Here is a 49,211-nt window from a genome sequence, read left to right as displayed (position 1 = left end):
TAAAAATCGAATCTCGATAAAAATGTTCTGTAAAATCTCAAAAAACATATAAATTTTAGAACCAAAGCAAAATTACGACAAAAAATGTATTTTTAATCGAAAAATTTAGAAGTATGAATTATTCAGGATGATAAACGCTTCATAATTAAAGGAACACCTGAGAAAGTTCAATCTATCTTAGAGGAAGAACAACAATTATTAGGTATCGATGAATTAATGGTTTATGCACCAATTCATGGTGAGAATGAACGCTTAAATTCATACAAACACCTCGCGAAAATGTTCAGTAAAATATAAAGCAATCTCTAAAGGAGGAATCCAATTTTAATGAATCAAGAATATGAAAGACTATTTCAAGCTGTAAACCTTCCTAATGGCAGTCAGCTTTCATCGCGATTTGCGATGGCACCAATGGTGGCAGCAGGGTCAACTTACGACGGCTTTGTCGGTGAAGATGACATCAAATATTTTGAACGACGCAGTCAAACTGGAGCCTTATTATTAACTGGAGCAGCGAATGTAGGACCATTTGGTAATGCTTTTGGCTATGGTTTAGATATCCAATCAGATGAGCACATGCCTGGTATGAAGAAATTAGCCAGTACTATGAAAGCACAGGGTGCAAAAGCAATGCTTCAGATTTTTCATCCAGGTCGCCAAGCTAAGTATTCCTATCAAGATGAAGAAAAAGTGTATGGACCTAGTACAAAAGACTTTGTTTTCTTAGATTATCCAGTCACTGGTATGACAAACGAAGAAGTTTATGAATTTGTACAGTACTTTTCAGATGCTACTAAACGTGCGATCGAAGCAGGTTTTGATGGTGTAGAAGTTCATGGGGCGAATCATTATTTAATTCAACAATTCTTCTCAGAATTATCGAACGAACGTGAGGATGAGTGGGGTGGAAATCGAGAGAAACGAGCAGCCTTTCCTTTAGCTGTAGTTAAAGCCGTTCAAGAAGTAGCAAATGAATACGCAAAAGACGATTTCATCATTGGTTACCGTATAAGTCCAGAAGAGATTCATGGCGAGATAGTTGGCTATAACTTTGACGACGCCTTATATTTAATTGACCAAGTAGCTGAATTGGGTGTGGATTATATTCATGTGTCTCAATTTGGACCTAACGGCTTTAAAAACAAAGCCCGTCTCGGTGAGCATAAAGGTGAAGTAATTAATGAAGTTGTCCACGAATTATTAGCAGATCGTACATTACTTATTGGCGCTGGGGATTTAACAAGTCCTGATAAGTTGTTAGAAGCGCTAAATTATGTAGATATCCTTGCGATGGGCTCAGCAGCGATTGTCGAACCAGATTTAATGCAGTAATTGAAAGCAGGCGCTGATGATTCTATTTCTTTAGATGCAGAAGACGTTTCAGACCTAGCCTTACCGGAGCGATTTTATTTAATGGCTGGGGCATTGAGAGGGAACGGGTCCGTTCCAAAAGAAACGATCGAACAAATTGAAAAGTGAGATTTGACTATAGAGTAGCGGACAAAGCATGACTGCGATTATTATGATAGAAATAACTGGAGTCCACGAATGAAATTAGCTTGTTTGGAGTTGTCCACGATTATTGGACCAGTATATTCGTCTAATCGATCACTCGAATCTGAAACGAGTGCGTGTTTAGCTCTAATCGAGTACTCGAAATTGAAACGACTGCATGATTAGCTCTAATCAAGTACTCGAAATTGAAACGACTGCATGATTAGCTCTAATCAAGTACTCGAATTAAAAACGAGTGCGTGTTTAGCACTAATCAAGTACTCGAATTTAATACGAATACTAATTTAATCAAAATCACAAAAAAGCACTCAACCCGCGTTGAGTGCTTTTGCTATTCCTATGCTTTCTTTTCTTTATAAGACGTTTCGAAGACTTTAAGTTGTTCAAGTAGTGTTTTTAAATTGGCCATACTTGAAACGTAACTGATTCTAAAGTGTCCGCGACCTGCCTCACCAAATATTTGAGCAGGTGTGACGGCTATTTGAACTTCATGGGCTAAATCTAGACAGAATTGGTAATCGTCACCTTCATACCAAGCTGGGATTTTACTGAAAAGATAAAAAGCACCTTCAGGAATAATGAAGTCATATTCCAATTCACTTAACCCTTCGATAAGAAAATCACGGCGTGCTTGATAATCTTCTAACATGCGTTGGATTTCGGCATCGGTATTGTCGTAAGCTTCGATACTAGCGTACTGAATTTGAGTACTAATCGCTGTCAGAACTGACTGATGTAGTGGGTAGATTGAGTTAATTAATTCTGAAGGTCCGGCTAAGAAAGCAGAACGCCAGCCAGTCATTGCATGAGATTTTGACGTTCCATTAATCAACAAAGTTAATTCAGGTATAAATTTTGCCATCGACGTATGTTTAGATCCGTAACTAAATTCAGAATACACTTCATCTGAGATGACATAGATTTGCTGCTCTTTAATGACTTCAGCTAAGGCTTTAATCTCATCGTGAGTATAAGTAACTCCCGTAGGATTTGTCGGGTGATTTAAAAGCAGTGCTTTTGTCTTATCAGTGATGCTTTCTTTTAATAATTGAGGTGTTAACTTAAATTGAGTTGAACTAACATCAATGGCAACAGCTTTTGCGCCCGATAAAGAAATTTGCGTATTATAGATAACATAATTAGGATCAACGACTAACACTTCGTCTCTTTGATTAACTAAGCCAGTCACTGCCAGGTATAAAGCTTGGGTTGCGCCCGCTGTGACGATGATTTGATTATCTGGAGAATAATCCAAATCATATTTACGTTTCAAGTAACGCTGAATCGCTTCACGCAGCTCATACACCCCTCGAGAATGGGCATAGAAACTTTGATCAGCATTGATTGATTTGATTGCCGCTTGTTTAATATTTTCTGGTGTCGGAAAATCCGGTTCACCAACGTTGAAAAATAACAAATCTTCAATGTGACTAATTTGGTCGTTAAAAAGACGGATGAGATTCTCCGACGTGTTTAATAAGTGTTTATTAATGTTTTTATAATCCATTCTCATCAACTCCTCTAATGATATGCTTAAGTCTAACATATTTTTTAATAAAATGTTTGACAAAGTAAAATTTGTGTACTATTATAGTCTCAACAGATAAATAAAACGCTTTGATGTGGAAAGTAAATCAATCAAATTTTTTAGAGAGCTCACGCTTGGTGAAAGTGAGTAAGTGACGATCGGTTGAAAATGGCTACTGAGCGGTCATTCTGAATGCGTAACGCAATAAGGATGAACGGATGCACCCGTTAGAGATGCCACAGTATATGGTTATTGTATTTTAAACAAATGTACTGGTAGAGGTTATTTCAGTGATGAAATGACAAATTAAGGTGGTAACACGAAGTTTATACTCTCGTCCTTTTCATAGGATGGGAGTTTTTTTGTAGTTAATTTTATGTCGCAAGTCATTTTTTTGTCAAATAATAGAACAGTCAATATATCAATGAACAAGGAGAGATAAAAATGAGAAAATGGTTAAAAAGTTTAAGTGTTGTCGGATTAGCAGCAAGTTTATTAGTAGGTGCAAGTGCTCCGGTACAAGCACAAAGTGAATTTGAAGGGGAAGAAGTATCGGTCGGGATTGTTCCTGGGCCTTCAGAAGAAGTCTGGAATGTCGTTGTTGAGAAAGCAGAAGCCGATGGAATCACGGTCGATTTAGTTTTATTCAGTGACTATGTTCAACCAAACATTGCATTACAAGACGGTTCGCTAGACTTAAATGCCTTCCAACACGTTGCCTTTTTAGATGACTGGAATGAAGCAAATGACGGAAGTCTAACTGGCATTGGTTATACCTTTGTTTCGCCAATGGGTGCTTACTCTGAAAACATTGAATCTTTAGATGACTTACAAGAAGGCGATACAATTGCTATTCCAAATGATCCAACAAACGGTGGACGTGCTTTACTTGGTTTAGAATTGGCGGGTGTCATTGAAGTAGATGATGAAGTGGGGCCTTTAGCAACAGTCAATGATATTACTGATAACCCATTAAACTTGGAATTTGAAGAATTAGATGCAGCTCAATTAGCTTTATCATTACCAGATGTTGCAGCAGCGTTCATCAACTTAAACTTCGCAACAGATGCGGGACTGAGCTTAGATGAAGCCATTTTCGTTGACGCGGATTATCCAGAAGAATTAAATGAAGCTTACCGAAATGTCATTGCAGCTCTTGAAGAAAACCAAGACAACGCCCTATATTTACAAATCGTTGAGTACTATCAAACAGAAGAGGTCGCTCAAGCTTTATATGACACAACTAACAATGGTGACAAACCAGCCTGGGAAAATGCGCCAGTGATTGGAGAAAATGCTGAAGACGCAAGCAGCGAAGAAACAAGTGAAGAGGAAAGTAGCGAAGAGTCAACGGAAGAAGATGCTGAATAGTCAAAGATAAAAGGAGAAAAGTGCTATGTTAAAATTACTTAAGAAGTTAGGAAAAGTTGCCTTAACGAGTTCACTCATTCTAGCGCCAGCTACTCAAGTGGCATTTGCACAAGAAAGTTCGGGAGAATTTGAAGGCGAGCAAGTCAACGTTGGTGTTGTTGGAGATAATGGTGCAGAAGTTTGGGGCTATGTTGCCGATAAAGCTTTAGAACAAGAAGGTATTGAGATTGATGTCACACTATTAACTGACTATAACCAGCCCAATGAAGCTTTAGCGAATGGGTCTTTAGATTTAAATGCCTTTCAACACGTTGCCTTTTTAGAAAACTGGAACGAAGCGAACGACGAAGATTTAGTGAACTTAGGCTTTACTTTAGTTACACCAATGGGCTTATACTCAGACAAAATTACATCGGTAGAAGAAATTGTAGATGGCGACAGTATCGCAGTTCCTAATGACCCAACAAACGGCGGGCGTGCTTTACTTGCCTTAGAAATCGCTGGATTAATCGAAGTGGATGACGCTGTAGGCGTATTACCAACGATTGACGATATTACTGATAACCCATTAAACCTAGAAATTATCGAATTAGATGCAGCTCAAATTCCACAATCATTACCAGATGTTGCAGCAGCGATTATTAACACAGGTCATGCAGAAGACGCAGGTTTATCTGTAACAGAAGATGCTATCTTCGTAGATACAGATACACCAGAAGAGTTAAGTGATACTTACCGTAATATCATTGCGGCACGTTCTGAAGATGCTGAAAGTCCATTACTATTAAAAATCGTAGAACTATACCAAACGGCTGACGTAGCTGAAGTGATTATTGAATCAAGTAACGGTGGAAGTATTCCAGCATGGGAAGGCTATGAGCCAGCTGAAAGTACAGATGGATCAGAAGAGTCAACTGAAGAATCAAGCGAAGAATCAACTGAAGAATCAAGCGAAGAATCAACTGAAGAATCAAGCGAAGAATCAAGCGAAGAATCAACAGAAGAAGATACTGAATAAACATAAAAAAGGAGAGATTTATCATGAAAAAATTCTTTAAATCATTAGGTGTATTATCATTAGCAAGTAGTGTTTTAGTTGGAGCAACTTCAGCAGTTCAAGCTCAAGGTGAATTTGAAGGCGAAACAGTAACCGTTGGTGTCGTAAGTGAAGCAGAAGAACAAGTTTGGGAATTTGTTTCAGAACAAGCCTTAGAGCAAGAAGGTATCGAACTTGAATTAGTATTATTTACAGACTATGTTCAACCAAACGTTGCTTTACAAGATGGATCAACAGATTTAAATGCTTTCCAACACGTAGCATTCTTAAACGAATGGAATGAAGCAAATGATGGTAACCTTGAAGCTTTAGGTTTCTCATACGTTACACCATTAGGAGTGTATTCTGAATCAATTACTTCAATTGAAGAGATTCCAGAAGATGCAGTGATCGCAATTCCTAACGATCCAACAAATGGTGGACGTGCATTATTAGGTTTAGAATTAGCTGGCCTAATTGAAGTCGATGATGAAGCAGGTATTTTACCAACGGTTGCAGACGTAACTGATAACCCATTAAATATTCAATTTGAAGAATTAGAAGCAGCACAAATTGCGCAAGCTTTACCAGATGTGGATGCAGCAGTCATTAACAACACATTTGCTTTAGACGCTGGTTTAAGTGTTGAAGATGCTATCTTCCTAGATGCAGAAAATCCTGCAGACTTACCAGATGATTACAAAAACATTATCGCAGTAAATGGTGACAACGCAGACAGCGAATTATTTGCTAAAGTTGTAGAATTATACCAAACAGACGAAGTCGCTGAAAAATTAGCTGAAGCAAGTAACGGTGGAGATGTTCCAGCATGGACTGAAGAAGGCGAAGAAGAATCAGATTCATCAGAATCAGAAGAAACAACGGAAGAATCAGAAGAGTCAGAAGAATCGGCTGAATAGTCAAACACTTTAAAAGAAACAAACTTAAAGCGTAAGTAAGCTACAATGAAGAAAGTGGTTGTAGACTTTACTTGCGCTTTTTTTAATAAAAAATGGAGGTCCACAATGAAAAAATTATTATATTCATTCTTAGCAATCATTACTATCGCAAGCTTTTTACCAATTCAAGCCTCTGCCCAAGGGGAATTTGAAGGTGAGAAAGTAACGATAGGCTTAGCCAGTTCAAATGCTTATGATTATTGGGATGTTGTCGTTGAAAATGCGCTAGAACAAGAAGGCATTGAAATTGAACTTGTGCTATTCTCAGATTACAATCAACCAAATGAAGCCTTACAAAATGGCTCATTAGATTTAAACGCTACGCAAGGGTATCCGTTTCTATTTTCTTGGAATGATGAAAATAATGGAACAATTACACCGATAGGGAATACATTAATTACGCCTTTAGGTTTATATTCTGATAAACACACGTCAGTGGAAGATATTCCAGATGGCGGAATGATAGCGATTCCAAACGATCCATCAACTTATGGACGCGCGCTTCAAGCCTTAGAAATTGCTGGGTTAATTGATGTCGATGAGGCGGCTGGCATTTTCCCAGAAGAGAAAGATATTTTAGATAATCCCAAAGATTTACAGTTTGAATTATTAGACCCAGCAATGGCAGCTGTAGTACTGCAAGATGTTGATGCGGCAATTATTAATACTGGTTTTGCTTCAGATGCAGGACTTAAAGTTTCAGATGCGATTTTTGCGGATGCTCATAATTTAGATAATGTGAATCCGATGTATATTAATGTGATTGCAGCCCGTGAAGAAGACAAAGACAACCCATTGTATTTAAAAATCGTTGAGTTATTCCAAACAGATGAAATCGCAGAAATTATTAAAGAATCAAGTGACGGTTCATTAATCCCAGTATTCAGAGAATACGACGTTGATATCGAGAATCAAACGGTCACAGAAGTGGCAGAGTAGAAACTAAGTAATAAAGGCAATAGAAAGTAGGAACTAAATTGGTACAAGTTATTCCAGAAATTCAAGCAAATAAAGAACAAATCGTAACATGGCGTCGTCATTTCCATCAACATCCTGAACCTAGTTTAAAAGAATTTAAAACAGCTGAGAAAATCCAAGAAATACTTACGGATCTCAATGTTCCTTTTGAAAAAGTAGGTGAAACAGGAACTTTAGGGACGATTACAGGAACAAAGAATGATGCGACCCAAAGCCAACGCGAGCGAAAAGTATTACTGCGTGCGGATATTGATGCCTTAGAAATCACAGAGGCGACTAGTCATGATTTCCCATCATTAAATGAAGGGATAATGCATGCGTGTGGTCATGATGCCCACAACTCAGGGCTTCTTGGTGCGGTTGCTTATTTAGTATCACACCGTGAACAGTTTGCTGGAACTGTCTTAGTGGCTTTCCAACAAGCAGAAGAAATTGGGAGCGGTGCGTACCAATTTATCGAAAGTAGTCTATTAGATGGCGTAGGTCAAGTGTTTGGTATGCATGTAGACCCAGCCATACCAGTCGGTACCATTCAAGCAGTGCCAGGACCTACTATGGCATCTTGTGATATCTTTACAATTAATGTCATAGGTAAAAGTGCCCATGTTGCCCGCCCACATACTGGCGTTGATGCTTTAGCTGCCGGAGCAAATATTGTAACGGAATTACAAAACTTAGTATCCCGCTTACTGAATCCCTTAGAGCCAGCAGTGATCGGGATTGGAAAATTCACTTCAGGTACGCGTTATAATATTGTTTCCAATCATGCAAAAATTGAGGGGACATTACGTACATTAAGTCATGAAACACGCGAACGTTTTTTAGCTAAGATAGAAGAAACGGCTCATGATATTGCGAAAGTATTTGGTGCAACGATTGAGTTTGAAAACTATCCGGCTGCAGCTCCAAACATTAATGACGAGGATGCAACATTACGTGCCCAACGTGCGGGAGCGAAAATTGTCGGAGAAGCAAACGTCATCAAACAAAGCCAACCAAGTATGGGCTCAGATGACTTTGCGGACTTCTTAACAAAAATCCCTGGAACATATGCTCGCGTTGGGGTAAGTAGTTCTGAAGAAACTTCATACGGTTTGCATCACGAGAAATTCAATTTAGATGAAGATGTATTACCAATCATGGCATCTTTCCACGTTGAATTCGCATTAGATTATTTGAATCAAGCTTAGATTATCCTGGATACGTCATTGTGGCGTATCCTTTTTTGGTAGGGAAAAACAGGTGTATGGAATATGTTTCCTTGAGAAAAAGTCAGGGACACGAAACGCCGAAAAGGATCCCTGAGAACTATTCAGAGCACCGAATCATCCTTGAGAAAATCTCAGGGATGCAATATGCCGAAAAAGGTCCCTGAGAACTATTCAGAGCACCGAATCATCCTTGAGAAAATCACAGGGATGCAAAATGCCGAAAAGAATCCCTGAGAACTATTCAGGGCACCAAACCATCCTTGAGAAAATCTCAGGGATGCAAAATGCCGAAAAGAATCCCTGAGAACTATTCAGGGCACCAAACCATCCTTGAAAAAATCTCAGGGACACGAAATACGAAAAAATGTCCCTGAAAAAATCTCAGGGACACGCTCACACCCTACCACAAACAAAATCCCCAACAATTCCGGTTATACAACCAAAATTGCTGGGGAATATGCTCTAATCCAAGCCATAAATACTAAAATAATCTCTGTTGAATATTAAACGTGACATCATTCGTCTCTTCATTATAAGCAGCGATTATTTTTTCCTGATCAGGGGTTAAATCTGCTTCAGGGATTTTCAGTATCGTATGCAAGACTTCACGTGGGTAATACAAGCGTTGCTCCCCACGCGGCACTCCGGTTAACGATTGCACTAAGGCGCTGACTTGTGACAATTCGACGACTTGATTTTGTTTTGTTAAGAAATCAATTTGCGTGCGCGTACTTGTTGAGTCAGGGCGATAGAAATCATAAGGCAAGTCGAAGGAGCTATTTTCCCCAAAGTAGTATTCTGGGTCATAGCCTTCTGCCAGCATTTCATTTTGAATCGAAGATGTTAGTTCATCACGTTGGTCATCGCTCGATAAGAGTGATTTGAACGGTTTTCGGTTTAAGAAGCGGTAAGCTAAATCTTTCAAGATGTCGTCATCTTCAAGTAACCAATGTGAGAAGTAACTACTTAGAATATAGTCATCCAACCGCATGTAGTCTTCTAAATCCCATTCACCTTCTAAGAAAGGAATCAACAAATCAATGGAATGTGTCATTGTTTCCGGTTTTTGGTCGTAACAATATTTGGCACGAGCAAGTAAGTTACGTAACACTTCTTCCATGCCGCGTGAAACGGGGTGGAAATACACTTGCATATACATTTGATAGCGACTCACAATATAGTGTTCAACTGCGTGCATCCCTGAGAAATCAAATACAATTTGATTGTTGAATGGCCGAATGACACGCAAAATTCGAGTAATATCAAAAGCACCGTAACTCACGCCAGCATAATAGGCGTCGCGAATTAAATAATCCATTCGGTCAGCGTCAATTTGACTGGAAATTAATTGAACGACTTGCTGATTAGGGTAAGTTTTATTAATGACGCTGGCAACTTTTTCTGGAAAATCATCACCCATTAACTTCAATACATGATTAATTTCAGTATCTGGTGACATAATAATTTTTTGAGTGACTACTTCATGGTCGGTATCGAAAATCCCTTCAAACGTATGTGAGAAGGGCCCGTGACCAATATCATGCAGAAGTGCCGCACATAAGGCAACAAGGCGTTCACTATCGTCCCATAAGCCATCACCGGCTTCGAGACTAGGATAATTACGTACGAAATTGTTGATGATGCGACGTGTAATCTCATACACACCTAAAGAATGGTTGAAACGGCTATGCTCTGCACCGTGGAAGGTGTAAGAAGACGTCCCAAGTTGACGGATTCGACGCAGACGTTGGAATTCGACCGTATCAATTAACTTTAAGATAATCGAATCTTGAATATGAATGTAGTCATGAACGGGATCGCGAAATACTTTCTCTCGACGCAAGATTTGTAATTGATATTTTTCATTATAAGTAGCCATCATTAACTCCTTAAGGTAATTGATTAGGTTGGATTTTTTCTGAACGAGCCGTTGTTTTATCGAATGCTTTTTCGTATAACGCTTTTAAAGCAGGGTCTTCATAGTCGCCTTGAGTGAGTGAACCGTATTTCTCCATCGTTGAAATTAATAATTTTTGATATGCATCGACTTGAATTGGTTCACCGATGACTGCTTCAATCGTTGTCATTGAGTTAGGATTGATTAAAGGATAGTCACTACCCGCTTCACCTGTACGGTAATAAGCCTGGAGTAATTCAGCGCGTGCTTGTTGGTCACCATTGACACTTAAGTAAGCAGCCGTTGTGACACCAGATTTGAAGCGACGTTGCGCAATGCCCCCAATTTTTTGCCCATTGACAACTAAGTCGTATTTTCCAGGACAATAAGAATCTGGAATTTCATAGCTTTCTACTTTGACGCCGAATGGCTCTAAGGACTGCGCCACTAAAGCAACCATTTGCTCGTAAGCATGATCAATCGATAAGTCAAAATGACGATTATCACTCACCAGTCCAAAGTTTATGACACCCGGGTCATTAACAACAGCTAAGCCACCATGAGGACGTTGAACTAGTGTGTATCCAAGGTCAACGAGATAATTATTCGCATTGCCCAGTTCTGGCAGACGAGTATCTTTTGCCCCAAGTAGGATAATTGGATAGTCAAATGGATAGAAGTGTACGACACCATAAGGTTTACGAGCGTCATCGTTTAGAGCTGGAACCCAGCGGATGAAGCTGTCTTGGTAACTGAGTGCACTGTTTGGATCCCTTTTTGATGGATTGTCTTGTTCTGAAAATACAAGCCATTGTTGGGATGATATATATTCTTGATTTGAAAGCATAGAAACCTTCCTTCATTTTGTAATTATTTTATAGTTATGTATAATTATAACAAAAAATCGATTATAATAGTAAATAACTATAGATTGTGTGGTGAAAATGTGCAGAGAAAAAATATTTATCTTGAAGTTGATCAAAAGATTCGCTATCATAAGCAAGCTCATAAAGATGAATGGTTGTTAGAGACTAAAGGAGAGTTAGTTGATTTAAAGACTTTTTCAAAAATCTCCTACGTCGATCGCGAAGATATTCCAATTGAAGTAAAGTGGTATACTCAACGTGACGCAGGGCATCTGATAGCAGAGATTAAACAACCGCAATATACATTAACGTTTAATCCATCTAAACAAACATATACATCCTATATGACACCGCAAGGACTATGGGAATTAGCAGTTGAGACCGAAAAAGTTCAATTTTCTGAAACAGAAACAGGTGTGAAGTTAATGATTCAATACCAAGTATTAATTAACGAAGAACCACTTGGAGACTATGAATTTCAATTGCATTATCGTAATTAAATCGGTAATATATTAGAATACGAGGAAGGAAGTGGAAGCTTTGATTTTAAAACAATTTGAGAATGAAAATATTGAAGAACTTTCTTCGATTGAAGTTGCACATGCAATTCTTGAAGAGACAGGTGATGTCTATGATTTCACTGCATTAATGGTTGCGATACAAGACTATTTAAATGTAAGCGAAGAAGAGTTGGAAGCGAAAATGACACGCTTTTATACAGACATCAATATTGATGGACGCTTCATTTCATTAGGAGATAACCGTTGGGGACTACGCGCTTGGTATCCCATCGATTCAATCGATGAAGAAATTGTAAGTTCAATTGATGATGAAGATTTACCACGTCGTCGCAGACGCAAGAAAAAACGCAAATTAAACGCGTTTGACGAAAATGACGACATGATTGACTACAACGATGATGATCCAGAAGATCTAGATGATATCTATGATGATGAAGAAGACTTTGACGATGAAGAAGATGAAGTCGAAGAAGTTGTTCCAATCGCTAAAGACGAAGAAGATGACGAAGACGACAACCAAGAACTTGGTGTCTATGCACGTGATTTATCTGAACTAGGTGACGATGATCTAGAACTTGATGAAGACGACGAGGACTTTGATGAAGATATCGATGATGACGATATCGATGATGACGATATCGATGATGACGATATCGATGATGACGATTTTGAAGATGAAGAAGACGAAGTTTTCGAGGAAGAAGACGAAGACTAAAATTTTTGATTGACGAAACGACAAAGTTATCGTATTATCTAAATTGGGCACCTTTCAAGAGGAAGGTCAATCTACTTAATTAGCACCCCTATTCCATCGGAATAGGGGGCTTTTCTATTTATATCCCGAAAATATATAAAAAGGAGCTTACAATAATGGCAAAATATATATTTGTTACAGGTGGCGTTGTGTCATCAATTGGTAAAGGTATCGTCGCTGCGTCTTTAGGACGTTTACTTAAAAACAGAGGATTGAAAGTTAATATTCAAAAATTCGATCCATACTTAAACATTGACCCAGGTACAATGAGTCCATATCAACATGGAGAGGTTTTTGTAACAAATGATGGAGCAGAAACTGACTTAGATTTAGGCCATTATGAACGATTTATCGACATTAATGTTAATGAATACTCAAGTGTCACAGCCGGTAAAGTCTACGATGAAGTTCTACGTAAAGAACGTCAAGGTGAATATAATGGCGCAACCGTCCAAGTTATACCACACGTGACAAACGAAATTAAAGACAAAATTATGCGTGCAGCAGAAACAACTGACGCTGACGTTGTTATCACTGAAGTCGGTGGAACAATTGGAGATATTGAAGGATTACCGTTTATTGAAGCACTACGTCAAATGCGTACAGAAATCGGACACGAAAATGTTCTTTACATTCATACAACTTTAATTCCTTACTTAAAAGCAGCAGGAGAATTAAAAACGAAACCAACACAACATAGTGTGAAAGAATTACGATCATTAGGTATTCAGCCAAATATCTTAGTGGTGAGAACTGAAGAGGCATTACCACAAAGCATTAAAGATAAATTAGCTCTATTCTGTGATGTAACAACGGATGCGGTGATTGAGTCACGTGACGTTGAAACACTTTACACAATCCCATTAAGTTTACAAGAGCAAAAGATGGACCAATTAGTCTTAGATTACTTTGGTCTTGATTTACCTGAAGCAGATATGACTGGTTGGAGAGAATTAGAACAACGCGTTCTACATCTAGAGAACAAAGTAAAAATTGGTCTAGTAGGTAAATACGTTGAATTACCTGACGCATACCTATCTGTAGTAGAAGCCTTAAAACATGCTGGATTCTACCACAATACTGATATCGAATTATCTTGGATTAATGCTGAAGATATCAACGCGGACAACGTAGATTCTTACTTGAAAGATGTTGATGGTATTTTAGTGCCAGGCGGCTTTGGTGAACGTGGTGTTGAAGGTAAGATTGAAGCCATTCGTTATGCTCGTGAAGAAGAAGTGCCATTCTTTGGTATTTGTTTAGGTATGCAATTAGCGACCGTTGAGTTTGCACGTAATGTTGTTGGCTTAAAAGGGGCACATTCTTCAGAATTAGACCCAGAATCACCACATAAAATCATTGCCTTATTAGCAGATCAAACAGAAGATATGACTTTAGGTGGAACATTACGTCTAGGTCTATACCCTGCAAAATTATCAGAAGGCTCATTAGTTCGTGACTTATACGACGGAAGCGAAATGATTGAAGAACGTCACCGTCACCGTTATGAATTCAATAATGAGTACCGTGAAGCTTTAAGCGAACACGGTATGTCATTCTCAGGTGTGAGTCCTGACGGGAAGTTAGTTGAGATTATTGAATTGAAAGACCACCCATTCTTTGTGGCACCGCAATTCCACCCAGAATTCACTTCACGTCCAAACCGTCCACAACCAATTTTTAAAGGCTTTATTGAAGCAAGTTTAGAACATCAAAATAATCGCAAATAACAATTGACATTGGTGTAAATAATCACTATAATTCCATAAAAGTAGTAAAGCTTTAATCGTGTTCCGTGAGACGCGAAAGTGTTGCTAACTGATTTCTTTATAGGCATTTTATAGAGATTAATAGTGAACCCATTTTGTACAATGCAGGGGGAACACTATCGTTATGCACTCTTTCACGTCGTAAACGACCGGTAACATGATCTGTTATCGGTCGTTTTTTTGTACTCTCGATTAAAAATAATGAATGAAAGGTGAGACAATGGATAAACAAAAACCAATCATTGCGCTAGATTTCGCCACTAAAGAGGCAGCCATCGCTTTTCTAAATCTATTTAAAAATGAATCTTTAAATTTAAAGGTCGGCATGGAACTATTTTACAAAACTGGGATGGATTTTGTGCAATACTTAAAAGAGGAAGGACACAGCGTGTTTCTAGATTTAAAATTACATGACATTCCAAACACGGTCAAAAGTGCCATGAAAGTGCTCGCTCAAAGTGGTGTAGACATGGTAAATGTTCATGCCAGTGGCGGACTGAAAATGATGCAAGCAGCCAAAGAAGGCCTGGAGGAAGGGGCTTTGAATAATCACAAACCCTTACTAATCGCAGTGACACAACTCACCTCAACTTCGCAAACTCAAATGAATGAGGAACAAAAGATATTAGGGCCCATTCAAGACAGTGTCCAAAATTATGCGATACTCACACAAAATGCAGGCTTAGATGGCGTTGTTTGCTCGCCCTTAGAAGCTTCAATCATCAAAGAAGCAACATCAAACCAGTTTCTAACTATCACACCTGGCATTCGTCTGACTTCAAAATCAATCGACGACCAAACACGGATTATGACACCTAGAGATGCAGCCAAAAACGGCAGTGACTATATCGTTGTGGGAAGACCGATCACGCAAGCGCCTGACCCGGTAGAAGCCTATCGATATATCTTGAAAGAATGGCAAGCTGAATTAAATTAATAGAAGGGGAATGAATCATTTGAACATGACAGTATCAGAACAAGTAGCAGAAAAATTACTCGCGATTGAAGCAGTAAATTTAAAACCAGATCAACCTTATACTTGGGCAAGTGGACTCAAAGCCCCAATTTATTGTGACAATCGTTTAATCATGAGTTTCCCAGAAACACGTGACTTTATCGAACAAGCTTTAGCAGATTTAATTAAAACTCAATTTGAAGGCGTTGAAGTCATCGCCGGAACTGCCACTGCCGGTATTCCGCATGCGGCCTTTGTTGCTAATCTCTTAAACCTACCAATGATTTACGTCAGATCAAGTGCGAAAGACCATGGAAAGGAAAATGCCATCGAAGGCTACCTTAAACCAGGCAGCAAAGTTGTCATGGTCGAAGATTTAATTAGTACAGGTGGAAGTGTATTGGACGCCGCTTCAAAAGTAGAGCAGGCTGGAGGTGAAGTTATCGGTTGCGCCGCAATCTTTAACTATATGTTAGAAAGCGGACAAAAAGCATTTAGTGAAGTTGAATTCTCACTTGAAACATTAACAAACTACCGCGAACTAGTAGAATATGCTGTCAGCGATCCGAAATTAAAAGCCTACTATGACACGTTAGTCGAGTGGTATCAAGATCCAGCAAAATGGTCAAAACAATTTGAAGCATAGAAAACTCTGTCCCTATAGTCATCTATAACAATTTTAATAAAGAATGCCGAGAGCATTCATTAAAGGAGATTATACAAAATGAAAAACTTAAACAAATCACAACGTAACGCTTTATTATCAGCCATTGTCGCATCAGGAACCGATGATTTAAACGTCATGTTCCTAGCCTTTTCGATGTCTACAATCATTTCTCAATTAGGTATCTCAGGAGCACAAGCAGGGTGGATTGCGACTATTACAAACTTCGGTATGTTGTTCGGAGGAATTTTATTTGGAATCTTAGCAGACCGTTACAGCAAACTAAAAGTTTTTAAATGGACAATTTTAATCTTTTCAATTGCCACAGGGTTAATCTTCTTTACAAATAATATCTATTACTTATATGCAATGCGTTTTATTGCCGGGATTGGTGTCGGTGGTGAATATGGTGTGGCGATCTCAATCATGGCCGGACTCGTGCCAAGTGAAAAAATGGGACGCATCAGTTCATTAAACGGAATTGTTGGCCAAATCGGTTCAATTTCTTCAGCCCTACTTGCAGGATTGATTGCTCCAATATTCGGGTGGCGCGGACTATTCCTATTCGGTTTACTTCCAATTTTAATCGTAGTTTGGGTGAGTCGTACAGTTAAGGAAGAAGAATTACATATTGAAAGTTATTCAGATGAAGATGATGAATCAGCACAAGGTAGCATTAAAGATTTATTCAAAGACCGAAAGACATCGTATCAAACAATCGTTTTAATGGTTATGACAACTGTTCAAATCGCAGGTTACTTCGGTATGATGAACTGGTTACCAACAATGATGCAACAAAATATTGGCGTCAGTGTCAGTGGTTCTTCAACTTGGATGATCGCTACAATCATCGGTATGTGTATCGGAATGTTTGTCTTCGGGCAAATCTTAGACCGAATTGGCCCACGCTTAGCTTACGGAATCTTCTTAATAAGTTCTGCCGTGGCAGTATATTTATTCACTTTTGCTAATAGCGCAACATCAATCTTAATCGGTGGAGCTATCGTTGGATTCTTTGTGAATGGAATGTTCGCAGGTTACGGAGCGGTTATTACACGCTTATACTCTTACAAAATCAGTACGATTGCGAATAACACAATCTTGAATGTGGGACGTGCTGTTGGAGGATTCTCATCAGTCATCATTGGTTACATCTTAGATATGTCAGGTGTACCTTTAGTAATGCTTTTCTTAGCGGGGCTGTACATTATCAGTTTCGGTTTCATGATTACATTACCTCAATTGAAGGCTGATAATTATAAAACATTGGACAATAGAGTGGATATTGATACAAGTACGACAACAGTTAAAAACAACAAACGCTTAGCTGAAGCATAATAATTATTGAAGGAATCTAGTTGAGAAGCTAGGTTCTTTTTATGTTTTTTGGGGATTAATCTTGAAAAGAATATAATGGTAACCCCGCTTATTCCAGAGTATTAGTTTCGGTGACCGTAGTGGCACGGCTCCAGCTAATCACTTCTGCGTTAGCTTGTGATTGAGCTTCCGTCTCGCTGATCTACTGATTCCGTAAGTCGCTTCGTTCCAACGGTATCATGTGCGATCCGTCGTCCTGATACTACTGTACCTCTACTAACACTCTGTCATAAACTAAGCACTTTTTTAAATATTTAGTGAAAATAAAACCAACCGCCAGTATTTTATATTTTCAAATCATCAAAATAATCTCTAATCAAATTTAACCCCTTAAATGAATAAGTGAAAAAAGTTCAATTAAAATGCCTACAAATCAAGCCATAGCGCCAATCTGCTTAATTACTAGCCATAGCGCGGTTTTTGGAGTATAATAAACGTATAATATAACATTATAGGGGGAATTTTAAGCATGACTCGTTTAGTAAGTATGACAGATATGTTAAACAAAGCAAAAGAAGAAGGGTACGCTGTAGGTCAATTCAACATTAACAACCTTGAGTGGACTCAAGCTGTATTAACAGCTGCAAAAGAAAATAACTCACCAATTATCTTAGGTGTATCAGAAGGTGCAGCTAAATATATGGGTGGTACTAAAGTAGTAGCAGCAATGGTTAACGCTTTAATGGAAACAATGGACATTACAGTACCAGTTGCTCTACACTTAGACCACGGATCTTCATTTGACACATGTAAAGACGCAATTGACGCTGGTTTCTCATCAGTAATGATTGACGGATCTCATCACCCAATCGATGACAATATTGCGATGACAAAACAAGTTGTTGAATATGCTCATCAACACGGTGCTTCAGTTGAAGGTGAAGTTGGAACTGTTGGTGGAGAAGAAGACGGAGTTATCGGTGGAGTTGCTTATGCTGATTTAGCTGAATGTGTACGTTTAGTACAAGAAGCTAACGTTGATGCTTTAGCAGCAGCATTAGGTTCAGTTCACGGAACTTACGATGGCGAACCTAAATTAGGCTTTAAAGAAATGGAAGAAATTTCTGAAGCAACTGGTATGCCTTTAGTATTACACGGTGGTTCAGGAATTCCAGAACACCAAGTTAAAAAAGCAATTAGCTTTGGACATGCAAAAATTAACGTTAACACTGAATTACAACAACAATGGACAAAAGCTGTTCGTGAAAAATTAAACACGGATGATAAAGTATATGATCCACGTAAAGTAATCGCACCTGGTAAAGATGCAATTGTTGCGACAACTAAAGAAACAATGGATATGTTTGGATCATCAAACAAAGCTTAATAACTCATTCCCAATACTAAACTAAACCCGTTCTAACCGAGATTCATCTTGGTTCGAACGGGTTTTTCTGTCTGATAATTTATAGATAGAGAATAAATTGCAACTCAAGCCAAATGGTGATGCTGTTTGTCTTTAGTCGGTCTAACTCTAGCCAAATGGTTATGCGGTTTGTCTTTAGTTGGTCTAACTCAAGCCAAATGGTTATGTGGTTTGTCTCTAGTTGGTCCAACTCAAGCCAAATGGTTATGCGGTTTGTCTCTAGTTGATCCAACTCAAGCCAAATGGTTATGCGGTTTGTCTTTAGTTGGTCTAACTCAAGCCAAATGGTGATGTGGTTTGTCTCTAGTTGGTCTAACTCAAGCCAAATGGTTATGCGGTTTGTCTTTAGTTGGTCTAACTCAAGCCAAATGGTGATGCGGTTTGTCTCTAGTTGATCTAACTCAAGCCAAATAACTTTGCCATTTGGCTCAAGTACACCAAAAAACTACCTAAAAAATAGTGCCAGCAAGATTTCTTTCGCTAACACTAAAACTTTTTAATAACCTGGTTTTGTTGGATGTTTATCAATCACAAATTGATTGTTTTCTAAAGCTTTTTTACCAGAATCAGTTAAACGCATGCCGCGAACATCGAAGTATTCATCTAATTCTTCATTGGAATAATGCTTTTTGATTTCTTCCACTAAGCCTGTTTTATTTAATTTTGAATAGCCTTTAACGTTTTTCATTTTTAATAAGCTCTTCAACAAAGTGGCTGTGACGTGATCCATTGATTCATAAGGCGATTCTTGAATCACATAACCGTGTTCGATTAAGTCTTTTAAAGATTGGTGAGCGTTAATGCCGTAATCATATTCAAAGTATTTCGGCATCACTGATTCGTTTGTGAATGTCCCTAAAGAAATTCGCCAAATTAAAATGATATCTCCCGGTAATAAGCCTTCTTCAGTACGTTGCATATTGCGCAAGGGTACACGCGTTTCGCTTGTTAAGTCTAAATCACGGAACCATTTTTTTAGATTGCGGTCTGGCGAGATGTAAGGTAATTCAGGGTAATCTTTGTAAATCTTTTCAACTTCTTTGATTTCTTCTTCGGTACCATTGATAGGATAATTTATTTTCATATTTTTCCTCCTAAGATAATAATAAATATGCTATCAGTGCATAAAGTAATAGATGAACTGGATAGAACCAGTAGAATGCTTTGGAGCTGAGATTTCCTTTTAAACCATTGTAAAAATAGGTAATAATGAAAGCAGGCATCGCAAACCAACTGCCGATAAATGCAAAAGCACCAAAAAGGGATTGGAATAACCGAAAATCCCGTAGGACATACAGAATAATAATAACGGATACGCCTAAAGTAGAATAATCTGTGTCCAAGATGAAGACAAATGCTAAGGAGAGCACAACTCCCACAAAGCGGTAAATGGGTTGCTCAAATTTTTCTATACACCAAATAGCAAACAGCCCACTAAATAAGGTGAACATCACATTCTGTCCAGAAAAATCAAAGAATGTATGCGATCTCGCTAAGTCAAAAGGAATTTCAGAAATTAGCGCAAAGATACCGAGACGTTTTAAATACTTTTTCACATCGCTTGTATGCTGAAAGCCTTCGACAATTAAAAAACAGAATAACGGAAAAGCAAGTCGCCCGACTGCCCGACTTGCGGTGTACACGGAGTTCCATGTTTCGAAATTAACTTGACCATTCCCCGCTTGCAACCAGGGCAGGAGCACGAAAGCACCTAAGTGATCAATTAACATCGAAGCCATCGCAATGATTTTGATGGTCGTACTATTTATAAACGTATTCTGAGGCTTATTTAAAGCTTCCATATGATAAAGTATCCTTTCTGAGTCAAATCCTTCATTTTGAAATACAATGTTTACATAACAGTAATTAAGTTATGGTACTGTATAGAAAATATTTTTAACACTCTAATGTTCAATTAGAGGAATTATCCATATTTTAACAAGAAAAACATGGATATAGTAGTCCTTTCTTTGAAGGATTCCGGGCTTATGTTAGAATCATAAAACAAGAATGTTAATTTATTAGGAGCGTTATGATATACTTCAACTATATAAAATTTAAGGAGAATGAATCCGTGACACAACCTTCCCCGATCATAAGTAAAACTCAAATGACGTTGATTGATCATATGTTGGAATATAATCAATATCGACCGTTATTATCTTATATAAAAGAGAATACTACACTGAACGATTCCTACCTTACTCACTCAATTCAGCTTGCTCAAGCTTTTCTAGATGTAAATATTCGAGAAATTGAGCAACTAGCTCCCAAAGTAGACCGCCAATATTTACTCAAGCCCACATACCTAGAACGCCGAGTGTATAGCTATGCACATTATATGAATGTTCAATTTGAACGATCTGAATATATGGATTATTTTCGTGCACTCAGTCCGTTGTTGGTTGATTTACTGCGCTTAATTATCGAAGAAGATTTTATGCCGGAATTAAGTCAATATATCCAACCAATTGTCAAGGAAACCGTTGAAGGAACGCCGGTTTATCGTGGTTTACAGTGGAAGCAAGCAAAAGTGGAGGAAGAAGCGAATAAAGTGGCTGAGACCTTTACAAAATATTACGGCGACCGCTTCAATTATAAGCATTATGTAAGTTCGAGTCATTTATTAAAACTCATTGACGATCATAGTAGAAATGACGAAGTGAGAGCGAAAGCCATTTCTTTAAGACATATTGAAAAATATGTCCGAAATATCGTGGCTCACGAAGTAATTTATGTCAGTGATGAACTAGTTGAACGTCGTTCGGGGATGAACGTGAAACAAATTCATCGTCTCCTTCAGGAAGCACTAATACTTGCTGGACTAGATGACAAGCGCCAATGGGCGATTTTGAACGAAATAAATAAAGCAATTAAAAATAATATACAAGACAGAACGAATTAAGGAGCGAAACATGAAAAAATTAGTTATTCGTGGAGGAAAACCTCTAAACGGCGAAATTACAATTAACGGAGCAAAAAACAGTACGGTGGCACTAATACCAGCCGCAATTATCGCTGATTCACCAGTTGTACTTGAAGGCGTGCCAGATATTCAAGATGTTCACTCATTACTTGAAATACTTGCTGAATTTAATGTAAAAACCGAATTTAAAAATAATACACTAATGATTGACCCAACAGATATGGTGTCAATTCCAATGCCAACAGGAAAAATCCAAAGTTTACGTGCATCTTATTACTTTATGGGAGCAACTTTATCGAAATTTGGTGAAGGTGTTATCGGACTACCTGGAGGATGTTTCTTAGGACCTCGTCCAATTGACCAACATATTAAAGCTTTTCGTTCACTTGGAGCAACGGTTGAAGACGAATTTGGTGTGATTACTTTATCAACGCCAAATGGGCTAGAAGGTTCAAGAATTTACATGGACGTTGTATCAGTGGGAGCAACAATCAACGCGATTCTAGCTTCTGTCCGTGCTAAAGGAAAAACAATCATCGAAAATGCAGCACGTGAGCCAGAAATTATCGATGTTGTGACACTTCTGAACAAAATGGGAGCAAATATCCGTGGTGCTGGAACAAGCTTGATCCGTATTGAAGGTGTCGACGAAATGCATGGTACCAACCATACAATCATTCCAGACCGTATAGAAGCGGGTACTTACATTACAGCGGCAGTCGCAATGGGTGAAAATGTTCGTGTCACAAACGTTATTTATGAACATATCGAAAGTTACATTGCTAAACTAGACGAAATGGGTGCGATGATGACGATTGGTGAAGATTCGATTGACATCAAGAAATCTGATAACTTAAATATGGTTAATGTTAAAACACTGCCATACCCTGGTTTTGCGACTGACTTACAACAACCTTTCACACCATTACTTTTAAAAGCTCACGGTGAAGGAACCATTATGGATACAATTTATCCACAACGTGTGAAACACATTCCAGAATTAAACCGCATGGGAGCAAATATCAAAGTAGATGGTGATATTATCCGCATTAGTGGCCCATCGAAACTCCAAGGTGCCCCAGTCCGTGCAAGTGATTTACGTGCCGGTGCATGTCTTGTAATTGCTGCTTTAATCGCTGATGGCGAGACAGTCATCACAGGTGTAAGCAATATCTTACGTGGATATACTGACATCGTAGGTAAATTAAAAGCTATTGGTGCCGATATTGAAATGATTGAAGACGACACTGTCGAAGAATAATAAACATGACTATATTTGGGCAGATCAATTAAATTCTGTCCAAATATATTTTTGTATTCAAATCACCCCCACTCGCCCACAAAACAAACTCTCCACAAACATTCAAGTAAAGAAAAGGAACTGATAAAATGACAGATGCATTTTCATTGCCAACATTATTAAATAAAGACGTAAAAGAGCTCTATGGTTACGCCCGCGAACTTAAAATCCCTAACTATAGTGAATTAAGTAAAAAAGAATTAGCTTTAGCGATTATGCGTACACAAGAAGAGAAACAAGGCTTCTTCCAAGTTGAAGGAGTTTTAGATATTTTACCTGGGGATGGTTTTGGTTTTATTCGTCCAATTAACTACTCACCGAGTCAAGAAGATATCTATATTTCAAATTCACAAATTCGCCGTTTTGATTTAAGAAACGGGGATAAAGTAGCCGGCCCAGCGCGTCCACCAAAATCAAATGAGCGCTATTACGGTTTGATGCAAATTTCAACCGTGAATGGTAAAGACCCAGAAGAAGCAAAAGAACGCGATCACTTCCCAAGTTTAACGCCATTATATCCAGAAGAACAAATTAAATTAGAGTACAAGCAAAATGCAATCAGTAACCGTTTAATAGATGTGTTCTCACCGATTGGATTTGGACAAAGGGGCCTTATTGTTTCACCACCTAAAGCCGGTAAAACTTCAACATTAAAAAGCATTGCTAATGGGATTTCGCATAATTATCCTGATGCAGAACTCATTGTGATGTTAATCGATGAGCGTCCAGAAGAAGTAACAGATATCGAACGTAGCGTGAATGGTGAAGTGGTTTCATCAACGTTTGACCAAAAACCTGAGAACCATATTCGTATTGCAGAATTAGTCTTGGACCGCGCCATGCGTTTAGTTGAAGATGGCCGAGATGTTGTTATCTTAATGGATAGTATCACACGCCTTGCTCGTGCCTACAACTTAGTAGTTAAACCAAGTGGTCGTACATTAAGTGGTGGGTTAGATCCCGCGTCATTCTACTTCCCAAAACGCTTTTTTGGAGCAGCGCGTAATATTGAAGATGGCGGTTCATTAACTATTTTGGCGACAGCTTTAGTGGATACAGGTAGCCGTATGGATGATTTAATCTATGAAGAATTCAAAGGGACAGGGAATATGGAAATTCACCTATCTCGCCAACTAGCAGAACGCCGTATCTTCCCAGCGATTGATATTCAACGTTCAGGAACACGTAAAGAAGAATTACTGATTCCGGAAGAAGAGTTAGACAAGATTTGGAAGTTCCGCAAAATGATGGTCGGAAATTCTCTTGAATACACTGATCAACTCATCGGAATTCTCCGTCACACAGATACTAACGAAGAATTCTTAGGACAAATTGAAAAATTAGTCCAAAAATAATCGAAATTCAAGGGCGATGTCATGAAAATGATGTCGCTTTTTTGTTTGGGCTGGTAATTGGGGAAAAGCGTCACTATGGAAAATCAAAGTGACGCTTTATACCAACCTTATTGCCCAGACAACCATCCACTCAAAAAAACAAGGAATCTGCCCGTTAGCAGTTGCTTGCCTCTATAAGAGTTTATTCCGAAATTGATACTGGAACAAATTCAAATTTTGTTACATCGATCAAGCCCATGTCTGTAATTTTAAGTGCAGGAATTACAGAAAGTGGCATGAAACTTAAAGTCATAATTGGATCAACACGGTGAGAAATTTCTAACTTCTCGTGTGCAACTTTATTAATGGTATCTTGTTGTGCCATCACTTCTTCGGCTGTTAAATCACTCATCAAGCCGCCCACTGGGAGAGGAAAATTAGCAATGACTTGACCGTCTTTAACTAACACGACACCGCCTTGAAGTCGCTCCAATTCTTTCACAGCAAAAGCCATATCAGAATCATTTGTTCCCGCAACAACCACATTATGATTGTCATGTGCAATCGATTGAGCAATTGCTCCGTATTTCATTCCATAATTTTTCAATAGAGCCACACTCACATTACCAGTTAAGTGATGGCGCTCAATCACAGCAATTTTAACTACTGGAATGTCAGGATTATATTCAAAAATCCCATCAGCATCGCGGTCCACTTGAATAATTGCTTCATTCGTAATGACTTCCTGTTCTACGACTTCGATGGCACGGACAGTATCAGACTCTAAAGGTAAAACTAAACGCTCTTCGCTAAAATCCTTATACTTCACGCTCGATTCAACGACTTCGTAATTGGCACGCTGAATCGGAACTAAATATTCGCCGTCTTTAGCAATCAATTGGCCTTCAACATAAGTGCGTTGAATAGTTAATTTATCGAAATTATCAAAAACAATGAAGTCAGCGCGTAAACCAGGTGCAATTGCTCCGCGGTCACGCAGACGTGTCGCTTCAGCAGTATTAATTGTTGCCATTTGAATGGCAGTTATTGGATCCAGACCTTCTTCAACACAAATTCGTAAACTATTATCTAGATGGCCTAACTCTAAAAGTGTCTTTGCTTGGACATCGTCACCAGATAAAAGACAGCGACGGCTATTGGAAGAAGTGACTCCTTTAAGTAACATGCGTAAGTTTTGTGTCACAGACCCTTCACGCAAGAAGACGTACATACCGCGACTTAATCGCTCATGCATTTCTTCAATCGTAGTACATTCATGATCATTTTCCACCCCAGCAGCAATATAAGCGTTCAAATCTTTACCTGTAACCATCGGACTGTGTCCGTCAATACGCTTGCCGTGCTCACGAGCCACCATCACTTTGTCAATGACGCTATCCTCATTATTAATAATACCTGGAAAGTTCATAAATTCAGCTAAACCATCAACTTGCCCGTCAATAATTGGTTGAACCATATCTTGGGCAGTGATAACTGCGCCAGAGTTTTCCATATTCGTTGCAGGCACACAAGAAGGCATCATATAACGGATATCAATCCCTACATTCTGAGATGCATCAATCATGTAGCTTAATCCGTCCATGCCAGCCACATTAGCAATCTCATGAGGATCTGCAAGCGCCGTTGTTGTCCCATGAATCGCTAATAACCGTGCAAATTCTTCTGGAGTCACATAGGAAGATTCAACATGAATATGTGGTTCGATTAACCCGGGTGCTACAATCTTACCTGCTAAGTCGTGAACCTCTTTACCTTCATAATCGCCCCCAATGCCGGCAATGACGCCTTCTGTGATCGCAATATCCCCTTCAATTAATTGCCCTTGATAGACATCGACAATTCGTGCATTTTTAATGACGAGATCTGCCGATGTTCGCCCTGCTGCCACGTCGATTAAATGTTTTAGTGATGCTTTATTCATGATGTCCTCCTTAAAAAAATAACTTTTATCTATAATAGGCAATAGATGGACTACCTTTCAATGATTAGCGGATAATAAACGTATAATAAATACCATTGTTCGTGTTATTCACTGAAGTGAATAAGTTGTTCTTATTTTATACTAGCTTGCATTTCAGTTATAATGATAGTGTAAAGAAGGCAAAGACAGGTGATAAAATGGCGAAAAAAGATAAAACAAATGTGATGCGTGTGCTTGAGCAAAATAAAATCGAGTATACTGGCTATCAATGGGAAGATGTAGACAAATTAAAGGTTGAGTCGCCCATTTATAAAACCCTTGTTACACAAGGGAAATCGGGTGAACATTACGTCTTCGTTGTTCCAGTAACGCAAGAATTGAATTTAAAAAAAGCCGCTAAAGCTGTTGGCGAAAAAAATATTCATATGATCAAAGAAAAAGAATTACTTCCACTCACAGGCTACATGCATGGAGGTTGTTCACCCATTGGGATGAAGAAGCAATTTAAGACTGTGCTAGATGAATCGGCGAAAGAGTACGAACTTATTTTATTCAGCGGAGGAAAAGTTGGCTTTTCAGTGGAAGTAAACCCAAGGGATTTAGTAGCAGTTATTAACTTTGAACTCGCAGATATTGCGACAGCATAATAGAGGAGAGATAGTATGGCAGACTTTAAATTTGAAATTATAGAACATTACGGCCAATTAAGTGAGAATGCGAAAGGCTGGTCAAAAGAATTAACAAAAGTTAGTTGGAATGAACGTGAGCCCAAATTTGATATACGAGACTGGAGTCCAGAATACGACAAAATGGGGAAAGGACTAACTTTTACAGAAGAAGAATTAAGAGTACTTCGCGATGTATTAAATAAGATGGATTTATAAAATGATTGAATACCAAAAGAAAGTCGATATTACCCACGAGGCACTGATTTATTTATATGAAAGTGTCGGATGGAGCGCTTACACACAAGATAATCCGGACTTAACGAGTTTACTCGAAGGAGCCAAGCATTACTTAACAGCTTGGGACGGAGAACGTCTAATTGGCTTGATTAGAGTCGTAGGCGACGGTGTATACATTGCTTATATTCAAGATGTTTTGGTCCATCCTGATTATCAAAGGCAAGGAATCGGAAAGTATTTAATGCAAAAGATGTTAAAAGAGATCCGATACGCAAAGCAGATTATATTAACTACTGAGAATTCACCTGCAACGAAAGCATTTTATCAGTCACTAGGAATGAAGGAATTCAATGAAACTGGTGCGTTAGGTTTCTCAATGTAGCGTGCTTGAGATGAAAAAGTCGAGGAGGACTTTATCATGAGTAAACAGAAGAAGAGCGATAACAAAGGTAATACTGGGATGTGGATGGGAATTTGTATAGCCTTAGGAGTTGCTTTTGGGATAATGATGGACAATATTGGAATAGGGATTGCATTAGGCGTAGCCTTTGGAGCTGCCCTTAGCTCAATCAATAGGGACCCAAAAGAAAAAGATAAAGAGAAGTAAACTATTGAACAGTCATCAGGTACTATATGTCGTTGATCAACACTATAGGTGAATAAAAATTGACTAAAAATAATAAAAATAAAAAAGGTGTGTTGTAAGATGAAATGCAACACACCAAATTCTTATTAAATATTTCTGCTTTAAGTTGAGTTTAGTAGATTATTATTTGCTGAACTTCACTTTCAAACAGAAATGTTGAGTTCAGCTTTGGCATTTACCAATGAACTGCATTTTTAACGAAAAAAATGGAGTTCATGTCAACAAAAAACGCTAAACTTCAATTCTCTCACTTTCACTCTTACTTACTGATAATACTGTGCCTGTGCACTCCATAATTCCTGGTACTTTCCTTTTTCATTCACCAGTTCTTTGTGTGTGCCTCTTTGTACGATCTCCCCTTGATCAAAGACGAGTATTTCATCGCAGAATTTGGAGCTTGAGAGTCTATGGGAAATATAAAAAGCTGTTTTATCTTTTACTAAGTTATCAAAGTTTTGATATATTTTAAATTCAGTCATTGGGTCCAGTGCAGCGGTCGGCTCATCTAAAATCATAACTGGCGCATCCTTATATAAAGACCGAGCGATGGCTATTTTCTGTTCTTGGCCCCCAGAGACACTGACGCCTGATTCTTCAAATTCTGTTCCCAGGTAGGTTTCTTCCTGATTGGGTAGATTTCTAACGAAGTCGCCTAACCCGACTTTATCTAAGGTAGACAACACTTTCTTTCTATCAAAAGAGGGTTTTACAGAAACGTTTTGTCCCAATGAAAATCCGACTAGATGGTAGTCCTGGAAGACAACGCCAAACAGATTGAAGTATTCTCTTAAATCATACTTATGGGCATCGATTTTATTCATTTTTATTGTCCCTTCACTCGGTTCATATAAACGAATCAGTAGCTTAATAAACGTTGTTTTACCTGAGCCATTTTCTCCAACTATGGCATACTTTTTACCGACTTCAAACTTTTCAGTGATGTTCTTTAGGACTGTTTCATCTGAGCCGGGATAAGAAAAACTCATATTCTCTATTGCGAAATGATAGTCATTATCTAACCTTTTTTCTACAGGTAAACTGCCGACGACCTCTTCATCAGGCAAGTCCATGAATGCATAATACTGCTCTAATTCACCTGGTGAAGAAATCATCATCATGCCGTGCTGGATAACATCTGGTAAAGCAGAGACCATTTGACTGAGTGCGCTGGAAAGTTGAATAATCAAAGCAACAGGTAAAGCTCCGATTAAAACAAGCAAGCCGACATAGGCATAGGTCAAATAGGTCATCACCTGAAATAAGCCGGTAGTAGGGATCATCATGGATCGAAAGCGTTTATAGTTTTCAGACAGTAATCTCCCTGTCTGTTCAGACTCAGCTCTTTTATTTTCGATCATTTTTTCAGTTAAATTGTAGAGGCGCATTTCTTTTCCGGACTTAAAGTCCTGAAGGATCCCATCTTCATAGAAAAATCGGGCATTAGATTCTTTCAATTCCGCAAGAAGCGCTTTTAGCCGTTCACCTGATTTTTTGGATGACGCGATTTGAATCCATACACTGATTCCAATCAGTAGAAGAAAGACACTGATAACAAGACTTGGGTGCATCCACCAAAAGTCGTCTGGTAGTAAGCCGGTGTCTACTCTAAATAACGGAGTGAGTAAAATAACCCCCCATATAATACTGACCAATCCAGGCATCATTTCTTTTATACGGACATTGATCATCGGAAGAGAAGATTGGCTGCTCATCATATTTCGGTTGATGATTTCTAATTCTTCTCTTACTTCTGAACTTTCCGCATAATGGTAATGCATAGTTAACATCTTTTTATTTGGTTCAGCAAAGAGTTTTCTAAAAAACAGAGAATCCTCATGAGTGATTAGCGGGTCTATCCATCCAGAAATCAGTTGCAACACCAACAAGATGACCAAATACTGCATGATTAAAGAAGGGATGCGTGTCATGTCATCTCTTGTTAAGGCATCCACAATTTGGGTCATATAGATGTAGCCGATAAAAGGCAAACTGTATCTCGCCAATGATTGGACAAAGAACAGAACATAGTAAGTTTTGCCAACTCTAAACAAATCTTTAAAGGCACGTTTATACACGGTCAGCTTTTCCATTAAATAACCCCTCCTGTTACGACTGGCTCGTCTTCTTCCTCTTTTTCTTCCTTATCATGTTTATAGTAATAGGCTTGTGCTTCGTAAAGCTTAAAGTAATCTTTTTGCTCAGCCATTAATTCTTCGTGCGTTCCGACTTCTGTTATATCTCCATTTTTGATGTAAATAATGCGATCACAAAAACGGGTAGACGAAAGTCGGTGAGATATAAAAATAGATAATTTATCTTTAGAAAACTGGAAGTAATCCTGATAAATCTGATGTTCGGCGATCGGATCCAAAGCCGCAGTCGGTTCATCCAGTAAGAGAACGGGTGCGTCTTTATATAAGGCTTGAGCTAGTTTCAATTTTTGTAACTGCCCTCCCGACAAATTCACTCCATCTGGATAAACAGCGCGCACAATTTTTGTCTCGTCTCTTGACTTGAACTTTGAAATGATGTCAGTCAAGCCACTTTGTTTCAAGACACGATTATACTTTAATTCATCAAAGGGCAAGCCTTGAATGACCGTCTCTTTAATGGAATAGGTCAATAAAAATTTCTCCTGAAATACAGGCGCAAATAAAGCATAATAGTCTGAAATGTTAAACTCACTCTGAGCTACTCCGTTAATATAAATTTCTCCAGTATCTGGTTTAAGTAAACCGGCAATTAAATTAGTCAGTGTCGATTTCCCAGCCCCGTTTTCTCCTACTATAGCTAAATTTTCGTATGGTTTAATGGTTAAAGATACATTGTTTATCGTTGATGTATCATTATTTGGATAAGTATAGGTCACATTTTTTAATTCAATCGACAGAGGTTCTTTTGGCAAAGGTCTGCCTTCTCCATGGTTAAATATTTGACCTTGAGACATAAAGTCATCATATTTTTTTGTCTCGTTTAAACTCGTATTCATTTTGCCTATAGCGTTGACTAAAGTCATGATGGTTTGAGCTAAGATCGTGACAGACCCGGCAAAGATGACAAAGCTAGAAACCGGAATCGCTCCTGCCGCAATCAATTGAACACTTCTAATATAAGATAAGGCAGATAGACCGATAATCCCTATATTTACCAGAGTACTTTCTGTCCATGTCAACTTTACTTTCGGTTTGATAAGCCGGTGGTATTCCGCAATTGTTTTATCTTCAATCTGCTTGAACCAGTCTTTCATCTGGAAAATACGTACATCTTTAGTGATACGGGATTCCCCATACACTTTTTTCAAGTAACGTAATTTTTGAGAATTGGCTGCTTTCGCTTGAAATAATTTCCGGTCCATCTTCACTTGCCATACGTTAAAGAAGACAACGATGAGCAGAAACACACCCACTAAAACAAGAAACAGAGATTCTAATTGACTTAATATATTGATATACAAAACAACCCCTAGAAATGAACTGCATAATTCAATAATTTCTGTTACTAATCGGCCAAAAAGGGTCGTGTTGTTATCGGTCAATTCACTGGCATTGTTGTATCTCTCCTGCGCTTCTTTTCCTATAATGAGCGGATAATCCAGCTTCAAATACTTCGTTTCAATTTTATTTCTCATGAAATCTCTCAAATGGTTCATATTCTCTTCTTGGTAGAGCATAAAATAGTAGTTACCCATTTGAGCGATGCCAATAAGAGCAATAAATACGAGTAATCTTAGTAGGTATTCTCTAATCGCTACCCCTTCCATTGACCACTGAATCACAAAAGCAGATAAAAGCAATTGGAGTAAGGGTAAGGCCGCGCTAATAAGGGGAGCTAATAGAATGGCTATAAATACTGTCGGTTTGAATGCATATAATTCCTTCAATAGAATTTTTGTATACTTCACTTTTTCTTTCATCTTCATCACCTCAATCGTATCTTACCAAAAAAAATACACTCCCTATTCAGAAGTGTATGAATGGTTAGTATTTGGTTACGAACGGTTTTTAAGCGGCAATGTCACTTCTGTCGCAAACACGCCATCTTCCCATTTACGGTTGACCATGCCTTGATACCTCTCCACTGCCTGGTCAATTCGGTACAAGCCATAGCCTCTTCTGTTGATGCTTTTTAATGAAAACAGAGAAGGTTTTGGATTCTCTGTCATCGTGTTCGTCACATTAATATATAACGTGTTTTTCATTGGTGCTATGTATAAACGAATAAAACGTTCATCAGAAGAACTGGATTCTTTCTCAGTCGCTTCTATAGCATTAGTCAGCAAGTTACCCAATATAATTGCTAAATCGACATGCTCTACACCCAGTTCATTTGGAGCAATGGCTGTCGCATAGAGGGAAATCCCTTTTTGTTTAGCAGCTGTCAACTTTGTATTAACGATGGCATCTATCATCGTATTTCCTGTTTGAATGATCGTATCGACTTGATTCAATTCATTGGTCAGCTGTTTAATATATGCATCCAGTTCATCCAGACGGTGGTCATTCATTAAGGTGTGCATCACCTGTAAATGATTGCGATAGTCATGACGAATGCCTCTCATCTGTCTATAAATCGTTTCGACTTCTACACTGTATTGGTCGAGTTCCTTTTCTTGTATTTTATAAAAATCAATGCTCTTTTTTTGCCTAACTATAACTATCCCTGCACTGAGAAGGATAATAAGTACGACGGTTAGTCCTATTCAATCAGTCATTGTAAAACACCGCTCCTTTATTAAAGGCAATAAATTTTTCTTGAACTGTTTTAGCGAGACGCCTAGAAACAGGGACGGTTTGTCCGTTGGATAATTCAACATCTGTTTTTAATAGGCGATGGATGTGAGCGACATTGACTAAGTAACTTCGGTGAGTCTGGATAAAGTCAGCGTTAAGCTTGTCCTCCAATTCTTTTAAAGGACGAGTGACGGTTATCACTTGATTGTTTAAATGAATCTCACATTCACGTTTAATGACTTCAATGTACAGAATATCATCCAGTAGAAGTTTATGCATCTCACCTTCTGCTTCCAGTGTTAAGGTTTCTTTCACTAAGGGTTTTTTATCGAGATGTCTTTGAATGACTTGCTTAATTTTGTCTCTTTCAATGGGTTTGAGTAGGTAATCCAGTGCCTGGACTTCATAACCTTGAACGGCATGTTCGGCGAATGCGGTCGCAAAGACGAGCGTCACTTCATGGTCTATTTCTCTTATTTTCTTAGCCACTTCCAACCCATTAATCTGCTTCATCTCGATGTCCAAGAATACAATATCTAAGCCCTTGTTGTCTTCTAACTCAAAAAGAAAGGCTTCTCCACTTGAATAGGAGGATACTTTTGCGTGTAGACCCATTTCTTTGATTGTTTGATTGATTAGTGACTTCATCGCATCGAGTTGAATGTTTTCATCATCTACTATCGCTATGTGTAATTCTTTTGACATTCAAAGACCTCCTCTTCTCCAATACTCATACTATCCGTTCCACTTGATTTTTCCTAATCATCGTCGTTAGACATAATATAACATAAATGATTGATGGCAATAACAAACAATTAGTGGTTGGTCGTTTTTTTAAGCATTATGGTGTTTATTATTATGGTGTGTTGTAAGATGAAACGCAACACTAAAAAAAGTCTTTGCATTCAAATATCAAACGTGGTATTATACTGATGTTGCACGCAAATGCATAATAATTAACTGTGGTTTAGCATATAAATCACGGCAGAAAGGAAGTAGACATATGAAAGCAGGAATTCATCCAGAATATTCACAAGTAGTTTTCCGTGATACATCAACAGGTTTTGAATTTTTATCAGGTTCTACAAAAACATCCAATGAAACAGTAGAGTGGGAAGATGGAAACACATATCCATTAATCCGTGTTGAGATTTCTTCAGATTCTCATCCATTCTATACAGGACGTCAAAAATTCACGCAAGCCGATGGACGTGTGGACCGTTTCAACAAAAAATTCGGTTTCGCAGACAAGAACGCAAAACAAGAAGACTAATAGCATAGAAATGTTGTTAAAACAACATTCAAGAGGTTTACTGTTCATAGCAGTAGACCTCTTTTTTTGTTTGTTAGATAAATAACTTAAAAAATTTAAGGATGGTATTGTATTAAATTCACTATCGTGTCTATTTGTAAAACATTAAGCACGCTGGACAAACTACTTTTCATTTGGTGCGTAAAGGTGAGTTGATAACCTATCAACCGTGTTTATCTAAAAAGTGAATCACAATTAGTCTACGGTACGTGGATTGTTAATAGAGTCAGTAAGGATTAAAATAGTCTAGAGGTGGGTATATGGATAAAAAGAGTAGAAAACAATTAATAAATGAGTATAAAAATAGAAAACCAGAGATGGGTATCATCTCCATTAAAAATAATTCAACTAAAGAACGTTTTTTAGACATATCTAAAAGTATACAAGCAGATTTAAATAGTCACCGCTTTAAGCTAAAGGCAAACTGGCACCCTAATCATAGAATACAAGTGATATGGAATGAACATAGTGAAGCAGACTTTGAGTTCTCAGTCATTAAAGAATTAGAATATGAAGATTCGACGGTAGATTATACAGAAAAATTGGAAGCCATTTTAATGGAATGCTTGGAAGCTGATCATTATGCAAGCAGATTAAATAAAGAATAGAAGAAGGGGTAAGGAAGCGAACCATGGATAATATTAAGATAGGTAATTTGATTGCTCAATTACGACAGGAAAGAGGATTGACTCAACAAGACATTGCGAATGCGTTAAGTATTAGTAATAAGACAATATCAAAGTGGGAGTGTGGTTTAGGAGCGCCCAATATTTCACTCTGGGCAGATTTATCCACCATTTTAGGAGCAGATGTCGTTGATTTAATGGAGGGTGAAATGACTCTAAACGAACCTGATGGTGGGAATATAAATAAAATCCGCTTTTACGTCTGTCCGACATGTCACAATGTTTTAGTCAGTACAGGGAGTGCATCAATCTTTTGCTGTGGAAGAAAGTTGACTCAACTTGAAGTGGTAGAAGATGAACATGCTCCAAATATAAAGACTGAAGTGGTTGATATTGATTATTTTATAACCATTGATCATGAAATGACAAGAAATCATCACATTCTTTTTGCAGCTTATGTTAAAGGGGATAAGTATTTCTTGAACCGTCTTTATCCCGAACAAGATCCGACAGTGCGTATGCCATATATGGCAAATGGTCAGTTATATTTATATTGTATCCAACATGGATTAACTAAGTATTCTATATAAAAAATCTAAGCAAACTTGGCTACCTAGTTTAATAGCAGAAACACCTGACGACCGATTTATGCGTCTAACCCAGGTAGCTTAACATTCGCTTCGCAAGTAGTTGCGATTAACTTCCAAACAGTTGCAGCAGCTAACAACTATTGGAAATAAGAGACAGTATAATCCTCAATAATTGTAGTTATTTTAACTACATTGTTGAGGATTTTTTTGGTCAGATAATGTCCTTGAGAAAAAGTCAGGGACACGATATACGATTTTATGCCCTTGAAAAAATCTTAAGGACACAATTCACACTTGCGACCCATTATCCCGTCATTGCATTTAACTCAATGCCTGCCTTCGCTTTTTTGAAGGTCAATAATGAAAGTTTAATGAGCGGTTTCGTTGACTTTAAGGGTTTAAAACGTTACCATTCTAATAGATATTTGATTGAAATTTAAACTAAATTATTAGGAGGATTTATATATGTTATTTGAAAATGTTGTCGACGCAATTGGGTATACACCCGTAGTTAAAATCAATGGTCTAGATGATTCTTATGCAGATGTTTATGTAAAACTTGAGAAGAATAATCCAAGTGGATCAGTGAAGGACCGCCCTGTAAAATACATCATTCAAGATTTATTAGATAAAGGTGAACTAAAACCAGGTGGAACAATCGTTGAATCAACAAGTGGTAACACAGGTGTTGGTTTAGCAATGGTTGGAGCAGCGTTAGGTATTAAAGTAATTATTGTAATGCCAGACTCAATGAGTGTTGAGCGTCGTAAACTAATGCAAGCTTATGGAGCAGAATTAGTATTAACACCAGCTTCAGGTGGAATGAGTTTAGCAGGAGAAAAAGCGGAAGAAATTGCTAAAGAGAAAAACGCACCTATCTTCGGTCAATTTAAAAACGAAGCAAACGTAACTTCACATGAAGAAACAACTGCCCGTGAAGTATTAGAAGATGTTCCGGATGTGGATGGTTTCGTTGCAGGTATCGGTACTGGAGGAACAATTACAGGTGTAGGACGTGTATTAAAAGAAAATAATCCAGAAACAGTTATCTGGTCAGTAGAGCCAGAAGCTTCACCAATCTTAACAAAAGGAGAAGCAGGATCGCATAAGATTCAAGGTTTAGGAGCGAACTTTATTCCAGAAATCCTTGACCAATCTGTCATTGATAAGATTGAAACCGTATCGAACGATGAAGCGATTAATACAGCTGTTGAGTTAGCGAAGTCACAAGGGATCTTAGCTGGATTTTCTTCTGGAGCGAACTATGCAGTGGCATTACGTTTAGCAAAAGAATTAGGGAAAGGTAAGAAAGTAGTCGTTGTATTACCAGATAGTGGAGAACGCTACTTATCTTCTGGGTTTTTCGGCGATGGACAAGCAGAATAATTATAGCGACGAAGCCCTTGAACTCGCGCAATACATTTATGAAAATGACCCTGCCGCAACAAGCGTAGAGGAAGTCACTGACTTGTACCCAGGCTTTAAAGCAATAAAAAATCATTTAGAAGCGCATAAACTTTACTCTAAAGGTGAAGTATACGAAGCACGTAAATTATCAGAGGCATCTCGAACTGAAACAGGGATAGAGATTCATCCCGGCGCAAAACTGGGTAAGAATATCTTTATCGATCATGGTATGGGTGTGGTTATTGGTGAGACAGCGATTCTGGGAGACCGGGCTAAGCTTTACCACGGAGTGACTTTAGGTGGAACGGGGAATGAGAAAGGCAAGAAGCGCCATCCAACAATTCAACATGATGTTGAAATTGGAGCTAACGCGACTTTACTAGGTAACATTACTGTTGGTCATCACGCCAAAATCGGTGCCGGAGCCGCCGTATTAAAAGACGTCCCTCCGTATGCAACCGCCGTAGGTGTGCCAGCTCGTATTATTCTTCATGACAAAAATTGGAACCGTATCGGGGAATATCAAATTTAAAAACAAAGACGTTCAGTCTCTTTATTGGAGATTGAACGTCTTTCTTGTGTATTATTTGTCATCAGTAATAATTTGAATAAATCGGTCAGTGAAGTTTGCGGTAAAGCCCCATAGAACTTTGTAAGGAATATGGTAAAAAGGAATCTTCTGTTTGACTTCATTGAATGGATATTTTTCTCCTTGTTTAATCAAATGGAACGGAAACTCCTGTTCAGAATCGTTATCATTCGCTTTCTTAAATTCGAAGTTCAATTGATATAAAGTAGGTCTATTCTCCATTAAGTGATCTAAAGGAATTGTGAATAATCTCTCTACTTCAATATTTGGATAAATATCTTCAAAGGCCACACCGGTAATTTCTCCAACGTAACAATAAATAATTCGATTGGCAGCAATAATATAATCGATTTCCCCATAGAGGTTAATGTTCTCACGTTGGATATTTAACTCTTCCATCGTTTCACGAACAGCGGCTTCTTCAGGTGATTCATCCGTTTCAATGCGTCCCCCAGGGAAAGAAGTTTCACCTGGTTGTGAGATATGTTTACTGCGAACTTCATACAACACATGCCATTCATCCTTTATTTTTATGAGCGGGAGTAGAACAGCGTAACCTCTTTGAACTCCGAGTGCTTTAGCATCATAATGTTGGATAATCTGTCGAATTTTCTTCATATTCTCTTCCTTTTACTCACTCGAAAATATTGTTAAAGTGATGCCATTAACGGTATACTATAACTAATATCTGAAATGAGGTGTGAGTTATGTCTTTTGGTAACGATGATAACATTTTTCGTGCATTACAGCAATTTATTGACCAGTATGGAGATGAATTTGAAAATATTGAAAAAGCAATCGAAGCTTTTATGTCGTTTTATAATAAAGGTAATCTAGAAAATGAGATAGAATCAACACCTGAAATGGAATCATCAGAATTACTCGAACTATCAATGAGTATCGATGATGAGAAGCAGCGCAAGGCTTTATTACGTGAAGCGATTGAGTTGTGGCCAGAAAATTGGAACGCCCATTTAGAACTCATTGAAGGCTCTTTAGTTGAACAAATTGAACAAATTCGTAAACTGGAAATCACAGCATTTCATAAATGGGAAGAAACAGATCAAGTCGGTTGGATAAATTATGAAGAACGTCCTTACTTAAGATTAAAGTTTATGTTAGCCGTGATTTTATTTAAACAAGGCTTGTTAGAAGAAGCGTTAGAACATTTTGAAAACTTATATGAGATTGACGAGATGGATAGTTTAGGGGCACGTTATTATATTATGTCGATTTATTGCCGGACATATGACTTTGAAAGTGCCTATGAACTGTTCTCAGATGTCCCTTACCCAGCGAGTGAAGATGATCGAATGATTATTCCATTGCTTGTTGTGGCAGTTTTGACTAATAATTTGACGTATGCTAAAGATTTATTCTTAGATTTAGAAGAAGCAAATGACAATCTCTTTCAATTATTTATGGACGATTCTTGGCCAATGGATTTAATTTTAGGTTTTGGTGAAGTTGATCATTTCCAAATGAATTCCTTTGAATCTATTGCGGTTGCATTAAATGATATTTTACCTGTCGTAGTTAGCTCAGAGTATTTGTTTGACTGGATGTTGGAGGAGTATGAAGCAGCAGAACCGCATGAGCGGGTGAATTTAAATGAGAAAGTTATTTCGTTTACAGGCGCGTCAAAGCAATATCGAGCACAAACGAATCCATTTACTTATAAGTCCTATCTAGAAATACCCGTTCTGGCAGATGTCGTACATAATGCGGCGGTAACACTTCAAGAAATGGGACTGGTAAAAGTTGAAGATTTCTCAGCATATACAGAAAAAGAGCTTTTAGCCGTGAAGCATATCGGTCCACAAACCATTAAGCAATTAAAAGCAAACGGTGTAAAATTCAAAAAGAAATAACCCTCTGATTTAAGCATTTCCGAGCGCAACTTGTGTAGGAAGTGCTTTTATTGTTCTTATAAAATATAATAGAATATAGAGGCTGTATCACTCCTGTATTGTAGGGAATCCAAACCTTGAGATAATTACTTTAAGAGTGTAAAACCCTTTCAGTTTTAACTTGGATATGATACAGTGTTGTATATAAAGTAATACAGATTAAATATAAAACTATACGTATAAATCAGTTGAAATAAAGGAGATTATTATGGAAAGAATTGGGAACTTTTTATTAATTACTAAAGATGGCGATAACTATACAGTGAGTATGTCTGCAGAATTACAAGATGATGTTGGAACCGTTGGTTTTGTGGAATTTAACCAAGAAGATAACTTAGAAGTGGATGATGCAATTTTAAACTTAGAAGCATCGAAGACAGTACTAGAGATTGCATCACCTATTGCTGGAACAATTGTAGAACGCAATACAGCAGCGGAAGATAATCCTCAATTATTAAACTCAGCGAAAGCAGATGAGAACTGGTTAGTAAAATTAACTAACGTTGACGAAGAAGCATTCAATGCTTTAGAAGAAGCGTAAGCATAAGCAATACATGGACGCATTTAAGTGGGGGCCAAGCCCTTTGCTTAAGTGCGTCTACTTTATCTAGGAAAATGTAAAATTGAAAGGACGAGTCAATGAAAGCAATTGCAGATCTTGAATGGATGGTCCAATATTTATCAAAAGAAGATGATGCCCCTACACTTGAGGAATCGGAAGATACTTTTAAGAAATGGCGTCATTTGGTCAATGTCCGTCCACCAAAAGCAATCTCGGAAGAGTACTTAGAACATGAGGACCACTTTCTAAAAGCAAATAATAATCAAGAAGAAGCAGTAACTTTAGAAGATTTAACGCCAGATGAAGGAGATAATATTTATCTTTGGAAAGGTGATATTACAACTTTAGCGGTTGATAGTATAGTGAATGCAGCCAATTCAGAGCTGTTAGGATGTTTCATCCCAAATCATAATTGTATTGATAATATTATTCATACAAAGGCGGGCATTCGTTTACGACTTGCATGTCACGAAATTATAACTGAACAAGGGAAGAAGGAACCGGTAAGTAAAGCAAAATTGACTCCAGCCTATCACTTACCAGCCAACTATATTATTCATACTGTTGGACCTACTGCCAGTGGCAGAGTGACAAGAATCAATCAAAAGTTACTTACCCAAACATATCAAGCATGTTTAGAGATGGCCGATCGGAACCAACTTGAAAGTATTGCTTTCTGCTGTATTTCAACCGGGGTCTTCGGCTTTCCGAATGAGCCAGCAGCGGAAATTGCGATTAAGACGGTTCGTGATTATTTAAGTGAACATGAGACAGATTTAAAAGTGATATTCAATGTGTATGAAGACGAAGATGAAGCGATATATCAAAAGAAATTAATTAAAGGAGACGCATGATGACAAATTATTGGAAGACCCTTGAAGCAGAGCAAGGAACTTTAGAAGATGGACAAGTGTTACAAGGATTGCTTGATGAAGCGGACGCCATTGTTGTAGGTATTGGAGCTGGAATGTCAGCAGCAGACGGCTTTAAATATATTGGGTCGCGCTTTACAGATGCCTTTCCTGACTTCATTGAAAAGTACGGCCTACTAGATATGTTACAAGCAAGTCTGTTCGACTTTGAAAGTGTGGAAGAGTACTGGGCATTTCAAAGTCGCTTCGTTGTCTTAAACTATTTAGATCAACCTGTAGGGCAATCTTACTTAGATTTAAAAGACATGTTAGAAGGTCGCAATTACCATATTATTACAACAAATGCTGATAATGCCTTTGATGTAGCCGATTATGATAGTGACCATGTCTTTCACATTCAAGGTGAGTATGGTTTATGGCAATGTTCAAAACACTGTCATCAACAAACTTACCGCGACGATTCAGTAATTCGTGAGATGGTGGAGCAACAAGCGAATATGAAAGTTCCGTCTGAATTAGTACCACACTGTCCAGAATGTGGTGCACCTTTTGAAATTAACAAGCGAAATGAAGAAAAAGGTATGGTGGAAGATGGCGATTTCCATGCACAAAAAGATCGCTATGAAGCCTTTCTAAAAGAAAATGAAGGCAAAAAAATAGTCTTTTTAGAAATCGGCGTGGGACACACAACGCCTCAATTCATTAAACATCCCTTCCAAAAAATGACGGAAGCAAACGACAAAGCATTATTTGTTACAATGAATAAGAAAAATTACCGAATTCCAAAAGCGATCCGCCCGCAAACAGTTCACTTAGCCCAAGACATCGCTAATACGATTCACAAAGCTAAAAACTTCGATGCGGTCAAATAAACATATAATAAAGCACTCGTATCCCAGTGATGCGAGTGCTTTTTAGCATTTGAATGTGGTAATAGATGGGTGAATAATAGAGTGGGAGAAGGTGAAGGAATAACTGATTATTTAACCGAAATTTTGAACGGATTTACTTTAACTCAAGCAGAAGTCGAACAACTAAGCTCCGAAATCGATGTAAGAACATACAAACAAGGAACAATACTCCTTAGGCTAGGTGATGTATCAAAAGAATGTTACTTCGTGTTACAAGGCTGTTTAAGGCAGTTTGCGATTGATGAAGCCGGTGAAGAAAACACTTATAATTTCTACACGGAGAAACAAACAGCGATTAATTATAAAAGTTATACCTAGAGAATCCCTTCAGAGTATTCAATTGAATGTGTCGAAGATTCTGTATTGATCGTCGGTGATTTTATTAATGAAGATGTGATGTTTCAAAAATAAATTAAATTAATTGTATTTACGCGAGGCTTCATGAAAGAAGACCTAGCACACATTCAAGACAATAATGCCCGTTTCATTAGCGCCTCACCACAAGAACGTTACTTAAATTTATTAGATACTCGTCCTGCTCTCATTGACCACGTTCCTCAACATCAATTGGCTAGTTTACTTGGAATGAAACCAGAATCAATTAAGCCGCATTAAGCACTGGTTTAACCTTTAGAGCCATGCCTTTTTTAAGATAAACTAAAGTGGCAAACTCAATTCGCCTAAAGCCATCGGGACCGCTAAAAAGCCTTATAATTGTGAAGCCAGAGCTGTCATGTCTGGTCCGAGTAAAGTTAAAGTATGGATGATAATATAGCTCACACCAGGCAGTAATAATAAATAACCAATTACTTTATGAATCGGTGTTGCTTTCAATACGGCATAAGCTAGAACTAATACATGCAAGCCGAAAATTATTAAGCCAAAGCCCCAAATTAAGCTAAAAGTCCGTTCACCTGCAGCGATTGACGGCAGTAAAACGTCTAAATTCGCGTTTGATTGGGTAACTATTTTCTAAACTGACGCTTATCTAAAGTAAATAACCGATGGACATTGCTAAAGTAGCTGTATAAAGCAGTCGCAACCAAGCTGCGAGCAGTGAGAGGTTTTCGTGAAATTGGCGCATATATAAATGAAGTGCCCAAGCAACGATGATATCCGTGACAATTACGACAAGCCAAAGAAGTATTTCAAATCTTAAGAGAGTTAAAGTTGGTTGTAAGCGTTCGGGACTAAAAGACTGTGAATCTGCCTGAAAAATCGTAGGATGTAAATAACCATAAGCGATGCCTGAAGCAATTGCCATAATGATTAAAGTCACACCAATGAAGAGACTTATTTGCCGCATCGATAGTTCTCGTTTTTGTGTTGTTTGCATGTTATTTCCTCCTTTATTGTATAGATTCAGTTTACAAGTAAAGAGGGCACCGAGCATTGACTTAAGTTAAGATAGAAAAAAAGATTACTAGAAAAGAGGATTCTCTCAATCTAGTAATCTTTTATTTTTTTATTTGTTTTCGCGTTTCTCTTTGACAAATACTTCTAAACGTCGCATCGCTTCTTTAATATCATCGATACTGGCAGCATAGCTGAGGCGAACATGACTTTCGCCGCCGATACCAAAGGCAGAGCCCGGTACGAAAGCAACGGCAGCAGAATGAGCTAAGTCTAGACAAAAGTCCATACTATTTTGTTCCAAATCTTCTGGAATACGCGCGAACATATAGAATGCGCCACTTGGCTTAACGATTTTGAAACCTAAGCGTGTCATAAAATCATAAATATAATCACGGCGCATCACATATTTTTCTCGCATCGGTTGAGCGTCGTTCATGCCATTTTCCAACGCTTCACGAGCAGCTAATTGAGAAATCGTTGAGTTTGTGGTGACAAGATTTTGGTGCACTTTAACTAATTGGCTCATAATATTTGCTGGGGCAAAAAGGAGCCCTACACGCCAGCCTGTCATCGCATGAGATTTAGATACACCATTAATCACAATTGTTTGCTCACGAATGTATTTCGCAATCGATACGTGCGCTTCTTCGTAAACTAATTCGCTGTATACTTCATCACTAATGACAAATATTGGTCGATCACGCAGTACATCTGCGAAAGCTTTTGCATCTTCTTCCGTCCAGTTTACTCCCGTTGGATTGGTCGGGTAATTTAAGATGATTCCTTTAACGGCATCACCATGCTCTTCTAACGTATCTTTTAACATCTCTGGTGACATAACAAAATCATTGGCAGATGTATCCACTTCAATGGGTTCACCACCAGCTAAATAAATAATTGAAGAATATAAAGTAAAGTAGGGCGAGGGAACAATAATTTTATCTCCAGGATTACAAATCGTTTGAAGTGCCGTCGATAGTGATTCAGTCGCCCCAACAGTTACAATGACTTCGTCTTCCCATTGATAATTTAAATCATATTTTTCTTTAACGAAATTTGCGGCTGCTTGACGTAGACGGTTATCTCCAGGTGTCGATAAATATCCGGTTTGGTTGTCTTGAATCGCTTTGATTCCGGCATCTTTGACATGTTCAGGCGTATTGAAATCAGGCTCGCCTAAAGTTAATTTAATAATCCCCTCAACTTGAGACGCACTTTCATCGAAGGCCCGAATGGCATTGGGTTTAATTTTAGTTAAGTTAGTATTGAATAAATTATTTAATTCCATTTTAATGTATCCCTCATCTAAAGTTCATTTTTAGTTAGTCTATCATAATTTTAGTTGTTATTAAATGATTTTTTTATAGGATAGCGATATCATAAGGAATTTTATGCTATAATGGGAAGGAATATTTTAGAGACAATAAAAGGAGAATGTGAAATGATTTCTGCAGTAGATTTAAAAGCAGGTATGACATTTATTCAAGATGGAAAATTAATTCGAGTATTAAGCGCAAGTCACCATAAACCAGGTAAAGGGAATACAGTTATGCGTATGAAATTACGTGACGTTCGCTCTGGTGCGACTTATGATACAACTTTCCGTCCGGATGAAAAATTCGAACGTGCTTTCCTTGAAACAAGAGATGTTCAATTCTTATACAGCATGGACGAAATAGCTTACTTCATGGACTTAGAATCATATGAACAATATGAATTACCAGTAGATTCAATTGAAGATGAGTTATTATACTTATTAGAAAATATGGAAGTAAAAATCCAATTCTACGGTTCTGAAGTTATCGGAGTTGAAGTACCTCAAACTGTTACTTTAAAAGTAAAAGAAACACAACCATCAATTAAAGGTGCAACAGTAACAGGATCTGGTAAACCAGCAACAATGGAAACTGGTTTAGTAGTCAACGTTCCTGATTTCATCGAAGTTGGAGAAGCGTTAATCATCAACACGTCTGAAGGAACTTACCAAAAACGTGCGTAAATAATAATAGTTAAGGCGGATCTTCGGATTCGTCTTTTTTTGTAAAAATTAATACGAAATAAAATGTTTTCCAACACAATTTAGCGCCCAACCATGACACCGGATGGTCTCACGCTGAGCGCTATACTTTTATTATCTTTAGTCTTCTTTTGAATCTGCTTGTGCTTTTTCAAATGCTGCAAGAATATCTGGATGTTTACGTTTTAAAGAAAGTGGACGCTGAGTTTCGGCATCTAGGAAACAATGCGACGTTGATCCTGTCGTTGTTAAATCGCCCGTTTCTTTATTATATACTTTATATTCAACAGTCATTCTTACAGGTGTAAAGTGAGATATTCGCAATCGAATGATAGCCGTTGAGCCAAAAGCAAGCATTTGTTTATATTCAGCTTGAGCAGAAAGTACTGGAATCATGATGCCTTCGTCTTCCATTTGCTTATAACTGTAGCCAATATCAGATAGCCAAACGAGACGGGCTTCTTCAAACCAACGCAAATAATTGGAATGGTGCACAATGCGCATTGCATCTGTTTCATAAAACTGAATTAAATGTTCATATTCAAAAATCATTGTAAGTACCTCTCCTATTTAAAATGTGGTATACATGCTATTATATATAAAAGAAAGTCAGAATGTAATGGAGGGATTGAATGTCACTTGGACTTCGGACAATAAAGATAACACTGGCGGCCACCATCGCGATTTACATCGCACAATTTATCGGCTTAGAAAACTCACTGGCGACAGGAATTATTACGATTTTAACTTTGCTAGACACACGTAAAGCGTCTCGTCAGATTTCCCTGACTTATTTAATCGCTACGGTACTTGCTTTTGCGATTGCGACCGTCATATTTTTAATATTTGGGTTTCAAGTCTGGGCATTTGGTCTTTATTTACTCATATTTATTCCAGTTGCTTACAGGATGAATCTTCAAGCAGCCATTGCACCGATTTCAGTTTTAGTCACGCATTTTGTCATCGCAGAAAGTGTGTCGTGGCAGTGGCAACTCAATGGTGTGCTAATTATGGTGATTGGCGCTGGTATGGCGATTTTATTTAATTTATGGATGCCAAATCAAAAACCAAAATTAAAAAAAGGAATTAAAGAAATTGAAGAAAACTTCCGAGTGGTATTGGAATTAATAAATCAAAGATTACTTGAAAATGATTTTGATATACCTTTAATTCGGGCAGAAGTAGAACATGTCGATACGTCTATAGAAGATTTCAGACAACTCGCTTTATCTGAATATGAGAATCAAATATTCACTAAAGACGATTACTTCATTCGCTACGCTCAAATGCGATCTAGACAAGCAGATGTATTAAAGCGGATGATTGATTCCCTGCAACACATTTCATTAAGAACTGAACAAAATACAACTTTAGCAAATATGTTTAAACTCACTTCAGATGAATTTGCGCAAACAAATAGTGGAAAAGGTTTATTAGAAAGTATTAGTGAATTGTATAGCTATTATCGTAGCAGTGATTTACCCAAAAATCGAGAAGAATTTGAAACGCGCGCACTCTTATATCATATTCTGATTGAATTCGAGCGCTTTTTAGAAATTAAACATAAATTTTACTTAGACAAGCATATTCGCAAATTTTAATCGGTGAGGTTTCGGCAAAACTTGCCTAATAAATAAGACGACTCAACAATTGTAGTGTTGAGTCGTCTTTTGTTTTGGATAATTGTAATTTTGAGGCTGAAATGTCCTTGAGAAAATTTCAGGGACACGATCTACGTGTATATGTCCTTGAGAAAATTTCAGAGACACGAATTGCGTTTATATGTCCTTGAGAAAATGTCAGGGACACAATCTGCGTTTATATGCCCCTTAGAAAATCTCAAGGACACATCATCCCCTATGAATGTTCACGAATAAACGTGTCGATCTCTTGAAGTGATTCGGAAAAGAGGAACATTTCCCGAACTTCAAGTTTGAGGAACTCTTCTTGCACCATCCGGTCAAACTGATCCTTCAAAGACTCATAATATCCGTCAACATTGTAAAACACTGTCGGTTTATTCACGAGGCCAATGCGAGTTAAAGAGACGATTTCGGAAATTTCTTCTAAAGTCCCAACCCCACCAGGGAGGGCAATAAAGGCGTCGCCGAGCTCAATCATCCGAGTTTTTCGCTCGGGCATTGTTTGAACAATCTCCATATTCTGAACGTTGGGGTGCTTCACTTCGATCCCTCGCAACACTTCTGGGATAATTCCTTGGACATCACCATTCTCTTCCAACACTGCGTCCGCAACAATTCCCATTAAACCATTCATACCACCGCCGTAAACAAGCGCATGGCCTTGTTGTCCAATCCAAGTTCCTAATTTAGTAGCTGCTAAGCTAAAGTTTGGATTTTTACCAGGATTCGAGCCACAATAAACTGTAATGTTCATTCTCATCGTCCTTTCTTTCGCATAAAATACGTAACCCCATTATAACGAAAACAGCTCGAAAATATGAAGCAAATTTAAAAGTGTCTATTGAGTGTTTTTTTATAATTAGTTATTGTGATAAAGATTGAGAATTGGTAATATAGTTGTATTAGAATTTTATGGGAGGTTTCGGATGGGAGAAGAGGTTGAAAAAACAAATATGAACGCAAAAATAACTCATTTTTTTTTCACTAAAGATTCAGTCAAGGCCAATTTTTTATACTTAGTTTCTTTTATATTTATCCTATTTGGTTTGTTAGTAGATCCATTAAATCAAGTATGGGATGGTTTCTTAGCTATTTTAACCTCACCGAGTAATCTGATTACGGATTACTTTGAAGTAGGGGGAATCGGTGCAACTTTTGTCAACGCTGGTTTACTGATGTTGATTAATGCGATGGCAATTAAGCGATTTTCTACAAAGATAACTGGCCCATTAGTAGCGGCTTTATTTACAGTTATGGGCTTCGCCTTTTTTGGTAAGAATTTATATAATTCAATTCCGATAACACTAGGAACACTGCTTTATAGTCAATATAGGAATATGCCGATAGGTAACTTTCTACTTACATCGTTATTTGCAACGACTTTAGCACCAGTTGTAAGTATTATTACCTTTGGACAAGGTTTGTCATATTGGGTTAGTGTTCCTTTAGGAGTTTTGGTTGGAGTCTTCATTGGTTTTACGATTCATCCAATGGGATCAAGTTTCTTACGTTTTCACCAAGGATATAATTTGTATAATATGGGCTTTACGGCTGGAGTTTTAGGTATGATTATCGCGAGTATTATGCGAGTATTTGACTTAACGACGACTTATGATCCGATTATACAAACTCATTCCATTATCGAAGTTGAAGCATTCTTCGTGGCTTTTTCACTCTTTTTACTTGTTATTGGTTTCATGTTAAATGGTAAGTCTTTCAAGGGATATGGGATATTTAAGAAAGATTCAGGCCGTTTAATCTCAGACTTCGTGACGGATTATGGAGTTGGTTTAACCTTTATTAATATGGGTGTCTTAGGTCTAGCCTCTTTAGCTTATGTTTGGGTTGTAGGAGGTACGCTTGAAGGAGCCGTGATAGGTGGCGTTTTAACGGTTATTGGTTTTGGTACGTTTGGTAAGCATATCTTTAACGTAACACCCGTTGTAATTGGGATATTCGCCATGCAAGTCATGATGGCAGTAGACGAACCTAGTTCAACAGCATCACTTCTTTCGGCCTTATTTGGAACAACCTTGGCTCCAATCGCAGGCCACTATGGATGGAAGGCCGGAATTCTGGTAGGATTATTACATGCAGGGTTAGTTCCAAATACGGGTATAACTCATGCAGGTTTAAACTTGTATAACAATGGCTTTGCTGGAGGTTTCGTGGCAGCTACTGTTGTACCTGTCCTAGACGGAATTAGGGAAAGGAATGAGATGCGTGAGGGAATATCGAAAGATTAAGTTGATTATGAATGAGTTATTGGATTACTTTTATAACAGTGGTATGACACAGGCAAACATTCACTTTGGACTCTTTGATCATCAAAGTGAAATAACAATCACGGGTCAGATCGATTCAGAACCTTCCGACCTCGATTTTGTTATCGAAAAGTTACGAGCAACTCAACAACCCGAAGTGGAAGATTATTACGAAGACCTATTAGGTTTAAGAGATGACGAATTCCATGTCGATGTTTTGTCAGCACTCATTGATGTTGTCGAATATGATTTTGAAGACAATATTATGATGCTAAAAGCGATACGCAAACATCACTAAAAGGAGCCCGAAGGCTTCTTTTTTTTAGTTGAATTGCAATAAGTATTGCGACAATTTTTTATTTACTCAATTAATAAGAGTTCGTGTAAAAATACTTCCAAAGGTGTTTGGTAATTTAAGCATTTCCTAGGTCGATTATTCATTAACCACAAAGCTTGGTTGAGTTCTTGGGAAATTACTCTAGCGAGGTCTGTTTTCTTAGGAAAAAACTCACGCAGTAAACCGTTAGAGTTCTCATTGGTTCCTCTTTGCCAGGCACTATAAGCATCGGCAAAATAAAAATCAATCCCTGCTGCTTCGACCT

54 protein-coding genes and 1 other annotated feature are annotated in these 49,211 nt (G+C 38.0%); of the genes, 37 read left to right on the top strand and 17 right to left on the bottom strand.

Features of this window, described 5'->3' with window-relative positions:
- Positions 1–327 precede the first annotated feature (327 nt).
- A complete protein-coding gene (locus FEZ33_RS06225; protein WP_235888781.1) occupies positions 328–1,332 on the top strand; it encodes an NADH-dependent flavin oxidoreductase in 1,005 nt (334 codons plus the stop codon).
- The gene (locus tag FEZ33_RS12720) at positions 1,333–1,479 is read left to right on the top strand and encodes a hypothetical protein (protein WP_235888780.1); all 147 of its coding nucleotides are present in this window, start codon (positions 1,333–1,335) and stop codon (positions 1,477–1,479) included.
- 373 nt (positions 1,480–1,852) lie between these two features.
- Here FEZ33_RS12720 and FEZ33_RS06220 read toward each other — a convergent pair whose 3' ends face one another.
- On the bottom strand, positions 1,853–3,022 hold the full coding sequence (locus FEZ33_RS06220) for an aminotransferase class I/II-fold pyridoxal phosphate-dependent enzyme (protein WP_171031305.1): 1,170 nt from the start codon (positions 3,020–3,022) through the stop codon (positions 1,853–1,855).
- 101 nt (positions 3,023–3,123) lie between these two features.
- Positions 3,124–3,388 (top strand) — a binding site (T-box leader).
- A gap of 99 nt (positions 3,389–3,487) precedes the next feature.
- Here FEZ33_RS06220 and FEZ33_RS06215 point away from each other — a divergent pair.
- From FEZ33_RS06215 to FEZ33_RS06195, 5 genes are all read left to right on the top strand, one after another.
- On the top strand, positions 3,488–4,414 hold the full coding sequence (locus FEZ33_RS06215) for a MetQ/NlpA family ABC transporter substrate-binding protein (RefSeq protein WP_138404541.1): 927 nt from the start codon (positions 3,488–3,490) through the stop codon (positions 4,412–4,414).
- A gap of 25 nt (positions 4,415–4,439) precedes the next feature.
- Positions 4,440–5,432 carry a MetQ/NlpA family ABC transporter substrate-binding protein gene (locus tag FEZ33_RS06210; protein ID WP_138404540.1) on the top strand — a complete coding sequence of 331 codons (993 nt, stop codon included), beginning with the start codon at positions 4,440–4,442 and terminating at the stop codon, positions 5,430–5,432.
- Positions 5,433–5,455: 23 nt separating this feature from the next.
- The gene (locus FEZ33_RS06205) at positions 5,456–6,370 is read left to right on the top strand and encodes a MetQ/NlpA family ABC transporter substrate-binding protein (RefSeq protein ID WP_138404539.1); all 915 of its coding nucleotides are present in this window, start codon (positions 5,456–5,458) and stop codon (positions 6,368–6,370) included.
- Positions 6,371–6,475: 105 nt separating this feature from the next.
- Positions 6,476–7,348: a MetQ/NlpA family ABC transporter substrate-binding protein gene (locus tag FEZ33_RS06200; protein WP_138404538.1), complete on the top strand. Its 873-nt coding sequence runs from the start codon at positions 6,476–6,478 to the stop codon at positions 7,346–7,348.
- Positions 7,349–7,386: 38 nt separating this feature from the next.
- Entirely contained in the window at positions 7,387–8,577 is a 1,191-nt protein-coding gene (locus FEZ33_RS06195; RefSeq protein ID WP_138404537.1) for a M20 metallopeptidase family protein, read from the top strand.
- Between the two features lie 502 nt (positions 8,578–9,079).
- On the opposite strand, the gene FEZ33_RS06190 is transcribed toward FEZ33_RS06195, so the two are convergent.
- Together FEZ33_RS06190 and FEZ33_RS06185 are read right to left on the bottom strand one after the other, a co-directional pair.
- Complete coding sequence (locus FEZ33_RS06190) at positions 9,080–10,477, bottom strand: HD domain-containing protein (protein ID WP_138404536.1); 1,398 nt, start codon at positions 10,475–10,477, stop codon at positions 9,080–9,082.
- Positions 10,478–10,487: 10 nt separating this feature from the next.
- Positions 10,488–11,342, bottom strand: a complete 855-nt coding sequence (locus FEZ33_RS06185) for a lipoate--protein ligase family protein (RefSeq protein ID WP_138404535.1) — start codon at positions 11,340–11,342, stop codon at positions 10,488–10,490.
- A 99-nt stretch (positions 11,343–11,441) separates the two neighbouring features.
- On the opposite strand from FEZ33_RS06185, the gene FEZ33_RS06180 reads away from it, so the two are divergent.
- The 7 genes from FEZ33_RS06180 to fba all read left to right on the top strand — a co-directional run bounded on the left by FEZ33_RS06180 (position 11,442) and on the right by fba (position 18,728).
- On the top strand, positions 11,442–11,861 hold the full coding sequence (locus FEZ33_RS06180; protein ID WP_171031304.1) for a DUF1934 family protein: 420 nt from the start codon (positions 11,442–11,444) through the stop codon (positions 11,859–11,861).
- Between the two features lie 40 nt (positions 11,862–11,901).
- Entirely contained in the window at positions 11,902–12,597 is a 696-nt protein-coding gene (rpoE, locus tag FEZ33_RS06175) for a DNA-directed RNA polymerase subunit delta (RefSeq protein ID WP_138404545.1), read from the top strand.
- Positions 12,598–12,752: 155 nt separating this feature from the next.
- Positions 12,753–14,366, top strand: a complete 1,614-nt coding sequence (gene pyrG / locus FEZ33_RS06170; protein ID WP_138404533.1) for a CTP synthase — start codon at positions 12,753–12,755, stop codon at positions 14,364–14,366.
- A 259-nt stretch (positions 14,367–14,625) separates the two neighbouring features.
- Positions 14,626–15,342: an orotidine-5'-phosphate decarboxylase gene (gene pyrF / locus FEZ33_RS06165; RefSeq protein ID WP_138404532.1), complete on the top strand. Its 717-nt coding sequence runs from the start codon at positions 14,626–14,628 to the stop codon at positions 15,340–15,342.
- 25 nt (positions 15,343–15,367) lie between these two features.
- Positions 15,368–16,006 (top strand): orotate phosphoribosyltransferase, encoded by a 639-nt coding sequence (gene pyrE, locus FEZ33_RS06160; RefSeq protein WP_138404544.1) that lies wholly within the window; start codon positions 15,368–15,370, stop codon positions 16,004–16,006.
- Between the two features lie 78 nt (positions 16,007–16,084).
- A complete protein-coding gene (locus tag FEZ33_RS06155) occupies positions 16,085–17,362 on the top strand; it encodes an MFS transporter (RefSeq protein WP_138404531.1) in 1,278 nt (425 codons plus the stop codon).
- Between the two features lie 508 nt (positions 17,363–17,870).
- On the top strand, positions 17,871–18,728 hold the full coding sequence (fba, locus tag FEZ33_RS06150; protein WP_138404530.1) for a class II fructose-1,6-bisphosphate aldolase: 858 nt from the start codon (positions 17,871–17,873) through the stop codon (positions 18,726–18,728).
- A gap of 535 nt (positions 18,729–19,263) precedes the next feature.
- Here the strand turns inward: fba and FEZ33_RS06145 are convergent.
- Positions 19,264–19,851 carry a hypothetical protein gene (locus FEZ33_RS06145; RefSeq protein WP_138404529.1) on the bottom strand — a complete coding sequence of 196 codons (588 nt, stop codon included), beginning with the start codon at positions 19,849–19,851 and terminating at the stop codon, positions 19,264–19,266.
- Between the two features lie 10 nt (positions 19,852–19,861).
- The gene (locus tag FEZ33_RS06140; RefSeq protein ID WP_138404528.1) at positions 19,862–20,569 is read right to left on the bottom strand and encodes a TraX family protein; all 708 of its coding nucleotides are present in this window, start codon (positions 20,567–20,569) and stop codon (positions 19,862–19,864) included.
- Between the two features lie 272 nt (positions 20,570–20,841).
- Between FEZ33_RS06140 and FEZ33_RS06135 the strand changes: the two genes are divergently transcribed.
- From FEZ33_RS06135 to rho, 3 genes are all read left to right on the top strand, one after another.
- Positions 20,842–21,672, top strand: coding sequence for a hypothetical protein (locus FEZ33_RS06135; RefSeq protein ID WP_171031303.1), 831 nt, complete (start codon positions 20,842–20,844; stop codon positions 21,670–21,672).
- Positions 21,673–21,682: 10 nt separating this feature from the next.
- On the top strand, positions 21,683–22,954 hold the full coding sequence (murA, locus tag FEZ33_RS06130) for a UDP-N-acetylglucosamine 1-carboxyvinyltransferase (RefSeq protein WP_138404526.1): 1,272 nt from the start codon (positions 21,683–21,685) through the stop codon (positions 22,952–22,954).
- Positions 22,955–23,082: 128 nt separating this feature from the next.
- The gene (rho, locus tag FEZ33_RS06125; RefSeq protein WP_138404525.1) at positions 23,083–24,348 is read left to right on the top strand and encodes a transcription termination factor Rho; all 1,266 of its coding nucleotides are present in this window, start codon (positions 23,083–23,085) and stop codon (positions 24,346–24,348) included.
- A gap of 181 nt (positions 24,349–24,529) precedes the next feature.
- On the opposite strand, the gene ade is transcribed toward rho, so the two are convergent.
- Complete coding sequence (gene ade / locus FEZ33_RS06120; RefSeq protein WP_138404524.1) at positions 24,530–26,269, bottom strand: adenine deaminase; 1,740 nt, start codon at positions 26,267–26,269, stop codon at positions 24,530–24,532.
- Between the two features lie 197 nt (positions 26,270–26,466).
- On the opposite strand from ade, the gene FEZ33_RS06115 reads away from it, so the two are divergent.
- From FEZ33_RS06115 to FEZ33_RS06100, 4 genes are read left to right on the top strand one after another with little or no spacing between them, the layout of a single operon-like run.
- Positions 26,467–26,916 (top strand): aminoacyl-tRNA deacylase, encoded by a 450-nt coding sequence (locus FEZ33_RS06115; protein ID WP_138404523.1) that lies wholly within the window; start codon positions 26,467–26,469, stop codon positions 26,914–26,916.
- Between the two features lie 15 nt (positions 26,917–26,931).
- Positions 26,932–27,153: a YdbC family protein gene (locus FEZ33_RS06110; RefSeq protein ID WP_138404522.1), complete on the top strand. Its 222-nt coding sequence runs from the start codon at positions 26,932–26,934 to the stop codon at positions 27,151–27,153.
- Between the two features lies 1 nt (position 27,154).
- Complete coding sequence (locus FEZ33_RS06105; protein WP_138404521.1) at positions 27,155–27,556, top strand: GNAT family N-acetyltransferase; 402 nt, start codon at positions 27,155–27,157, stop codon at positions 27,554–27,556.
- A gap of 36 nt (positions 27,557–27,592) precedes the next feature.
- Entirely contained in the window at positions 27,593–27,781 is a 189-nt protein-coding gene (locus FEZ33_RS06100; protein ID WP_138404520.1) for a glycine zipper domain-containing protein, read from the top strand.
- A gap of 302 nt (positions 27,782–28,083) precedes the next feature.
- Here FEZ33_RS06100 and FEZ33_RS06095 read toward each other — a convergent pair whose 3' ends face one another.
- The 4 genes from FEZ33_RS06095 to FEZ33_RS06080 all read right to left on the bottom strand — a co-directional run bounded on the left by FEZ33_RS06095 (position 28,084) and on the right by FEZ33_RS06080 (position 33,255).
- Positions 28,084–29,910: an ABC transporter ATP-binding protein gene (locus tag FEZ33_RS06095; protein WP_138404519.1), complete on the bottom strand. Its 1,827-nt coding sequence runs from the start codon at positions 29,908–29,910 to the stop codon at positions 28,084–28,086.
- Positions 29,910–31,733 (bottom strand): ABC transporter ATP-binding protein, encoded by a 1,824-nt coding sequence (locus tag FEZ33_RS06090; RefSeq protein ID WP_171031302.1) that lies wholly within the window; start codon positions 31,731–31,733, stop codon positions 29,910–29,912. Before FEZ33_RS06090 ends, FEZ33_RS06095 begins: the two co-directional genes overlap by 1 nt.
- A 75-nt stretch (positions 31,734–31,808) precedes the next feature.
- Positions 31,809–32,435, bottom strand: coding sequence for a sensor histidine kinase (locus FEZ33_RS06085; protein WP_268951506.1), 627 nt, complete (start codon positions 32,433–32,435; stop codon positions 31,809–31,811).
- 88 nt (positions 32,436–32,523) lie between these two features.
- Positions 32,524–33,255 carry a LytR/AlgR family response regulator transcription factor gene (locus FEZ33_RS06080; RefSeq protein WP_138404516.1) on the bottom strand — a complete coding sequence of 244 codons (732 nt, stop codon included), beginning with the start codon at positions 33,253–33,255 and terminating at the stop codon, positions 32,524–32,526.
- A 298-nt stretch (positions 33,256–33,553) separates the two neighbouring features.
- Between FEZ33_RS06080 and FEZ33_RS06075 the strand changes: the two genes are divergently transcribed.
- From FEZ33_RS06075 to epsC, 6 genes are all read left to right on the top strand, one after another.
- Entirely contained in the window at positions 33,554–33,823 is a 270-nt protein-coding gene (locus FEZ33_RS06075; RefSeq protein WP_138404515.1) for a type B 50S ribosomal protein L31, read from the top strand.
- Positions 33,824–34,122: 299 nt separating this feature from the next.
- Complete coding sequence (locus tag FEZ33_RS06070; protein WP_138404514.1) at positions 34,123–34,470, top strand: GIY-YIG nuclease family protein; 348 nt, start codon at positions 34,123–34,125, stop codon at positions 34,468–34,470.
- 23 nt (positions 34,471–34,493) lie between these two features.
- Positions 34,494–35,078, top strand: a complete 585-nt coding sequence (locus FEZ33_RS06065; RefSeq protein WP_138404513.1) for a helix-turn-helix domain-containing protein — start codon at positions 34,494–34,496, stop codon at positions 35,076–35,078.
- A gap of 54 nt (positions 35,079–35,132) precedes the next feature.
- Positions 35,133–35,228 (top strand): hexameric tyrosine-coordinated heme protein, encoded by a 96-nt coding sequence (locus tag FEZ33_RS12985; protein WP_138404543.1) that lies wholly within the window; start codon positions 35,133–35,135, stop codon positions 35,226–35,228.
- A gap of 315 nt (positions 35,229–35,543) precedes the next feature.
- Positions 35,544–36,464 (top strand): cysteine synthase A, encoded by a 921-nt coding sequence (cysK, locus tag FEZ33_RS06055; RefSeq protein WP_138404512.1) that lies wholly within the window; start codon positions 35,544–35,546, stop codon positions 36,462–36,464.
- The gene (epsC, locus tag FEZ33_RS06050; RefSeq protein ID WP_138404511.1) at positions 36,448–37,017 is read left to right on the top strand and encodes a serine O-acetyltransferase EpsC; all 570 of its coding nucleotides are present in this window, start codon (positions 36,448–36,450) and stop codon (positions 37,015–37,017) included. The genes cysK and epsC overlap by 17 nt, the downstream gene beginning before the upstream one ends.
- A 51-nt stretch (positions 37,018–37,068) precedes the next feature.
- Here the strand turns inward: epsC and FEZ33_RS06045 are convergent, their stop codons facing one another.
- A complete protein-coding gene (locus FEZ33_RS06045) occupies positions 37,069–37,692 on the bottom strand; it encodes an NUDIX hydrolase (protein ID WP_138404510.1) in 624 nt (207 codons plus the stop codon).
- An 89-nt stretch (positions 37,693–37,781) separates the two neighbouring features.
- On the opposite strand from FEZ33_RS06045, the gene FEZ33_RS06040 reads away from it, so the two are divergent.
- From FEZ33_RS06040 to FEZ33_RS12415, 6 genes are all read left to right on the top strand, one after another.
- The gene (locus tag FEZ33_RS06040; protein WP_138404509.1) at positions 37,782–38,945 is read left to right on the top strand and encodes a tetratricopeptide repeat protein; all 1,164 of its coding nucleotides are present in this window, start codon (positions 37,782–37,784) and stop codon (positions 38,943–38,945) included.
- Positions 38,946–39,192: 247 nt separating this feature from the next.
- Positions 39,193–39,525, top strand: coding sequence for a glycine cleavage system H family protein (locus FEZ33_RS06035; RefSeq protein ID WP_138404508.1), 333 nt, complete (start codon positions 39,193–39,195; stop codon positions 39,523–39,525).
- Between the two features lie 98 nt (positions 39,526–39,623).
- A complete protein-coding gene (locus FEZ33_RS06030) occupies positions 39,624–40,400 on the top strand; it encodes a protein-ADP-ribose hydrolase (RefSeq protein WP_138404507.1) in 777 nt (258 codons plus the stop codon).
- Positions 40,400–41,290: an SIR2 family NAD-dependent protein deacylase gene (locus tag FEZ33_RS06025; protein WP_138404506.1), complete on the top strand. Its 891-nt coding sequence runs from the start codon at positions 40,400–40,402 to the stop codon at positions 41,288–41,290. Before FEZ33_RS06030 ends, FEZ33_RS06025 begins: the two co-directional genes overlap by 1 nt.
- Before the next feature lie 81 nt (positions 41,291–41,371).
- On the top strand, positions 41,372–41,647 hold the full coding sequence (locus FEZ33_RS06020; RefSeq protein WP_138404505.1) for a Crp/Fnr family transcriptional regulator: 276 nt from the start codon (positions 41,372–41,374) through the stop codon (positions 41,645–41,647).
- Positions 41,648–41,770: 123 nt separating this feature from the next.
- Complete coding sequence (locus FEZ33_RS12415; protein ID WP_171031301.1) at positions 41,771–41,944, top strand: cyclic nucleotide-binding domain-containing protein; 174 nt, start codon at positions 41,771–41,773, stop codon at positions 41,942–41,944.
- Between the two features lie 93 nt (positions 41,945–42,037).
- Here FEZ33_RS12415 and FEZ33_RS12855 read toward each other — a convergent pair whose 3' ends face one another.
- The 3 genes from FEZ33_RS12855 to FEZ33_RS06005 form a co-directional block, all read right to left on the bottom strand.
- On the bottom strand, positions 42,038–42,223 hold the full coding sequence (locus tag FEZ33_RS12855; RefSeq protein ID WP_328590773.1) for a DUF4386 family protein: 186 nt from the start codon (positions 42,221–42,223) through the stop codon (positions 42,038–42,040).
- A 94-nt stretch (positions 42,224–42,317) separates the two neighbouring features.
- Entirely contained in the window at positions 42,318–42,665 is a 348-nt protein-coding gene (locus FEZ33_RS12850; RefSeq protein WP_171031300.1) for a DUF4386 domain-containing protein, read from the bottom strand.
- A 129-nt stretch (positions 42,666–42,794) separates the two neighbouring features.
- Positions 42,795–43,973: a pyridoxal phosphate-dependent aminotransferase gene (locus tag FEZ33_RS06005; protein WP_138404502.1), complete on the bottom strand. Its 1,179-nt coding sequence runs from the start codon at positions 43,971–43,973 to the stop codon at positions 42,795–42,797.
- Positions 43,974–44,126: 153 nt separating this feature from the next.
- Here FEZ33_RS06005 and efp point away from each other — a divergent pair, with 153 nt between their 5' ends.
- Entirely contained in the window at positions 44,127–44,684 is a 558-nt protein-coding gene (gene efp / locus FEZ33_RS06000) for an elongation factor P (protein WP_138404501.1), read from the top strand.
- A gap of 138 nt (positions 44,685–44,822) precedes the next feature.
- On the opposite strand, the gene FEZ33_RS05995 is transcribed toward efp, so the two are convergent.
- Positions 44,823–45,254, bottom strand: coding sequence for an acyl-CoA thioesterase (locus FEZ33_RS05995; protein WP_138404500.1), 432 nt, complete (start codon positions 45,252–45,254; stop codon positions 44,823–44,825).
- A gap of 80 nt (positions 45,255–45,334) precedes the next feature.
- Here FEZ33_RS05995 and FEZ33_RS05990 point away from each other — a divergent pair, with 80 nt between their 5' ends.
- Entirely contained in the window at positions 45,335–46,303 is a 969-nt protein-coding gene (locus FEZ33_RS05990) for an aromatic acid exporter family protein (protein ID WP_138404499.1), read from the top strand.
- Between the two features lie 256 nt (positions 46,304–46,559).
- Here the strand turns inward: FEZ33_RS05990 and FEZ33_RS05985 are convergent, their stop codons facing one another.
- A complete protein-coding gene (locus FEZ33_RS05985) occupies positions 46,560–47,099 on the bottom strand; it encodes an LOG family protein (protein WP_138404498.1) in 540 nt (179 codons plus the stop codon).
- Between the two features lie 172 nt (positions 47,100–47,271).
- Here FEZ33_RS05985 and FEZ33_RS05980 point away from each other — a divergent pair, with 172 nt between their 5' ends.
- Together FEZ33_RS05980 and FEZ33_RS05975 are read left to right on the top strand one after the other, a co-directional pair.
- The gene (locus FEZ33_RS05980) at positions 47,272–48,591 is read left to right on the top strand and encodes a DUF1576 domain-containing protein (protein ID WP_138404497.1); all 1,320 of its coding nucleotides are present in this window, start codon (positions 47,272–47,274) and stop codon (positions 48,589–48,591) included.
- Between the two features lie 7 nt (positions 48,592–48,598).
- Complete coding sequence (locus tag FEZ33_RS05975; protein WP_138404496.1) at positions 48,599–48,907, top strand: hypothetical protein; 309 nt, start codon at positions 48,599–48,601, stop codon at positions 48,905–48,907.
- A gap of 62 nt (positions 48,908–48,969) precedes the next feature.
- Here FEZ33_RS05975 and FEZ33_RS05970 read toward each other — a convergent pair.
- Positions 48,970–49,211 (bottom strand): IS30 family transposase (locus tag FEZ33_RS05970; protein ID WP_138404495.1); only part of this gene is annotated, 242 nt, incomplete at its 5' end.

It is taken from the genome of Ruoffia tabacinasalis, assembly GCF_005864045.1.
Lineage (GTDB): Bacteria > Bacillota > Bacilli > Lactobacillales > Aerococcaceae > Ruoffia > Ruoffia tabacinasalis.
The sequence above is the reverse complement of the archived record's forward strand: the minus strand, read 5'-3'. Positions and strand labels throughout refer to the sequence as shown.

Bases quoted from the DNA above. Each gene is read 5' to 3' on its own strand.
- FEZ33_RS06035 (WP_138404508.1), top strand. From the start codon at position 39,193: ATGGAAAGAATTGGGAACTTTTTATTAATTACTAAAGATGGCGATAAC.
- FEZ33_RS06040 (WP_138404509.1), top strand. From the start codon at position 37,782: ATGTCTTTTGGTAACGATGATAACATTTTTCGTGCATTACAGCAATTT.
- FEZ33_RS06030 (WP_138404507.1), top strand. From the start codon at position 39,624: ATGAAAGCAATTGCAGATCTTGAATGGATGGTCCAATATTTATCAAAA.
- efp (WP_138404501.1), top strand. From the start codon at position 44,127: ATGATTTCTGCAGTAGATTTAAAAGCAGGTATGACATTTATTCAAGAT.
- FEZ33_RS06115 (WP_138404523.1), top strand. From the start codon at position 26,467: ATGGCGAAAAAAGATAAAACAAATGTGATGCGTGTGCTTGAGCAAAAT.
- FEZ33_RS06095 (WP_138404519.1), bottom strand. From the start codon at position 29,910: ATGGAAAAGCTGACCGTGTATAAACGTGCCTTTAAAGATTTGTTTAGA.
- FEZ33_RS05980 (WP_138404497.1), top strand. From the start codon at position 47,272: ATGGGAGAAGAGGTTGAAAAAACAAATATGAACGCAAAAATAACTCAT.
- FEZ33_RS12850 (WP_171031300.1), bottom strand. From the start codon at position 42,665: ATGCAAACAACACAAAAACGAGAACTATCGATGCGGCAAATAAGTCTC.
- FEZ33_RS06070 (WP_138404514.1), top strand. From the start codon at position 34,123: ATGGATAAAAAGAGTAGAAAACAATTAATAAATGAGTATAAAAATAGA.
- FEZ33_RS06105 (WP_138404521.1), top strand. From the start codon at position 27,155: ATGATTGAATACCAAAAGAAAGTCGATATTACCCACGAGGCACTGATT.
- murA (WP_138404526.1), top strand. From the start codon at position 21,683: ATGAAAAAATTAGTTATTCGTGGAGGAAAACCTCTAAACGGCGAAATT.
- FEZ33_RS06215 (WP_138404541.1), top strand. From the start codon at position 3,488: ATGAGAAAATGGTTAAAAAGTTTAAGTGTTGTCGGATTAGCAGCAAGT.
- FEZ33_RS06045 (WP_138404510.1), bottom strand. From the start codon at position 37,692: ATGAAGAAAATTCGACAGATTATCCAACATTATGATGCTAAAGCACTC.
- FEZ33_RS06190 (WP_138404536.1), bottom strand. From the start codon at position 10,477: ATGGCTACTTATAATGAAAAATATCAATTACAAATCTTGCGTCGAGAG.
- pyrE (WP_138404544.1), top strand. From the start codon at position 15,368: ATGACAGTATCAGAACAAGTAGCAGAAAAATTACTCGCGATTGAAGCA.
- FEZ33_RS06090 (WP_171031302.1), bottom strand. From the start codon at position 31,733: ATGAAAGAAAAAGTGAAGTATACAAAAATTCTATTGAAGGAATTATAT.
- ade (WP_138404524.1), bottom strand. From the start codon at position 26,269: ATGAATAAAGCATCACTAAAACATTTAATCGACGTGGCAGCAGGGCGA.
- FEZ33_RS06210 (WP_138404540.1), top strand. From the start codon at position 4,440: ATGTTAAAATTACTTAAGAAGTTAGGAAAAGTTGCCTTAACGAGTTCA.
- FEZ33_RS05995 (WP_138404500.1), bottom strand. From the start codon at position 45,254: ATGATTTTTGAATATGAACATTTAATTCAGTTTTATGAAACAGATGCA.
- FEZ33_RS06080 (WP_138404516.1), bottom strand. From the start codon at position 33,255: ATGTCAAAAGAATTACACATAGCGATAGTAGATGATGAAAACATTCAA.
- FEZ33_RS06075 (WP_138404515.1), top strand. From the start codon at position 33,554: ATGAAAGCAGGAATTCATCCAGAATATTCACAAGTAGTTTTCCGTGAT.
- FEZ33_RS06100 (WP_138404520.1), top strand. From the start codon at position 27,593: ATGAGTAAACAGAAGAAGAGCGATAACAAAGGTAATACTGGGATGTGG.
- FEZ33_RS06140 (WP_138404528.1), bottom strand. From the start codon at position 20,569: ATGGAAGCTTTAAATAAGCCTCAGAATACGTTTATAAATAGTACGACC.
- FEZ33_RS06200 (WP_138404538.1), top strand. From the start codon at position 6,476: ATGAAAAAATTATTATATTCATTCTTAGCAATCATTACTATCGCAAGC.
- FEZ33_RS06155 (WP_138404531.1), top strand. From the start codon at position 16,085: ATGAAAAACTTAAACAAATCACAACGTAACGCTTTATTATCAGCCATT.
- FEZ33_RS06205 (WP_138404539.1), top strand. From the start codon at position 5,456: ATGAAAAAATTCTTTAAATCATTAGGTGTATTATCATTAGCAAGTAGT.
- FEZ33_RS06185 (WP_138404535.1), bottom strand. From the start codon at position 11,342: ATGCTTTCAAATCAAGAATATATATCATCCCAACAATGGCTTGTATTT.
- pyrF (WP_138404532.1), top strand. From the start codon at position 14,626: ATGGATAAACAAAAACCAATCATTGCGCTAGATTTCGCCACTAAAGAG.
- FEZ33_RS06220 (WP_171031305.1), bottom strand. From the start codon at position 3,022: ATGGATTATAAAAACATTAATAAACACTTATTAAACACGTCGGAGAAT.
- FEZ33_RS06110 (WP_138404522.1), top strand. From the start codon at position 26,932: ATGGCAGACTTTAAATTTGAAATTATAGAACATTACGGCCAATTAAGT.
- FEZ33_RS12415 (WP_171031301.1), top strand. From the start codon at position 41,771: ATGAAAGAAGACCTAGCACACATTCAAGACAATAATGCCCGTTTCATT.
- FEZ33_RS05985 (WP_138404498.1), bottom strand. From the start codon at position 47,099: ATGAACATTACAGTTTATTGTGGCTCGAATCCTGGTAAAAATCCAAAC.
- FEZ33_RS05975 (WP_138404496.1), top strand. From the start codon at position 48,599: ATGAATGAGTTATTGGATTACTTTTATAACAGTGGTATGACACAGGCA.
- FEZ33_RS06145 (WP_138404529.1), bottom strand. From the start codon at position 19,851: ATGAAAATAAATTATCCTATCAATGGTACCGAAGAAGAAATCAAAGAA.
- FEZ33_RS06005 (WP_138404502.1), bottom strand. From the start codon at position 43,973: ATGGAATTAAATAATTTATTCAATACTAACTTAACTAAAATTAAACCC.
- epsC (WP_138404511.1), top strand. From the start codon at position 36,448: ATGGACAAGCAGAATAATTATAGCGACGAAGCCCTTGAACTCGCGCAA.
- FEZ33_RS06065 (WP_138404513.1), top strand. From the start codon at position 34,494: ATGGATAATATTAAGATAGGTAATTTGATTGCTCAATTACGACAGGAA.
- cysK (WP_138404512.1), top strand. From the start codon at position 35,544: ATGTTATTTGAAAATGTTGTCGACGCAATTGGGTATACACCCGTAGTT.
- pyrG (WP_138404533.1), top strand. From the start codon at position 12,753: ATGGCAAAATATATATTTGTTACAGGTGGCGTTGTGTCATCAATTGGT.
- fba (WP_138404530.1), top strand. From the start codon at position 17,871: ATGACTCGTTTAGTAAGTATGACAGATATGTTAAACAAAGCAAAAGAA.
- rho (WP_138404525.1), top strand. From the start codon at position 23,083: ATGACAGATGCATTTTCATTGCCAACATTATTAAATAAAGACGTAAAA.
- FEZ33_RS06025 (WP_138404506.1), top strand. From the start codon at position 40,400: ATGACAAATTATTGGAAGACCCTTGAAGCAGAGCAAGGAACTTTAGAA.
- FEZ33_RS05990 (WP_138404499.1), top strand. From the start codon at position 45,335: ATGTCACTTGGACTTCGGACAATAAAGATAACACTGGCGGCCACCATC.
- FEZ33_RS06225 (WP_235888781.1), top strand. From the start codon at position 328: ATGAATCAAGAATATGAAAGACTATTTCAAGCTGTAAACCTTCCTAAT.